This window comes from Saliphagus infecundisoli (genome assembly GCF_020177375.1).
Taxonomy (GTDB): domain Archaea; phylum Halobacteriota; class Halobacteria; order Halobacteriales; family Natrialbaceae; genus Saliphagus; species Saliphagus infecundisoli.
In genome coordinates this window covers 1-46271 of sequence record NZ_JAIWHV010000028.1, presented here as the reverse complement: position 1 = coordinate 46271, position 46271 = coordinate 1, and the positions used below count along the sequence as shown (strand labels likewise).

The 46271-nt window shown below is 56.0% G+C and carries 43 protein-coding genes and 7 pseudogenes; 35 read left to right on the top strand and 15 right to left on the bottom strand.

Features of this window, described 5'->3' with window-relative positions:
- The 3 genes and pseudogenes from LCF40_RS19400 to LCF40_RS19390 form a co-directional block, all read left to right on the top strand.
- On the top strand, positions 1 to 294 hold a 294-nt coding region (locus LCF40_RS19400; RefSeq protein WP_224829826.1), incomplete at its 5' end, for a hypothetical protein.
- 448 nt (positions 295 to 742) lie between these two features.
- Positions 743 to 1088 (top strand): annotated as a pseudogene (locus LCF40_RS19395) (HAD family hydrolase); the annotation flags it as partial.
- 103 nt (positions 1089 to 1191) lie between these two features.
- A complete protein-coding gene (locus LCF40_RS19390; protein ID WP_224829825.1) occupies positions 1192 to 1365 on the top strand; it encodes a CBS domain-containing protein in 174 nt (57 codons plus the stop codon).
- A 286-nt stretch (positions 1366 to 1651) separates the two neighbouring features.
- Here LCF40_RS19390 and LCF40_RS19385 read toward each other — a convergent pair whose 3' ends face one another.
- Positions 1652 to 1849, bottom strand: a complete 198-nt coding sequence (locus LCF40_RS19385) for a heavy-metal-associated domain-containing protein (protein ID WP_224829824.1) — start codon at positions 1847 to 1849, stop codon at positions 1652 to 1654.
- Between the two features lie 150 nt (positions 1850 to 1999).
- On the opposite strand from LCF40_RS19385, the pseudogene LCF40_RS19380 reads away from it, so the two are divergent.
- The 3 genes and pseudogenes from LCF40_RS19380 to LCF40_RS19370 all read left to right on the top strand — a co-directional run bounded on the left by LCF40_RS19380 (position 2000) and on the right by LCF40_RS19370 (position 4152).
- Positions 2000 to 2551, top strand: a pseudogene (locus LCF40_RS19380) (Lrp/AsnC family transcriptional regulator).
- Positions 2552 to 2956: 405 nt separating this feature from the next.
- Positions 2957 to 3412 carry a hypothetical protein gene (locus LCF40_RS19375; protein ID WP_224829823.1) on the top strand — a complete coding sequence of 152 codons (456 nt, stop codon included), beginning with the start codon at positions 2957 to 2959 and terminating at the stop codon, positions 3410 to 3412.
- A 2-nt stretch (positions 3413 to 3414) separates the two neighbouring features.
- Positions 3415 to 4152 (top strand): DUF1405 domain-containing protein, encoded by a 738-nt coding sequence (locus LCF40_RS19370; protein WP_224829830.1) that lies wholly within the window; start codon positions 3415 to 3417, stop codon positions 4150 to 4152.
- A gap of 864 nt (positions 4153 to 5016) precedes the next feature.
- Here the strand turns inward: LCF40_RS19370 and LCF40_RS19365 are convergent.
- The gene (locus LCF40_RS19365) at positions 5017 to 5268 is read right to left on the bottom strand and encodes a hypothetical protein (RefSeq protein WP_224829822.1); all 252 of its coding nucleotides are present in this window, start codon (positions 5266 to 5268) and stop codon (positions 5017 to 5019) included.
- A gap of 389 nt (positions 5269 to 5657) precedes the next feature.
- On the opposite strand from LCF40_RS19365, the gene LCF40_RS19360 reads away from it, so the two are divergent.
- Complete coding sequence (locus LCF40_RS19360; RefSeq protein WP_224829821.1) at positions 5658 to 7385, top strand: polysaccharide deacetylase family protein; 1728 nt, start codon at positions 5658 to 5660, stop codon at positions 7383 to 7385.
- A 361-nt stretch (positions 7386 to 7746) separates the two neighbouring features.
- Here the strand turns inward: LCF40_RS19360 and LCF40_RS19355 are convergent, their stop codons facing one another.
- Positions 7747 to 8106, bottom strand: a complete 360-nt coding sequence (locus LCF40_RS19355; protein ID WP_224829820.1) for a DUF7344 domain-containing protein — start codon at positions 8104 to 8106, stop codon at positions 7747 to 7749.
- 397 nt (positions 8107 to 8503) lie between these two features.
- On the opposite strand from LCF40_RS19355, the gene LCF40_RS19350 reads away from it, so the two are divergent.
- From LCF40_RS19350 to LCF40_RS19340, 3 genes are all read left to right on the top strand, one after another.
- A complete protein-coding gene (locus LCF40_RS19350) occupies positions 8504 to 9097 on the top strand; it encodes an AsnC family transcriptional regulator (RefSeq protein ID WP_224829819.1) in 594 nt (197 codons plus the stop codon).
- A gap of 82 nt (positions 9098 to 9179) precedes the next feature.
- Positions 9180 to 9536 (top strand): SHOCT domain-containing protein, encoded by a 357-nt coding sequence (locus LCF40_RS19345; protein WP_224829818.1) that lies wholly within the window; start codon positions 9180 to 9182, stop codon positions 9534 to 9536.
- A 142-nt stretch (positions 9537 to 9678) separates the two neighbouring features.
- Positions 9679 to 11073 carry a multicopper oxidase family protein gene (locus LCF40_RS19340; protein ID WP_224829817.1) on the top strand — a complete coding sequence of 465 codons (1395 nt, stop codon included), beginning with the start codon at positions 9679 to 9681 and terminating at the stop codon, positions 11071 to 11073.
- A gap of 65 nt (positions 11074 to 11138) precedes the next feature.
- Here the strand turns inward: LCF40_RS19340 and LCF40_RS19335 are convergent, their stop codons facing one another.
- The 3 genes from LCF40_RS19335 to LCF40_RS19320 form a co-directional block, all read right to left on the bottom strand.
- Positions 11139 to 11669 (bottom strand): DUF411 domain-containing protein, encoded by a 531-nt coding sequence (locus LCF40_RS19335; RefSeq protein ID WP_224829816.1) that lies wholly within the window; start codon positions 11667 to 11669, stop codon positions 11139 to 11141.
- A 498-nt stretch (positions 11670 to 12167) separates the two neighbouring features.
- A complete protein-coding gene (locus LCF40_RS19330; protein ID WP_224829815.1) occupies positions 12168 to 12959 on the bottom strand; it encodes a hypothetical protein in 792 nt (263 codons plus the stop codon).
- 1106 nt (positions 12960 to 14065) lie between these two features.
- Positions 14066 to 14371 (bottom strand): hypothetical protein, encoded by a 306-nt coding sequence (locus tag LCF40_RS19320; RefSeq protein WP_224829814.1) that lies wholly within the window; start codon positions 14369 to 14371, stop codon positions 14066 to 14068.
- A gap of 136 nt (positions 14372 to 14507) precedes the next feature.
- Here LCF40_RS19320 and LCF40_RS19315 point away from each other — a divergent pair, with 136 nt between their 5' ends.
- The 4 genes from LCF40_RS19315 to LCF40_RS19300 all read left to right on the top strand — a co-directional run bounded on the left by LCF40_RS19315 (position 14508) and on the right by LCF40_RS19300 (position 18428).
- Entirely contained in the window at positions 14508 to 15323 is an 816-nt protein-coding gene (locus tag LCF40_RS19315; RefSeq protein WP_224829813.1) for an IS5 family transposase, read from the top strand.
- Between the two features lie 265 nt (positions 15324 to 15588).
- Positions 15589 to 15945: a cupredoxin domain-containing protein gene (locus LCF40_RS19310; protein WP_224829812.1), complete on the top strand. Its 357-nt coding sequence runs from the start codon at positions 15589 to 15591 to the stop codon at positions 15943 to 15945.
- 106 nt (positions 15946 to 16051) lie between these two features.
- Entirely contained in the window at positions 16052 to 17425 is a 1374-nt protein-coding gene (locus tag LCF40_RS19305) for a vitamin K epoxide reductase family protein (RefSeq protein WP_224829811.1), read from the top strand.
- A 79-nt stretch (positions 17426 to 17504) separates the two neighbouring features.
- Positions 17505 to 18428, top strand: a complete 924-nt coding sequence (locus LCF40_RS19300) for a complex I NDUFA9 subunit family protein (protein WP_224829810.1) — start codon at positions 17505 to 17507, stop codon at positions 18426 to 18428.
- Between the two features lie 226 nt (positions 18429 to 18654).
- Here the strand turns inward: LCF40_RS19300 and LCF40_RS19295 are convergent, their stop codons facing one another.
- From LCF40_RS19295 to LCF40_RS19285, 3 genes and pseudogenes are all read right to left on the bottom strand, one after another.
- Positions 18655 to 19245, bottom strand: a complete 591-nt coding sequence (locus tag LCF40_RS19295) for a hypothetical protein (protein WP_224829809.1) — start codon at positions 19243 to 19245, stop codon at positions 18655 to 18657.
- An 81-nt stretch (positions 19246 to 19326) separates the two neighbouring features.
- Positions 19327 to 20577 carry a DsbA family protein gene (locus tag LCF40_RS19290; protein ID WP_224829808.1) on the bottom strand — a complete coding sequence of 417 codons (1251 nt, stop codon included), beginning with the start codon at positions 20575 to 20577 and terminating at the stop codon, positions 19327 to 19329.
- 162 nt (positions 20578 to 20739) lie between these two features.
- Positions 20740 to 20962 (bottom strand): annotated as a pseudogene (locus tag LCF40_RS19285) (heavy-metal-associated domain-containing protein).
- Between the two features lie 101 nt (positions 20963 to 21063).
- Between LCF40_RS19285 and LCF40_RS23590 the strand changes: the two are divergent.
- The 4 genes and pseudogenes from LCF40_RS23590 to LCF40_RS19270 all read left to right on the top strand — a co-directional run.
- Positions 21064 to 21210 (top strand): annotated as a pseudogene (locus LCF40_RS23590) (ArsR family transcriptional regulator); the annotation flags it as partial.
- Positions 21194 to 21334 (top strand): DUF7123 family protein, encoded by a 141-nt coding sequence (locus LCF40_RS23985; protein ID WP_465269283.1) that lies wholly within the window; start codon positions 21194 to 21196, stop codon positions 21332 to 21334. The pseudogene LCF40_RS23590 and the gene LCF40_RS23985, both read left to right, overlap by 17 nt.
- The gene (locus tag LCF40_RS19275; RefSeq protein WP_224829807.1) at positions 21331 to 21666 is read left to right on the top strand and encodes a hypothetical protein; all 336 of its coding nucleotides are present in this window, start codon (positions 21331 to 21333) and stop codon (positions 21664 to 21666) included. The genes LCF40_RS23985 and LCF40_RS19275 overlap by 4 nt, the downstream gene beginning before the upstream one ends.
- 308 nt (positions 21667 to 21974) lie before the next feature.
- A complete protein-coding gene (locus LCF40_RS19270) occupies positions 21975 to 22247 on the top strand; it encodes a DUF63 family protein (RefSeq protein WP_318247916.1) in 273 nt (90 codons plus the stop codon).
- Positions 22248 to 22621: 374 nt separating this feature from the next.
- Here LCF40_RS19270 and LCF40_RS19265 read toward each other — a convergent pair whose 3' ends face one another.
- Positions 22622 to 23473, bottom strand: a complete 852-nt coding sequence (locus LCF40_RS19265; protein ID WP_224829806.1) for an IS5 family transposase — start codon at positions 23471 to 23473, stop codon at positions 22622 to 22624.
- 18 nt (positions 23474 to 23491) lie between these two features.
- Positions 23492 to 24139: a plastocyanin/azurin family copper-binding protein gene (locus LCF40_RS19260; RefSeq protein ID WP_224829805.1), complete on the bottom strand. Its 648-nt coding sequence runs from the start codon at positions 24137 to 24139 to the stop codon at positions 23492 to 23494.
- Positions 24140 to 24275: 136 nt separating this feature from the next.
- Between LCF40_RS19260 and LCF40_RS19255 the strand changes: the two are divergent.
- The 6 genes and pseudogenes from LCF40_RS19255 to LCF40_RS23335 form a co-directional block, all read left to right on the top strand.
- Positions 24276 to 24609: pseudogene (locus tag LCF40_RS19255) on the top strand (transposase); the annotation flags it as partial.
- Positions 24609 to 25315 (top strand): annotated as a pseudogene (locus tag LCF40_RS23585) (phosphosulfolactate synthase); the annotation flags it as partial. The pseudogenes LCF40_RS19255 and LCF40_RS23585, both read left to right, overlap by 1 nt.
- Positions 25316 to 25670: 355 nt before the next feature.
- Complete coding sequence (locus LCF40_RS19245) at positions 25671 to 26672, top strand: potassium channel family protein (RefSeq protein WP_224829804.1); 1002 nt, start codon at positions 25671 to 25673, stop codon at positions 26670 to 26672.
- A 441-nt stretch (positions 26673 to 27113) separates the two neighbouring features.
- On the top strand, positions 27114 to 29375 hold the full coding sequence (locus LCF40_RS19240; RefSeq protein ID WP_224829803.1) for a copper-translocating P-type ATPase: 2262 nt from the start codon (positions 27114 to 27116) through the stop codon (positions 29373 to 29375).
- 88 nt (positions 29376 to 29463) lie between these two features.
- Positions 29464 to 29595 (top strand): CBS domain-containing protein, encoded by a 132-nt coding sequence (locus LCF40_RS23340; RefSeq protein ID WP_263623768.1) that lies wholly within the window; start codon positions 29464 to 29466, stop codon positions 29593 to 29595.
- A 134-nt stretch (positions 29596 to 29729) separates the two neighbouring features.
- A complete protein-coding gene (locus LCF40_RS23335) occupies positions 29730 to 29960 on the top strand; it encodes a CBS domain-containing protein (protein ID WP_263623767.1) in 231 nt (76 codons plus the stop codon).
- Between the two features lie 423 nt (positions 29961 to 30383).
- Here LCF40_RS23335 and LCF40_RS19230 read toward each other — a convergent pair whose 3' ends face one another.
- Positions 30384 to 30581: a heavy-metal-associated domain-containing protein gene (locus tag LCF40_RS19230; RefSeq protein WP_224829802.1), complete on the bottom strand. Its 198-nt coding sequence runs from the start codon at positions 30579 to 30581 to the stop codon at positions 30384 to 30386.
- Positions 30582 to 30708: 127 nt separating this feature from the next.
- On the opposite strand from LCF40_RS19230, the gene LCF40_RS19225 reads away from it, so the two are divergent.
- The 6 genes from LCF40_RS19225 to LCF40_RS19205 all read left to right on the top strand — a co-directional run bounded on the left by LCF40_RS19225 (position 30709) and on the right by LCF40_RS19205 (position 37735).
- On the top strand, positions 30709 to 31290 hold the full coding sequence (locus LCF40_RS19225; protein WP_224829801.1) for an AsnC family transcriptional regulator: 582 nt from the start codon (positions 30709 to 30711) through the stop codon (positions 31288 to 31290).
- Positions 31291 to 31377: 87 nt separating this feature from the next.
- Positions 31378 to 33984: a heavy metal translocating P-type ATPase gene (locus LCF40_RS19220; protein ID WP_224829800.1), complete on the top strand. Its 2607-nt coding sequence runs from the start codon at positions 31378 to 31380 to the stop codon at positions 33982 to 33984.
- A gap of 20 nt (positions 33985 to 34004) precedes the next feature.
- Positions 34005 to 34229 (top strand): DUF7123 family protein, encoded by a 225-nt coding sequence (locus tag LCF40_RS23850; protein ID WP_425504264.1) that lies wholly within the window; start codon positions 34005 to 34007, stop codon positions 34227 to 34229.
- Complete coding sequence (locus LCF40_RS19215; protein WP_224829799.1) at positions 34226 to 35230, top strand: DUF63 family protein; 1005 nt, start codon at positions 34226 to 34228, stop codon at positions 35228 to 35230. Before LCF40_RS23850 ends, LCF40_RS19215 begins: the two co-directional genes overlap by 4 nt.
- A gap of 88 nt (positions 35231 to 35318) precedes the next feature.
- Positions 35319 to 36668, top strand: coding sequence for a sulfatase family protein (locus LCF40_RS19210; protein ID WP_224829798.1), 1350 nt, complete (start codon positions 35319 to 35321; stop codon positions 36666 to 36668).
- A gap of 890 nt (positions 36669 to 37558) precedes the next feature.
- The gene (locus tag LCF40_RS19205) at positions 37559 to 37735 is read left to right on the top strand and encodes a hypothetical protein (RefSeq protein ID WP_224829797.1); all 177 of its coding nucleotides are present in this window, start codon (positions 37559 to 37561) and stop codon (positions 37733 to 37735) included.
- A 515-nt stretch (positions 37736 to 38250) separates the two neighbouring features.
- Here LCF40_RS19205 and LCF40_RS19200 read toward each other — a convergent pair.
- Positions 38251 to 38832 (bottom strand): ArsR family transcriptional regulator, encoded by a 582-nt coding sequence (locus tag LCF40_RS19200; RefSeq protein WP_224829796.1) that lies wholly within the window; start codon positions 38830 to 38832, stop codon positions 38251 to 38253.
- A 761-nt stretch (positions 38833 to 39593) separates the two neighbouring features.
- On the opposite strand from LCF40_RS19200, the gene LCF40_RS19195 reads away from it, so the two are divergent.
- From LCF40_RS19195 to LCF40_RS19175, 5 genes are all read left to right on the top strand, one after another.
- Entirely contained in the window at positions 39594 to 39947 is a 354-nt protein-coding gene (locus LCF40_RS19195; protein ID WP_224829795.1) for a four-helix bundle copper-binding protein, read from the top strand.
- Between the two features lie 71 nt (positions 39948 to 40018).
- The gene (locus LCF40_RS19190) at positions 40019 to 40381 is read left to right on the top strand and encodes an SPW repeat domain-containing protein (protein WP_224829794.1); all 363 of its coding nucleotides are present in this window, start codon (positions 40019 to 40021) and stop codon (positions 40379 to 40381) included.
- A 95-nt stretch (positions 40382 to 40476) separates the two neighbouring features.
- Positions 40477 to 42387, top strand: coding sequence for a glycoside hydrolase family 15 protein (locus LCF40_RS19185; protein WP_224829793.1), 1911 nt, complete (start codon positions 40477 to 40479; stop codon positions 42385 to 42387).
- Complete coding sequence (locus LCF40_RS19180) at positions 42384 to 43916, top strand: vitamin K epoxide reductase family protein (protein WP_224829792.1); 1533 nt, start codon at positions 42384 to 42386, stop codon at positions 43914 to 43916. The genes LCF40_RS19185 and LCF40_RS19180 overlap by 4 nt, the downstream gene beginning before the upstream one ends.
- A 2-nt stretch (positions 43917 to 43918) precedes the next feature.
- A complete protein-coding gene (locus LCF40_RS19175) occupies positions 43919 to 44929 on the top strand; it encodes an SDR family oxidoreductase (RefSeq protein WP_224829791.1) in 1011 nt (336 codons plus the stop codon).
- A gap of 30 nt (positions 44930 to 44959) precedes the next feature.
- Here the strand turns inward: LCF40_RS19175 and LCF40_RS19170 are convergent, their stop codons facing one another.
- Both LCF40_RS19170 and LCF40_RS19165 read right to left on the bottom strand, forming a co-directional pair.
- A complete protein-coding gene (locus tag LCF40_RS19170; protein WP_224829790.1) occupies positions 44960 to 45703 on the bottom strand; it encodes a plastocyanin/azurin family copper-binding protein in 744 nt (247 codons plus the stop codon).
- Positions 45704 to 46151: 448 nt separating this feature from the next.
- Positions 46152 to 46271: pseudogene (locus tag LCF40_RS19165) on the bottom strand (IS630 family transposase); the annotation flags it as partial.

The following is a 46271-nucleotide window of genomic DNA, read 5'->3' as shown; positions in this document are numbered from 1 at the left end:
GACGTATCTCTTGGTTCTGGGTCTATTTGCTCGCATCAGGTTGAGCTTGCGCAGTCTACACACCCCTTTCCAGTGCCCCTCGCAGTGGTCTCGCTCTCCCCAGCTTTATCAACTCAGAACGCAACAGCGTACCCATACTTTTCCTCGCTGTTAGATACTATCAAAGTACTGGCTGCATTTACAGGGTATTACATGAGAGATATATTCTTCATTGAAACGGCACCTCACATCAGCTTTGACGCGAAACAGGTAGTCCAACAAGCCAGGTCTTACTCAGTTTTAACGGGATATTGAAAGAATCACTCTTGAAACACGTCGATGTCTCTTCGACCATAACTGTGGCCGCGACAATTACAACAGAACCGAGGATGGCGAGGGTCGTTCATTAACGAAAAAGAAGAGATCGAGTGAAGCAGCCTATAGTTGAAGACGAGGCTAAGGCGAGGAGGAGGTCAAGCAGGAGATACACGAGTACTGCGTGGACCACAAGAACGCTATAGCCACAGCAACGGTAATGGCGATGACCAGAACAAGGATCACGGATGTAACAGTGGCGATGTGCCTCGAATCAAGAATCGATGAGCCAGTGGAATTCTCCATCTCAGTCTGTCTCTCTATCCTCGCCACCCTCCAGCGAGACGTTGCAGGAAAATCCTCAATTATAGCGATATCCACGCATAGCTTTGGATCCAAGCGCCCTCAGAGAGCACCAACATTGTAATCGCCTACTAGTGGTAGGATCATTTCGTTTAATGCAGAGAGCATCAACTGTGCCGCTACCGTCCTCATGATCGCGTGTCCACACGCGCTTGGCCTAGCGATTCATGGTTGTGATCAACACGTCACTCGCAGTTCGCAATGGAATGCTCTTCCGCGACCGCATCGCTATGGAAGAGGCACGTAACCTGGACGCGATCATCTTCGACAAGACGGGGACGCTTACCGAGGGCGAACACGGTGTGGTCGACATAGTCACCGTCGACAGTGTGAACGACGACGGGGTGCTGGCGCTCACTACGGCAGTTGAGGGCAACTCCGAGCACAAAATCGCTCGCACCATCCGCGAAGCAACCAGTCTCGCGAACCTCTTTGAGGCGCTGTCGATCTGCCAGAGATCACGGTAGCGGACGTGATGACTGCTGATCCGCTCGTCGTCCAGACCAACGACGACTCCCGTGCGTCCTCCACCACATGGACGAGGCTCACGCTAAGCGCATTCCGGTCGTCAATGAGGACGGAACGCTCGCAGGCATCATCGCGCTTGACAACATGGTGGTTCACTTAGCGGGAGAGGGCGCTCACGTCTCGGCCCAGCTCGACAAGTGGCCAGCATCCTTCGATCTGAATCTCCATGGCGATGACTAGGATGCGCACACTCATCGTTGGAGGAGACGAGTCAGCAGGACGAACTATCGTGAGAAAACTGGTTACCGCGACGGGTGGACTGGCCCTCCTAACAATCGCGGGGCGTAACAGAGAGAAAGCCGAGGCGTCCGCCCGTAGGATCGGTAATGGTATGATGAGCGAGGGTGTATCGACCGGTCAGGGACTAAGTTCGTCGAGATCTGCCTTGAACACAGCCGTGCTTTCAATAGGGCTGTTAATACGAGTTGTCTCTCATTGTCTAGAAATATATGAATCTCCGCACTAATTACCCTGTGGCATCGCAGCCAGTGTCATTGACTATACTGACGAGAGTGTCAGTATCTGCGCTCCCCTCGGCAGTAATCGATTCGACCTCTTGGTCGGCACTCGCACTCATGACACCGTCGACATCTTCTGGCGACTCCTCGACAGTTTGCTCGCAATGTTCGCAGATCATATCCTCTACTCTAATTGTCTCACTCATACAGGCATAGATACGGGAGACCATTCTTTGTGGTTTCTGCTTTGATTCCAAAGTGAGTGGTGTCGATCCTATTTCAGGCATAAGCACAGTATATTGAATCATGATAGCAGAGGCCAACGTCGGTGTTTACGAGATCTATACGAAACAGACATGGAGATTCTCGTGCTCTTAGGCGTGAACGCTCAGCGTCCGTTTAGCGGTGTCGACGAGGTTGTAGGCCTCTCTGGCCCGGCCGTTTCCGATCGCGTTACTCGTCTCTAGGACGCTGAAATCATCAACCGATTCACTGTCGACGTGGACCGGCTCCAGCCCCACGCCAGTGTACCAGTCTTCGTTCAGGTGATGGGCGGAAGCGATGACGACGAACTCAGAGATCGAATTGGGAGCGCCGACGCCGTCGAACACCTCTTCACCACAGCTAACGGTGAGATCTGGTTCTACGCTCGCGCTCAGGTCCAGAACGTCCGTCGGTGGCTCGATGGTCTCCTCGACGACGATGGCGACTACTCGGTGACGTTGATGGCGACGTTGAATGGCGACCGTCGCTCGACGGTGCCGAGTTCACACTCACCTACGTAGAGTGTAGAACAATATCGGCGACAGCGAGGGCCAGTCGACCCAGCTTGATGGTCGAGTCTATCACTTCTGTTGTGTCAGAGCCGGTTTGAGGACAGGCACTACTGCCTTGAAGAGGACGCCTGAGCGCTTTGGATGTGAAGAATTAGGTTTGCCTGTACTTTGGATTCTCCCAGTAAAAGGTTAAGTACAGGCTCCCTATAGGGTGTCATAGAACTCTTCCCATGTCTCAGCAGCCCGAGAAACAGTGTCTGAGAAGTAGGTATTGTTGCCGGTATTCAGGACCAGCAGTAGCAAACTTCTCGTCTAATAGTAGAAAATCATGCTAACCGTTCTATGACGCCTAGCCCTATTCTAAAACAATGAATCAGAGCACCACTCACCTGGAGATTCAGGGGATAAGCTGTGCGAGCTTCTCGCAGACAATCACGGTTGGTGGCTGCTCATGGCGTTCTTCATCGGGGCGACTGGGCTTTCAATGGGTATTAGAGGGCCACTTCGGATGATGTCGGGGGTCTAATAATGGATTTGATGAATACGAACAATACGACACGGCAGTACGGTGCAGCAATCGCACTAATTTCGGGCCTTTACTCGCTTCTTGCGGTGATAGGCGGTAGTGGGATGATGGGCTCGAATAGTGGCCTCCTGATGGCGTTCCTCGGCGTGGTGATTGTGGTTCACGGCGTCGTATTGCTAACACCCTATGCGGACCGACTCGGGAATGCGAGTGGCCCGCTGATGATTGGCTATTCGGTGTTGATGCTGCTCAATCAGATACTAGTGGGCGTCACCGGAAGTGCGAACTGGGGGATGGGAATGGGCGGTGGTATGGAATCGGGGATGAACGGTGGAATGGGGGATAGTATGGGCTCAACGGTGACCGCAGGGATGGGGTGGGATCTCGGGATGGTGGCCCTTGCGGTCCTGATGCTTATCAGCGGGCTCATCATGACGAATCGACGCACAAACGATTCCGGGATGTAGCTATTATCGTGCCAACTCCAACACAGTCAGCCCGTCTGCCTACCTACCTAGCACCACTCCCACAGCGTATCGAAGACATCGCGCTCCGGTACGCATGGGTCATCGTGGCGATCAATCTCGCGGGAACCGTGTTCGGCTTTTGGTACTATCGCTTCCAGTTCGCTCAGACTCCACTTATGATGTGGCCAGTCGTCCCAGACAGCCCTGTAGCGACGTTGTTCATGGCACTTAGTCTCACCGCGTGGAAACTCGACTACACGCAGGAGTGGCTTCACGCATTCGCATTTTACGGGAATATCAAACTCGGTATCTGGACGACGTACGTCCAGCTCGTGCTCAACGGCCCCGAGGGTATTTCGCCCTGGCTCTACGTGTTCCTGGTCGTTAGCCATCTGGCGATGGCTCTGCAGGCGTTCGTGATCTATCGATACGCGACGTTTCCAATCCGGGCCGTCGCAGCCGCGACCATCTGGTACGGATTCAACGATCTCGTGGACTATTTCATCCCGTTGGCCGGAAACTATCACCACACGTTCTTATGGGCCGAACTCGTTGGCACGACACTCGATCATTCCCTGCGAGCCCACGATCTCGCCGCGGCGGCAGCAGTGGCGCTCACACTTGCGGCGACGTTCCTCGCCCTCGCCACCCGGGTGAAGAAGGTCCAGATTCAGCGGTCTTCTACCTCCCCTGAAGAGAACCCAACAACCGGCATACCTGACGGAGGGTTCGAGTCGTGATGAACCTCCAAGAACGGATCCATGCCGTGGGGATTACTCTCGGGATTGCGTTCGGGAGTTTCGTTGTTAGAATGATTCTCCTAGGGCGCTCGTTTCACAGTCGCTCACCACCGTCGGAATTCAAATCCAGAATCGGCCAGCGTTGTGTCTTAGCCTGAGTACAGTGTTACTCCAGGGGGGTGGCGTTGGGAGGTGTCACGCTCATCTATCTACGGATCAGCGAAAGAGGTGTAGACTGCCTTGTTGAAGAGCGACTGATTCAGTCAATATTGATGGGTTAGAAGGGGTGAAGCCGGGGAATCCGTCCTGCCATGGAGCTACTTCATTGTACCCTCTTCCGATGGAGAGGTTGATACGCCGATCCCATTCTGATCTTCCTCTAAATCGATAGGGAAATAGTCCCAAGAAAGGCATTCTCAATCAACGGCTTGCTCAGCTAACCGCCAGACGGTAGTCCATCAACAATTTCCTCCACAATAGAGTATCCTTATTAGATAATTAAATTTATTTTATATTTAATTCCCTATAGAGCAACGGTAGGAGAGAAGATGACCTAGAGCGCTATTATGGATTTGAAATTTCAGTCTTCGAGATTTGCGCCTGTTACATTAGTGCTACTGTAACAACCGCCATCGCTTTTAACATCAGAGCTATTCCGTCTTGCCGTGTGAGACTGTCGAACCGCCAATGAGGACGCCAGAGGGCAGAGCTTTTGCGCCACCAGAATCGATGGCAAGGAGGGAGCAGAGGTCAAGTCAGGAAGTCCACATTAGGGATCGCCCTCATGATAATGCTCTACATCTACGACGATGAACCGAACATCAAGGCCTATTATCTCCTCTGGTGGGACGTAACTCTCAGCAATCATATTCGGCAAAGCTGCTCGTGCAGCTTCGCGTCGAGCCGGTCATTTTTCACCACCGCGATGCCGATCGCTTTGGTCTGGTACAGATCCGCGACAACAATATCAAGATACTCATCGAGAGTGTCGTAGATCGCGTAGTAGTTGCTGGTTGCTTCGATCGCTGCTTTGGAACCGGCGTACTGCTTCGCGATATTGTCGAGGTTCGCGTTTTGGACGCGAACCTCTTCGATGACGTCACCGTCGTCGTCCAAGACAGCGGTGTACGAGTCACGCTTATGAACGTCGATTCCGAGATAGTACATGCTTCCTCTAGGATGGGAAATGTATGGAGGGAGCCACACCTATTCGAGGTCGTCGCCCGACTGCCCGCCAAGCAGTGGGGCTTGGCTTCACGATGGTGCTTCCTTGGCACATCGGCTACTCACTACCGCGCGCTTGGTGCGCTGTCTAGTTATCAGCCTTTGCCACCCCAGTCTTCCTCCGTACTCTGGGGGCTTAGCAAGCTTTCATCCCATCACTACCTATTGAGAAAGCTCTCAATCGAACAGCTGACATTTTGGCGATCAGCCTTCCGTTCTCAGCTTGGTCCAGAATAGATGCGCAAACTATAATAGCATACTCACGAGGCTCTAAGTCGAAAATGACCCTTGAGCCTTCGACACGGCGGCAGCTGCTCGCATCTTCCGGGGTCGCAGCTCTCTCCGGAATCGCCGGATGCACCGACTTTGGCGGAGACAATGGCAACAACGAACCCGATGATACTAACGACAGCGAGGCTACCACCGATACGTCCGAGGAAAACAGCACGGACGAAGATGACGAGAACAACGACACGTCCGACGGCGAGGCGAACGAGACCGATGAGGACAACGAGAACGGCCACATACTGAGCATCACCGTCGAAGACGGGGATGGAAACTCAATTGAGGGAGCGACTGTCCAACTCGGGGGTGACGAGTTGGCTGGGGAGGAGACCACTGGGAACGAAACTGCCGGCAACGAGAGCGGGAACGAAACCGCCAACCAAGAAGCCGAAAACGGATACAATGGCGATACCGATAGCGAAGGCCAGATCGAGTTCACCGGCCTAGTCGACGGCGAATACACCATCTTCGCCAGTGCCGAGGACTATGCAGAAAGCGAGGAAAACGTCGAAATCGACGGTGACGATGAGGAAGTGACGATTGTTCTCGAGGAAGGTGGAAGCAATCTCGCCGTCGAGACGGAGTACAACAGCCGCGAGGAGTACGCCCAGCCAGGTGACTCCTTCGACGACTTCGAAGACCTCTCGGCATGGTCGATCACCGAAGGCAACGCCGAGGAGGACGCCGACGTCTCTTTTACCGGCTCCCAGAGCGTCCGCCTCTTTACCGAGGAAGAAGGCGAGAATATGGTCATCGAGCGCGATCTCGAAAGCGACAACCCCGACCTGACCGATCTCGACTTCTCGATGGCTGTCCGGACGCCGACGCCGGAAAACATCGCCGTCGAGTTCCGCTTCGTCGATGTTTACGGCAGCAGCCGGATCTACCAGCTTCCCTCGATCGCCTACCGTGGCAATGATCCCGGCTGGTTCCGGACCGCCCCCGGCGTCTTCGAGGAGGACGAATATCCCCCAGAGATGGATTTCCTCGACCGTCTCGAGGTGCGGATCCACCACACCGGCGAAGGCGCTGAGGTCTGGGTCGACGACATCCGCACTCACGAGAAACCCGACTCGGGGTACCTCGTCCTCAGCTGGGACGACGGCCTGCGGGGCTTCTACGAGGAGGCATCGCCGCTGCACGACGAGTACGGCGTCAACGCCGTCCAGTCGGCCGTCCGCCAATGGACGATCAACGGCCGCGAGGACGTGATGACCCGCGGGGAACTCTTGGAGCGCCAGGAAGCAGGCGATCAGATTGTCGCCCACGGGACCCACGCCCGCTTCGCGGAGATGGACCCCGACGACCTCGCCGACACCGTCGAAACCGACAAGCAGTTCAAGGTCAATAGCGGGTTCGAGGGCGCGAACTTCATCACATTCCCTCACAACAGTTTCAACAGCACCGTCCTTGATATCGTCTCCGACTACTACTACGCCGGCGGCTACAACCAGGCCGGAAGCGTCAATCTCACTGCCGTCTATGGCTTCGACCCCCTCGTCCTTCCACGGACGATCGGCTACGACCTCGAGATTTGCCAGCAGTGTGTCGACACCGCAGCCCAGTATAACCAGTGTACGGTCCTCAACTTCCACGACTTCGATCTCGATAATACCATCAATGAGGGCGAGTACGAGGAGCTTCTCCAGTACATCGTCGAAACCGACAACGTCGAGGTCATCACCGTCAAGGAGCTCTGGCAGATGCGCACTGAGAACCACTGATCGGTCGATCCCAGACGCACGCTTTCTTTTTCGCTCTTCTGACTGAGATTGTTGATACAACGATCCCATTCTGAATTCCCTTTTAGATTGACAGGGAATCGTCTCAAGAACGCCATCCTTAATTAGTGGCTTGATCAGCAAATCGCCAACCAGCAGTCCATCAACAATTTCCTATACAAGAACGTTCTTTTTTGTCTTGCCGACCCAGACCACAGTACGGCTTGAACACACACTACTCGATCGCCATCTTCATGTCGAAACGAAGAATCTCTCAGCCTGTCTACGGCACGACGAGGGGCGGTGATCTATCCGGTATTTATCAAAGACAATGTACTGGGAAAAAGACCCGTACTGCACGATATCACAACTCGATAGGTTCTTCGAGACCGGGATCGGCATTGAGGATCACATCCAAATACGGCTGTAACTGGTCGAACTGCGCTGTCAGTTCTACGTGTTGGCGCTCCGGATCGTATTCGATGACCCCCGCCGATTCTAACGTTGGGATGTGGACGTTATGCAACGAAAGTTGGATCTGTGTGAGCACCTCCTCAGAAACCTCTGTAACTGGCGTCCGATGATTATATTTGAGAATCACCTTCGTGAGGTCGTTCACCGTCAACGAGTGCTGCTCTTCTGCGAGTACCGCAAGAATGATTCGACGATGCTCATCTCGACAGAGATCGAGTACCGTGGCAAAGTTGCTCGGGCCCTCATCCATTACGAGTAACGTAGTCTACTACTCGATTCAGTCTGACTCTTTAGTATCCAACATGCCTTTAAGCACCGTCTCGGGAAGAAGACGCTACGTCGGACAGCGTGTGGTCGGGGTGGATTACTTCGCCAGCGACTTTCAATATCTCTTGACTTACTGATGACATGCCCTGCTCATTACACGTAGCCACGAATATTATCGGGTCCTGCTAGAAACTTCGGTGATCAATATGAACATCTACGTATCAGTAGATTCACCAAACCGGTATGAAAACAACCCTATGAGAATCGTTCTATGACACCCTTATTATAGATAAAAAGCACAATCCAGGCCTAGTAATAAATTCAAATCTCACTAGCCACATTCCTCAACACCTATTCGCCCTCAGGACGAACGAGGGGGTATGCGCGGCCTCGACGAAGTCGACATCCAAATCCTGCGGCTCCTCAACGAAGACGCCCGCCGGTCGTACAGCGAGATCGCCGAGCGGGCGGACGTCTCTCAGCCGACGGTGACCAATCGGGTCGAACGCCTCCGCAAGCTGGACGTCATCCACAGATTCACGCTCGATCTCGACCGGTCGATCCTCAACGAGGGCGTGTCGGTGCTGATAGACATCGACACGTTTGCATCCACCGTCGACAACGTCGCTCGCGCGTTCAAGCAGCGAGAGGGCGTCCACACGGTCCACATGACGGCCGACGCACACGCGATTGTGCTGGCTACCTGTCGCCCCAACGACGTCCACGAGCTCGTCGCTGAGACGCTCAGGGAACCGCAGTACTCCGCGTACGAGGTGAAGCTCCTTGCGGATACGAGGACGGACCCATCAATTGACGACGTCAAGTTCTCTGTCGAGTGCACCACGTGCGGCAACCAGGTCGTCAGCGAGAATGGGGTCGAGACCCAGATCGACGGGACGCTGTATCACTTCTGTTGCGAGCGGTGCGAAGCGGACTTCGAGGCGAAGTACGAACAGCTCCGCGAGAACGCCTGATCGCCGGCGTGCCCAGGTACAGTGCAACGGTTTGATTTCTAAATGGGAATATGGTTAAATACGGTGTACATAGAGGTATTACATGAGACAGGCACTCCGGGCGGCTTTCGGCGGTCGAATGGGCGAGCTGGCGACCAGCCAGCTACCGCTCCAGATGAACGGGATGGATGGGGGCATGTGGGGCGGGATGGGAATGATGATGTGGCTGCTGATGATGGTCTTCTGGATCCTAGTCCTGCTGGCTCTGGCCGGCGGGGTGTACTGGCTCTACTCCCAGCTCTTCGGCTCCTCGAGCGACGGCTCAGCTGGTGAGTCCGCGGCTGACGCCACGGGAGAGAGCGCTCTGGAGATTCTCGACAAGCGCTATGCCCACGGCGAGATCGACGAAGAGGAGTACGTGAACCGGAAGAAACAGATAACGAGCGAGGGCGAGCAATGAAGACGGCCTTCGACCGTCGATCGGGGCCAGCTTCCGAAGTGTCGATCGTCACCGCCCAGAACGGGTTCGATCTCGCCGACCGATGACCGATTCGTCGGGCTCACCGCCGAACAGCACGTCCCGGGTTACTCGACGAGCGGTCGTGGGAGCGGGGCTCGCAGTCGCCACCGGCTTGGGCGGCGCCGGTTACGTCGCAACGCGTTATCTCGAAGCCAACGATGATCCGCGATCGGATTCGCAGGGTCCACGGTCGAACCCTAAGCCATCCTATGGAAGTTCAGACCGCGAGTACGAGCTGACCGTCACGACCGGCGAGATTGAGGCAGCACCGGGCGAGACCGTCGAGACGTGGCTCTACGACAGCCAGTATCCGGGCCCGGAGCTACGGGTCCGGGAAGGCGAACGCGTGCGGATCACCATTCGCAACGAACTTCCCACGGAGACGACAGTTCACTGGCACGGTATGAAACAGCTGGGATCGAACGCCATGGACGGCGTGCCGGGCGTCACGCAGCCATCGATCGAGCCGGGCGAAGAGTTCGTCTACGAGTTCGACGCAGCACCGACGGGCACCCACTGGTACCACAGCCACGTCGGGCTACAGCTCGATCGCGGCCTGCTCGGGCCGCTGATCGTCGAGGAGAATGATCCGCACGTCGCGTACGACCGGGAGCACACGATCGTCGTCGACGAGTACCTCACCGGCGAACCAAAGATAACGTCGGTCGACCGGGGGATGATGAGCGGCTTCCCGGGCGGCCCGGCGTACGACGGAACGCTGGTTAACGGCAAGCTCCCAAGCGACCCGGACATCCTCTCGGTCGAAGCCGGCGAGCGGGTTCGGCTGCGATTCCTCAATGCGGGATCGATCAAGAGCCATCGCGTCAGCGTCAGCGGCCACACGATGCAGGTAACGCACGCGGACGGGCCGGCGGTCGAGCCGGTCGAGGTCGACACGTTCGACCTTGGGATGGGCGAGCGCTTCGACGCAGTGATCGAGGCTAACCGGCCCGGTACGTGGGAAATCCGCGCTCGCCCGCTTGACGACAAGACGCCATCGGGGCGCACGCTGCTCCACTACGACGGGTCCGACGCCGACGAGCCGCGCCGTGAATCGGTCGGCACGAGACGGCTCGAGTACGGCGACCTCACGGCCGTCGGGGCGCTCGATCAGTACGATGGGCCACCGGACCAGACGATCGAGGTCGACCTGTCCACTGGCGGGATGATGGGTGGCGACGAGGGCGAGTGGCAGATCAACGGGCAGGTGTACCCGGACGCGGACCCAATTCACATAAAGGAGGGCGACCACGTTCGGCTTCGCGTGGTCAACCACAGCCCCATGCGCCACCCGATGCACCTCCACGGACACCACTTCGTGGTCAAGGGCGCGCTTCAGGACACCGTGACGGTTCCGGGCCACATGGGCCAGCGAATGATGGACTTCGTCGCGGACAATCCGGGCGACTGGTTCTTCCACTGCCACAACCTCTACCATCTCCACACCGGGATGGCCCGCCTGTTCAAGTACGAATAGCGGTATCGGAAGATTTCAGTAGGGAGCGTCACTCTCCATTTCATCCGCGGACAGTTGTTCGCCGTCTAAACTCGCACGAACTTGTCGTATGACCCGTCGTCGTACGTCGCATAAACGAGGAACGGTTCCTCTTTCGTTCCAGGCATCCCTGGCGACCCCGCCGGCATTCCCGGGAGCGCGATCCCCGCGACGTCTGGCGTCTCCGCCGCGAGTTCGTTGATCGCTTCGAGCGGGACGTGGCCCTCAACGTAGTACTTGCCCACGCTCACCGTGTGACAGCTCTCTACGTCTCTGGGCACGGCATATTCGTCTTGCACCTCCGCGAGGTCCGAGACCTCTTGGACATCAATGGAGACGCCGGAGTTCGTCTCCAGGTACTCAGTGTACTCGAGACAGCACGAGCAGTTCGGGGACCTGTAGAGCACCGCGCCGTCAAGGAGGGACGCAGCGGCTGGCGAGACCTCGGCTTCGGACGGTTCGTCCGAGCCGAGGCAGCCAGCGAAGAATCCCGCGGCAACGATACCAGCAGCGCCCAGAAACGAGCGGCGACTGAGGTCCGCCGCGTCTGTGGCGTCGTGTGGCGAAGAGCGGGGCATCAATGCAGATAGTGGGCTCCCCAGCAGCTAAGAGTGTTTCGACGTGCTACGGGCCCGCTCTGTCGCTCTTGAACGCGTCTCGGATGACCTGTTGTGGCCGGCAAGCTGGTCACGAGCTCTCCGTCCGAAGTAGTTCGCCAACATCGGTTTTGAACTTCTTCATCACACCATTTTGTCATATATATGGTTCCATTCTTATCATAATAGACAAATTGGGATTTACCGGATACAAGGATTAAGGTCGCAACTCCGGCTGGTGGTTCGGCGAGTCCCCCGAGACATGGGGTGGGAATCGCTGAGAGTGGCCAAAATTTTATCTTTGCCACCCCGGAGAATTGGCAAAGTGCGATCCCCTCAGTTGTGGAGAGTCATCGGGGCAAGCATGGCCCAATGCTGCTCATGGAACGGAACACAGTCCCCGATCCAGTACCACGAGTAACCCCGACAAACACAGATGAGAGAATTCAGTACCTCTACTAACTGAGTTTCTCCTCTAACCTACGATTCTGTAACTTGCAGGTCAAACGAAGTTGTAATGAGTTCTCCGTTCGGTTTCGCCTGAAGAAACAGCCGATATCGACCAACTGTCGGGAAGCGTGTTCTAAATCGGACAATTCCGCCAGCTGGATGCCTCTCCTCAGGGTGAACATGAAGATAGGCAAGATCGCCATCTCGAATCGCTACGAGATGACCCAATGCCCCGAGATACGGTTTGAGCTGTACGACCTGATTATCACGGCGTATCTCGAAATCGAGTACGGTATTCTCGCTTGGTGGAATACTCGCCGGGGACATCTGGATTTCGTATCCACTGACTGTGACCTCTCGTGATGTCTGAGGACGCTGCTCATAGTCCGCAGACCCTGATGCGAGGAGGTCGACACCAAGTGTAGTCGGTTGGCCTTCAACAAGAACATCGACGAACGCTCGATAGACGCCTGGATCTGGGAGAGTATACTCAACTGACCATGCCCCATCTTGGGTCATCTCTGGATGTAAGTGCTGAAAACGTGTGAGATCACGCCGGACGAGAACTAGGTGAGCGAGCTGATCGTGCGTCTCCTCAAACTTGGTTACAATTTCCCCGTTTTCGCCTTTTATCTGGAACGACCACCCCTGTTCGACACCTGGGTTAAGCCGGGTTTCGGCTGTCTCAAGCCGTAGACCATCCGTAGCGACGGTCAGTCCGCCCGGTAGCGCGTGGCTCCCCTCGCCAGTGTCTCCTCGGGAATGCTCCACTCCGTGGTTGTCTGAATCCTTAGGCCCTATGTCGTGGTGGTCCTCGCCCATACCTGCTGTTCGCCCGCAGCCCCCTTCCGTCTTATCACGTCAAACTAAAACAACCAATTGGGAGATATCATAGCTTCTCTGCCACTTAGCACTAATCGAATGAGGTTCATCTGGGTTAAAAATCAAGCCTGAGGATTTATCTATCGATAGGTCATCGGAGTCACGACCGTTCGTAGTGAAAGAGGTAGGTTTGAGCATAACCCGCGTACCCACCGAACCGCTCTCGAAATGCCGTAGCTGTAGTCTTATAGGAATCCGCCACATCGTCAGGGAAGTACTGCTCGATAAATCGTTGTGTCCACGTATCGATTGGGACTGCTTGTAGGTGACCAAAGGCAAACAATGAAACACAGTCAGCTATTTTGGGACCAACTCCGGGGAACGATTGAAGGTTTTCGTGGACCTCCTCGTACGATCTGCTACGCAGGAATGCCTACGTGATATCCTCCTCTACAACCATCTGAGTCGTCTGCTCAATGTATGGTGCACGGAATCCCAGATCGAGATCTCGGGGTTCGCTTCCCGATGCGGCCGCTAACTGTTCAGGGGGCGGAAAAGCATAGTACCTGGACGCATCAACGTAGACGCGACTGCCAAACTCCTGTGCGAGGGTAGTCTGAAGGACGTAAATTCGTTTGACAGGTATCCGTGCTGAACAGATAAACGAGACGAGGCAGGGGAAGAACGGATCACGGACTACTCAGAGACCGGAGTGCTGGCGTCTGGCCTTTTCGACTGTATGATCCTCGGGGAAGCTGGCAAAGATTTCGTCAAGATCGTCGTCGAGTCTAAGTCGGTGACGAAGAATGGCAGCTGCATCCGTTGTTGCTCGCCAGTCTAACTGGCCTGATTGCTGCCAGGTGAAGATAAGGTCATCCTCAACGACCGTATAGTACCAGTGGTCACCACTAGACGCAGTTTTCTCCTCGTATATCCCTCCATCAATACATTGTCAGAGAAACGACTGGGCGCTCTCGAGTATCACCTGTAAATCGAGTCGGTCAATGCTGTCCGGAATTGAAAGTGAGCCCGAATACATTGTCTTCTAGTGAGGTAGATACAGTCAGAGCTCAGCCATCGACCAGTCTGGGTCTTGAACTACTACCCTAACTGATTTCCTCAATACTGGTTGTTTCCATCGACCCATCCTGCTCTTCTCTCTGGACGCGGAGTCGTATCCCTTCCTCGGTATCGCTTCCCTCCACCGTGTTCACTATTTTCGGGGTCGCTTCTGGGTCCAGAACAGTCAACCGATCGTCGTCAGTCACAATACCGTAGCCACTTTCGACGCAGTGGCCCATCAGTGCACACTCTCGTGAGTGCGTTCGGGCCTTCTCAAAGAGCTTATCGCGAGCGTTCTTCCGAATACACCCAACGTCAATAACGTAGCCGTCGACGGTTTCAGTTGCCATAGGCTCCCTAGTGTCCTGTTGCCTTTGCGTGTTTGGGTTACTCATGCCTTGTTTTGCCGCCGATTGACGGAAGCTTCAGACGCTCTTACGGGAAGATTCCGTCAGGCTAACCAGGATTTGGACGCCGTCTGGCGATATGGCATCGCTCAGACGGCTGGCGCGGATGTGTCGAGACCTTGCCAAACAGCATGTTGATGATCCGGACGTACCCGCCGCGCCGGATGGCGCGGACGGGTACGCCGAGTGGGCACAGATCGCGTTGATTCTGTTCCGCGTCAAACTGGAGAAGAGCCTCCGTGAGACCGAGGACTATCTTGATGAAATGCCCGGCGTCCTCGCTGTATTTGATCTCGATGCGCCACCCCACTACAGCTCGCTCTGTCGCTGGGAACAGGAATACCGGATGCGTGAACTCCGCCGCCTGCTCCGCGCTTCGGCGGAGCAGGCGGGCTGGAGCGGAGAAGCGGCTATTGACGCGAGTGGCTTCCAGCGCGATCAAACGAGTTACCACTACCGCGATCGCGCGAACTACTCGTTCCAGTCAATGAAGACAACGATCTTGATCGACGTGCACTCGCTCGCGATCAAAGATGTCCATTTCACGACGCAGAAAGCGTGGGACGGCCATATCGGGATGCAGGTCTTCCGCCGGAATGCGGAAGACCTGCGTGTGATGTCTGCTGACGCGAACTACTCGTGGAGCGACCTCCGTGAGGAGTGTCGCTCCGAATCAACGCGACCATTGGTCAAGCACAGGGAGCAGACACCGTTACAGAAGGCTCACAACGCCCGGATGAACGAGGACTACAACCAGCGCTGGATGAGTGAAACAGGCTTCTCGCAACTGAAGGAAGACGGCGGCGAGAAGTTACGCTCCCGAACGTGGCATGGCCAGTTTCGGGAGCTCACACGGAAGTGTATCGTGCATAACCTCACGCAGGCGGCGAGTTAGGCTCGCCACCTGCTCTCTTTCTCCGGATATATCCGGGAGAGGCATCGCCGTCGTCATCGAAAAGACAACGCTAGATACCATAGTTCTGACCCTTCAGAAACCGACGGTAGAGGGGGCTATTGCATCTTCTGCGTTCGAAAGCTCGTCTCTGAGGCCGTGACGCTGCAGGCTGTTAGCCCCACCCCGCCGCTGTCTTGCGTTCAACAAGGCAGTTACTCATCAAGTTCACGCTCTGAGAGAGAGCTATTTGCAGGCCCATCAAGAAATGAAGGACGAGGCGTTCGATCCAGTTCAGAAGACGGTAGCACCGGGGACGACGGTCGTCTGGAAAAACACTGGTTTAGCCGACCACCTCGTTGACAGTGTACAATTTCATGATGCCGCAGACCAGTGGCAGTTCCGCACGCAAACCCTTCGATCCGGCGACAGCGCCGTCTACGCGTTTGATCAAGAGGGGGTCTACGAGTACTACTGCGGCCTCCAAGGAGAGGAGATGTGCAGGGTGATTCTCGTCGGCGATGTCTCACTCTCGTCGGCGATGTCTCACTCTCTGATTCACTTCCATGTGAATGACGGGGAGAACGATAGGCAACAAACGGGCCCTGTAAAGAATCTGCCATAAGAAAATAGCGTCTATTCTAGCACGGCAGTCGAAGCAGTCGCTGGCGATTGCCGCCGGTGAGTCTTTTGCTCTTGCCATCGAAAAGAGACCATCAAGTGAGTACGTTATGAGTGAATACCACGGCTCGTCGTCAGATGGAACGGCCAGCCACCACGAGGAGTCGCACGAGCCAGGTACCATGATGCTCCAGCACCCGACGATGGAGACCTGGCCGCAGTATCCCATTATCATTCTTGGCCTCTGGCTTCTGGCAAGTCCGTTCACCTTTGGATACGAGAGCCTCGCAATGACCGTCAGCGACATCATAAGCGGGACCATCCTGATTGTGCTCGCCGCAATGGTGCTGGTCTTACAGAGTGGATGGGCGAACTACGCAAACGGCTTTGTAGGACTGTGGCTTCTCCTCGCACCTCTACTCTTCTGGGCCCCGACCAGTGCCGCCTATCTAAACAATACGCTCGTTGGAGTGTTCGTCATTACGTTTGCCGTCCTCGTCGTGATGCGGATGGAGATGTCGGGACCGGACGTTCCGCGCGGCTGGACGTACAACCCGTCGACGGCTGCACAACGGGCACCAATTCTCATAGCTGCACTCATCGGTTTCTTCTTCTCAATGCATATGACCACGTATCAGATTGGCTATACTGACTTTGTTTTTGAACCGTTCTTTGGACAGGGGACCGTGAACGTGCTCACCTCTGATATCTCTGAGATGTTTCCGGTCTCTGACGCCGGCCTCGGCGCCGTTGCCTACGCGATAGAGGTCCTTATGGTATTTATGGGCGATAAGCGTCGGTGGCGGACGATGCCATGGATGGTCACGCTTTTCGGTATTGTCGTGATTCCACTTGGTTTCGTTAGCATTATTCTCATCATCTTACAACCGCTGGCTGTCGGGTCGTGGTGTGCCCTTTGTCTCCTGTCAGCGCTGGCGATGCTGTTCATGATTGCGCTCACCGTCGACGAGGTAGTCGCGATGGGGCAGTTCCTCTATCGACGTACTCGTGAGGGTGAATCGCTGTGGCGGGCCTTCTGGATGGGAGGAACGTTCCCTGAGTCAGAAGCTGGCGTGAACGAAAAAACTCGCTCCGACGCTGGGTCACCCCGGTCGATGTTCTGGGGGCTGACGACGTCCTGGTACCTTGTCGTCGCCACGGGATTAGGCCTCTGGTTGATGGCATCGCCAGCCATCCTTGGTACCACTGGCGGAGCAGCTAATAGTAATCAGCTGGTCGGGGCACTCGCCGTTACCTTCTCCGTGATTGCGATGGGCGAGCCGGCACGCATAGTCCGTTTCATCAACGTCCCGCTCGGCATTTGGATCATCGTGGCTCCGTGGATACTTACGGGTGCGTCTACACTCACGTTAGTAAATTCACTGGCGGTTGGCGTCTTGCTCGTCCTTATCAGCATCCCCCGCGGTACAATACGGGATAATTACGGTGCTTGGGACAGAATAGCCAAGTACTCTGTCATGTGAAACCGCTATTTCTCCTAGGTCTACCATCGTGAACGGGTACGACTGAGGATTTACGGATGCTCGCCACGTATGGGATGGCATGGAAATACTGGTTATCGGCGGTGATGGGTTCGTTGGTCGATATCTCTGTGCCGAACTCGTAGAACGCGGCCACACAGTCACCTCGCTGTCTCGATCTCCAGACCCTGAGGTACTCCCTGATGATGTCGAGACGACCACCGGTGACGTAACGGACTATGACTCGATAGAAGGAGCCTTTGAGGGGAAGGAGGGAGCCGTAAACCTCGCAGCGTTACCGCCACTCCACCAACCCCGACCTGGCACGTTTCACGACACTGTTTGCACTGGCGGGGCAATGAACGCTACCCATGCTGCCAGCCAACACGGTATCGAGCGGTACATCGAGATGAGTTCCCTTGGCGCGGACCTGAATTCCCCAATAGCGTATTGGCGGACACAGGGACTTGGCGACATGGTCGTCCAATACTCGGACCTTGACTGGGTAGTCCTTCGACCATCGTTCGTCTTCGGCGAGGGAAGTGAGACGTTTGCGTTCATCAAGAGGTATACCACGCCATATGTAACGGTCCTCCCTGAAGGTGGGAAGTACCCGACCTTCCAGCCGCTGTATGTCGAAGACCTTGCTCAGATGACTGCCGAAACACTGGAAAACGATCAGCACGTCGGCAAGACGTATGACCTCGGCGGGCCAGATGTGATGACATTCGCTGAAGTCACGCGGATGCTGTACCGTGCAGAAGGGAAATCAGTTCGCGTGTTCTCGGTGCCGATGCGACTTGCAGAGATAGCGCTACACGCAGTCGATCCACTTCCGTCCTTCCCGCTCGGCGTTGACCAAGCTCGTGCGTTACAGATGTCAAACGTGACGGACCACAATGACATCGATGCGTTCGGACTCACACAGTCTGACTTACAACCGCTCTCAGAGTACCTAGGCGTAGAATCTGTACAGCAGAAACGGATTCAACAACCTACTCAGTAATTTCGCGGCACAGTTCAATCATACACTGAGATTCTCGTCATAATCTATTAGATAATAACCTGGTTGATTTCTATTGAATAGATTGTGAATCATCCCCCTCTCGGAAAATAACTCATGAAATCGAGATCAGGTACTGGAGTGGGTGATAGGGTCGAAAGAACATCATCGCACCCTCGATCGTGACCTGCTGGTACGGTCGAGGAGTAAATCGGTTTATCCGACCGTATCAGGAGAGATCAACGGGACAGGCGTCGCCGTACTGGATCCCCTGGACGAGCCAGAACGTCGAGAGGGGGACGAAGACGATCGCACCGAGCAGAAATTCGAGGCCGCCGAGGGGAAGCATCGTTATGATCCCGGCGGCGCCGAACAACCCGAGGACGGCGCTTGCGATCGCCGCGCCACAGGCCGCACAGCCCGCGCCCATCGTCCCCAGGACGACCCCGGTGATGCTGCCCGAACTGTGGATGACCGAGAGCCCCTGAGTGTTCAGGTGGTAGGCCAGCATCGCGACGTTGACCCCGACGAGGAGGCTCGTCACGGCCATTCCGGTGCCGGTGACGGGATCGGCCCCGCCGCTGACGAATGGCAGCATGTAGTAGAGGATCTCGAGGCGGGCCTCGATCGGGAGCGACCCGAAGACGACCACGTCGGTGAAAAGCGACATGTTCTGTGCGATGACGATTCCCAGAAGCGAGACGACAGCAGCGACGAGCGCGACGGCGGCGTATGCCGGCCCCGAAAGGACCGCACCAACGGTCCGACCGACGAGACGGAGGTCCTCGCGGCCCCCCGGGAGTAGGCGGTTACCGAGCATCGTCTTTCACGTCCATAGAGGTCGGTCGGTCCCCGGTCCCATCAATCTTGTCGGTCACGTTCGGCCGAGTTTCGGCCATGGCTATAGCTCCAAGGTGTTCGCGAAGACCTGGTACTCCTGGTAGCCCCGGATCTCGGTGCGGTGCGCGCCATCCCGGAAGAGATGGAAATACGGGGTGGCGTCGACGTTCGAGCGGGCGGCGGCGTCCTCGTCCAAAGCGATGCGTTCCTCGTAGGCTCCAGACTCGGCGTCCTCGCGGATGGGGTCAGTATCGAGGTCGGTGTTTTCCTCGAGGAAGGAGACGGACTCCTCGATAGCGCCCTCGTCGCTGTCGATCGCCTCGCGGTTCTCGAAGACGTGTTCCCGGAGGTCCCAGAACGCGTTGGCGTCGCGGTCGTAGGTCGCCCACTGGATCGCCAGGGCGGCGTCCGACCAGTCCGAGATGACCCCCAGCCCGCGCCAGACGATCGAGAGCTCGCCGCTATCGGTATGCTCGCGCAGGTCGGGCATCACCTCCGCGTCGAAGTCCGCACACGCCGGACAGCCCGGATCGTCGAACATGACGATCGCCGCGTCGGTCTCAGTCGGGTACGGTCCGATGACCGGCGAGTGGTCCGAGCTCCGCGTTGAGGGGTGGTCGATGACCTCGTTCAGCGGCGGGTTCCCGGACTCTTCCTCTGTCTCCTCTTCGGTTTCGGTCTCTTCCTCGGTTTCGGTCGTCTCCTCGGTCTCTGTCTCGGTTTCCGTCTCTTCGTCCGTTTCCGTCTGCTCCTTGGTCTCTGTCTCAGTTTCGGTCTCTTCTTCGGTCGGCTCTTCGGTCTCTGTCTCGGTTTCCGTCTTTTCTTCGGTCGGCTCCTCGGTCTCTGTCTCGGTCTCTTCCTCGGTTTCGGTCTCTTCCTCGGTTTCGGTCTCTTCTTCGGTCTCTGTCTTGGTTTCCGTCTCTTCGTCCGTTTCCGTCTGCTCCTCGGTCTCTTCCTCAGTTTCGGTCCGCTGTTTGGTCTCCGTCTCGTTGCTGGTTGCGGTCTCCTCGTCGGTCTCGTTTTCCGTCTCCGTCCCGTTGTCGGTCCCCGCTTCGGTTTCGTCGTCGGTCTCCGTCTGGGTTTCCGTTTCCGTCGGTTTGTCGGTGCCCCCCCCGTCCTCGTCATCGCTGGCGTTCTCGTCGATCGTCTCCGGATCAGCGACGTTCGCCCCGTCCTCGTCGTTGGATAGTGTGTCGGTACAGCCGGCCAGAAGCGCGGTCGTCCCCGCCGCTGTGAGGAGGTACCGTCTGGTCGGTCCCGATCGTGACGCGGACTCTCCTTCTCGAGGACCGACACGCCGCTTATCAACCATTGGAGGGTGGAATTAGATCCACGGTGATAAGTGACCTGATTCTCCCCGGACCCCTCTGAACCGTTGTATCTGGCTCTCTTCCACTGTACCCCACTTTCAGTACCTGCTCAACTCAGTCTCATCATTTGTAGATGTTGTGATAGAAATAATGAAGGACGTCTTTTAGAAGTTCTGGTGGGTCGTGAACCCGTGCTCGCCCCCGTTCCGAGGGGCGAGCACGGGATAGTTGACGAGAGCATCAGTATCTGCGCTCCCCTCGACAGTAACCGATTCGACCTCTCGGTCGGCACTCGCACTCATGACGACATCGACGTCTTCTAGCGCCTCCTCGACAGCCTGCTCGCAGTGTTCGCAGCATACCCTCTACTCTGATTGGCCCACTCATACGGGTATAGATACGGGATCCCATTTTTGTCGTTTCCTGCTTTCATTCCAAAGTTGATGACGTGTAATCCACTGCAGGCATATTTTGTCCAGGTGTTGGGCGCAGACGACGTCGATGAACTCAAAGACCGTATCAAGGACGCCGACGCCGTCGAGCACCTTTTTGTCACTGCCGACAGTAACATCTGGTTCTACGCCCGCGCCCAGGTTCAGAACGTCCGTCGGTGGCTCGATGGACTTCTTGACGACGACATCGACTAAGGCCGTCGCGCACTACCTCAGCCAGCTCCAAGATGAACTCACTCACATCTTACTCGAACAGTGGGGGCGCTCGAAAAGCACGACGTGGCGAGTAGAGGTGAGCGAATCGTGAGTACCGTCATCGGACGCGTCGAAACTGCGCTCCCCGAGACCAGTACCCGAGAATGGTGGGCGCTATATCTGCTTGCTCCAGTTGTACTCATCGGTACAGCGCTTCTCGTATTCCCGACGCTCGTCTACGACCAGTTCATCGGACAGTATCTCTGGAGACTGGTCGTCGCCGACGCTGCCGGCCAACCGGTGGCGCACGAGGGGATTCGTGCCATCCGCGGTTACAACACCGTGAACACGCTAACCTATCTCGCTGCGGTCGGCTACAGCCACCCCGGGTTACATGCGTATCTTGATGCTTTGGACGTCTCGTTTGACGTACGACCGGCCTAAGGGTTCGCGCCGATCATTATCGCCGGTGGTGTGATACGAGTGCTTGAGGACATCGGCTGCTTGGAGACTACGCGGTTCTGTTCATCACGCCGTCGATCTCTTCGTCAGTCATCCCGATCACCATCTTCGCACTCGGGATCGGAGTACTCACCCGTGATCAAAGATTCATTCCGGTCCCTCAGACAGTTGGTACGGTCGGAGCGATCTGGGCAATCCGTGCTGTCGGATGGGCCTTTTGGTAAGGTACAACATCGTCCGCTTCGCTTCGACTGTGGGTACCAGTCGCGACAACGGGAGTCGCACTTGGGGTGGCCGGCCTGTACTACTGGGGAGCGGGCTCCATCGAGAGTGTGCCGTTGCGGCATCCTTTGATTGTGCTCGCTGTCTTCGGGCAGATGTGGGACGCCGCCCAGAACCTCATCGGTGTTACGTTCCTCGGCTACTCGCCAAAACTAGTCGTAACAGACTTCGTGTACCAGGTGACTGGGTTCGCCGGGTCAACGTTCGTCCTCAAACTCTTCATGGCCGTGGGAGTCGCCTGGTACCTCGCGGATGCGAAAGAGGAGATGGACCAGACATAGTGGTGGCTCATGACGTTCTTCATCGGGGCGATCGAGCTGCCGATGGGCGTTCGCGGATCACTCGGGGTGATGCTGGGGGTTTGACAATGTAAATAGTGAAAACGAACGGTACGCCACGACGGTACGGAGCGACAATCGTCTTTGTCTATCTAGTCCCGGCACCGAGTTGAGCTACCCACGGCTAAAGCCGCGGGATTCAGCGTGGACTCCTGTTCTGGCCTCTGATGAGGCAGGAGAATAATCAGCTACTGTCAGTGATCGTGTTCGTGGCCGTCGTCCTCGTCTTCACTACTGTCGTGTCCACCTTGTCCGCTGTCACCACCGCTTCGAACGGTCTCATTCGGTTCTATTGAATCCGCAGAGGGCGGCGAGATTCACTGTTTGACTGCCTGTTCGACGTTGTAGACTGCGGCGGTTAGCGTGATCTCTCGGAACTGACGGTACCAGGCCCGCGCTCGGACGGCGGAGCCGTACGAGCGCTTGATCACCGAGTTCACGGTTTCACAGATTGACCGTTGGTTGTAGAGGTCGTCTTCGATCCGCGCGTTGTGAGCGTGATCGTACGGCGCGAAGACGCGGTGCTTGATGAGCGGTCTGACGTCTTCAGCCCGTAGCTGTTCGCGGAAGCTCATGTCGTCGTAGCCTTTGTCAGCAGCGAGACTGAGCAGGTCGCCTGCGTTTCGCAGAGCGACCTGCGGGCCGATGTTCGTGCCGTTGGGCCACTTCGCGCTACAGTGGACGTCGATAACCGCGCCCTGCGCGGTATCGACAAGGAACGTCGTTTGCACTGTCTGTACGTCTCGGTCACATCGTTTGAGATAGTGGTTCGACGCCTGTCGGCGGTCGAAGTAGGTGGCGTCGATGGCAGCGTGACCGTTCTGATCGAGCAGCTCCGACGAGAGTCGGAGCAGCTCTCGCCAGATGCGCATCGGTGCTCGGTCGAAGGATTTGCAGAGCGCAGATGGGCCAGGGAACTCGCCGCGCTCGAGGACGAGCGCGGCTCGTACTCGCTCCATTTCTTCGGCCCAATCGATGACCTCGACGAGCGTCGCTTCCATGTGAACCCGGAGAAAGTGCAAGACAGCGTGCTTCCAGCCGGCAACTCCGTTGCCGGCAGGATGACTGACCTGCATCACCGCAGCATCAGTAAGTTTTCGTGCGATCGAGACAGCCTGTTTAACGAAGCGGAAGAGGACTTTTTCCACAACTGGCTTCTTCCGCTTCATCTCTGTCGTTCTATCGACTCACCCCGACGCAGTCTGTGGATTCAATAGATCCGTCTCATTCAGTTCGCGGATCTTCTCGTGAGTAGCGTCGGGTAATTCAGACTGCGGCTCAGCCATTCCAGGTTGATCATCGAGCTGGGGATCACCGACAACAACGCACCCGATCATCCCTGTGGTTTCGTGTGGGCGACAGTAATAGTCATAGACTCCTTCGGTTTCAAATGTATGTTCAAAGGTTGCCCCTTGGTCGTCAACTGTCCCGCTATCCCATGCCTCAGCGTCATCAGGAACCCGCTGGGGCTTGTCATTCGCCAGTGCATAGGCGGTCGTCGTATGAGAACCGCTCTCGAGTGTCCACGTGACTGTCTCTCCGGGTTCAATTTCAGCGACATGAGGCTCAAAGTGAGTTCCAGAGTCGTTCGTCACCATAGTCACTTCGGCTGCACTCTCAGACGCGCTGTCTGTTTCGTCGTGGTCGCTCTCGTTCTCGGAGTCCGAACTCTCTCTACCGGTCTGATTAGTGGTTTCCTCGCTCGAGTTAACAGCACTTTCGTCTGGACTGGTATCGTCCTCTGGTTGGTTGTCTTCGGATAGGCACCCGGCAAGCCCAGTTACGATTACGCTAGTTATCCCAAGTACGTGTCGTCGAGATAGCTGATTATTCATCGTGCTCCGAATTAATGAGGCATCTGCACTGGTTTCCTTATTCAGCGTATAACGTCACCCTATTTAGTATATAACATCGCCCTATTCAGCATATAACATCACCAGTCGACCACTTCGCTTCAGTCCAAGTATTTAAGTTTCAGCACAGCAACACCTGTAGTCTGGCCACGCAGCACTCGATAGCACGTTCTTCGACCGTCGCTCAGCCTCATCATACTACCGCCAGCGGTCAGGCAGTAATGTGCAGACGCTGAAGGTCACGACATTAACCGATAGAGAGTCTCTTAGCGTCCTTGACGTACATATCTCAGCCCGGTGGAAACACGATACCGAAGATCGGGCTGCAGGTTGTCCGCCGGAACGTGGACGACCTGCTCTCGGTAGCCGCTGACAAAGCCTTCCACAACTGGCACACGAAATACGAGTTTTACGCGCTGAGTGTTGAGCCACTCATCTTACAGCGTGGTGCGAGCTGCGCGATATCCTCGAGACGATGGGGCAGTACGTGGACGTCTACAAGTTCAGTGGTAGGTCGTTCGCGCTGATGCCAGAGGAGGCCGTAACAAAGCTGATCGATCTGTCATGAGTGCGATGTCAAAGTGTCCACGGGTAGGTTCGTTGAGAACGTTATCATCCGGGACAACGACAAGGTTGAGCAGTACTTCGAAGAGGCTGAACGGCTCGGGTTCGACATTGTAGAGCTTTTGAGTGGTTTCCTCGCAATTGGAACCGACGACATGGTACAGATGACAGACGTCGTGGCGAACGACTATGAAATCAAACCAAAACCGGGGATCAATGTCCAGTTCGGAGCAGGTGACGCTACCGACCCCAAGGTCCTCGAGGAGCAGGGCCAACAGGACCCCGAACAGGTTATCGAAGAGGGCGTCGCCACCTAGATGCCGGTGCCGAGTTGCTGATGGTCGAGGCCGAGGGCATAACTGAGGAGTTGACTGAGTGGCGAACCGACGTCGCATATTAGATCGCAAACGAATTCGGGATCGAGAACCTTGTATTCGAGGCACCGGGCTCCGAGATGTTCAAGTGGTAATCAAGAACTTCGGTCCCGAGATTAACCTGTTTGTGGATAACCCCCAAATCATCGAACAGCAATGTATGCGCTCTTGCCTCTGGGGTAAGGCAACTACCTGGGAACGGAGCGTCACTTGGAAGGACAACCAAGAATTGGAGTACGGGCCTGGGCCAGCTAACTGGCCGTTTTCAGCTTTGGGTAGCTCGATCCAACCCTAATTGCCATCCAAAGCAACAAATGAGCAAGATATTCACACGCACTCTTTGGTGGGACTTTTCCAGTGGAGAGCGTCTGAACTAGTGGGACCACTCCTTGTTTAAACCAAGAGACAGTGAGTGTGCCTATGCTCAATACGAAGGGAGTACTCTCCAATGAAAGGACTCAGCGCTTGATGAACAGCCAGCTAAGAATGAAACAGAGTGACCCGAGTAACCATATACCTGTTAGACCATTCAGGAAGCAGAGCACCTACCAATTCCGCTCAATAGGTGAAAAGCGATGAATTTACTACTACTTGCGATCGGTGTGCTCCTCCTTGCCAGTGTCATCATTGATCTCCTCTGGACAACGCTCTGGGTGGAGGGAGGCGCCGGACCGCTGACCTCCCTGTTGATGGCATGGATATGGCGAGTGTTACGACAGTTCGGGGAGGAAAATTCACGAGTCCTCACCCTCTCGGGACCGATAATTCTCACTATTAGCTTGGCGACGTGGATTGTGCTGCTTTGGAGCGGGTGGGCGTTCATTTTCGCCAGTGGTGAGAACTCTATTATTGATACCATGAATCGAAACCCTATCTCCTGGTCAGACTGGATCTATTTCTCTGGATATACAATCTTCACGTTAGGAAACGGAGATTTCATCCCACAAGAGGGTGTCTGGCAGATTATGACGACTCTCGCGACGGCGAGCGGGATGCTCTTTATTACACTCAGTGTTACGTATGTTCTCAATGTTCTGAGTGCAGTCACGCAGAAACGGTCTTTCGCCAGTGGCGTAAGCGGACTCGGGGAACACGGTACCGAAATTCTATTTACGAGCTGGAACGGCGAGGAGTTTGAGGGGCTTGAGTTACCCTTGAACACCTTTACTACCCAACTGAACACACTTACGTCGAATCACAAGGCGTATCCAATCCTCCATTACTTCCACAGCAAACAAACCGGCCAATCACCGATTGTGAGCGTTGCCATCTTCGACGAGACATTGTCACTTCTCCAATTTGGGCTCTCCAAGCAATCCCATCCGACTAACACAATTATTAAAAACGCCCGATCGAGTGTCGAGAGCTATCTAGAAACGCTCCAGAATTCTTTCATCGAGCCTGCTGATCGTTCCCCACCGCCACCAAATCTCGATACACTTCGAGAAAAAGAACTTCCGACTGTTTCTGATGAAGAGTTTACCGCAGCTCTTGAAGACATGGATAAACGGCGACGAACACTCCTTGGTCTCGTAGAATCCGACCAACGAGAATGGCCCTCCCCTAACGATAATTGAAAAGAATCGAAACAATTTTTACTAGGATAGTACTTGTTCTGTAATTCCCTACATTAAGAGAATCTATTTTGCTAGCGCTAATGGGCTTCCACCATGTTACTTTGACACATATCCCCTTTTATACACGATATCAAGTGATGAAGATGGTTAGATCATAAAGGCAGATCAGTTCATCTGTGGACCCTCTGACAGCTCATTCTGCTACCCATATGACTTGGTGAGAAATGATTTGGAATCTAAAGCCACCGCTACAATTGACGCTAGAAAATAAGCAGGAAATGTAATCAAAGAAAAAACCGTATATTCTATCGAGATGAACAAGACACAGTTCTTGGAGAGTGTTTCCGATAGAACATGAGTCGGGGGATGTTCAACGCTAATGTCGGATAACCCCTACACCCAACACCCTTGAGTTCAAATTAGTACCTAAGAAACCCATCTATGGACGATCACAACCACTCAGAAGACACCGAGGATCCGTCGAATCAACCGCCGGACCACAGTAGCCACCATGACCATAATACTCAAAGCGAAGACGAACTAGACGAGGATGTTCCTCGGACCGAACAGTCGCTGCTTGAGGAAGAAGCCGAGGATGTAGACGAGGCCGAGCAGGAACTGCACGAACGCTCCGAGCACCATATGGATCACGGAGATGGAGAGCACGATCACGGTGACCATGGCGGGATGCATGAAGGGCACGAGCAAATGTTCCGCCGCCGATTCTTCATTTCGACAGTTCTCTCAATTCCTGTCCTCCTCTACAGCGAAGCCCTGCAAGATTGGCTTGGCTTCTCTGTCCCAGCATTCCCCGGGAGCGAGTGGATCAACCCTGTCTTTGCGATAATCGTCTTCGCGTACGGTGGTGTCCCCTTCCTCCAGATGGCGATTCCTGAACTGAAAGACCGTTCCCCGGGGATGATGACGCTCATCTCGATGGCAATTTCGGTCGCGTTCGTCTATAGCCTCGCGAGCGTGGTCTTCCCGACACAGTCGGCGTTCTTCTGGGAGCTCGTGACCCTGATCGACATAATGTTGCTTGGTCACTGGATCGAGATGCGCTCGGTACGACGGGCGTCGAGTGCGCTCGACGAACTGGCGAAGCTCATGCCCGACACCGCCGAACGGATTACCGAGAGTGGTGACACCGAAGAAGTTCCGGTAAGCGAACTCTCTGAAGGTGATCTCGTCCTCGTTCGTCCAGGCGCGAGCGTCCCCGCCGACGGTGTCGTTGAAGACGGCGACTCGGATGTCAACGAGTCGATGATCACCGGTGAGTCCCGCCCAGTCTCGAAGGAGCCCGGTGACGAGGTAATCGGTGGAACGATCAATGGTGATGGGAGCCTCCGGATTCGAATCGGCGCGACGGGCGAAGAGACAACTCTCGCAGGTATTATGCGACTCGTTGAGGAAGCTCAAGGAAGCAAATCGAAGACGCAGGTACTTGCTGATCGTGCAGCTGGATGGCTGTTCTACGTCGCCGTTGCAGCGGCAGCCGTGACTGCTCTCGCATGGACCGTTGCAGTATCATTTAACGCAGAGGTTATCGAGCGTGTCGTCACCGTCCTCGTGATCGCCTGTCCGCATGCACTCGGGCTCGCCATTCCGCTCGTCGTCGCCATTAATACGTCACTCGCAGCTCGCAATGGGATGCTTATCCGTGACCGTATCGCTATGGAAGAGGCACGAAACCTTGACGCAATCATCTTCGACAAGACGGGGACACTCACCGAAGGTGAACACGGTGTGGTCGATATGGCGACCGTTGACGACATTGAGGAAGATGAAGCGCTGGCCTTGGCTGCAGCTGTGGAAGGTGACTCCGAACACATGATTGCACGGGCGATCCGTCAAGCGGCCGACGAACGAGAAATTAGTGCACCTGATGCGGACGAGTTCGAGGCGATGAAGGGGCGAGGTGTTCGTGCAACCGTCAATGGTAACGAGGTCTACGTGGGTGGCCCAAATCTCCTGAACCATCTCGATAGCGACATCCCGCCTGCACTCCGGACATTTGCTGATGAGGCCGGTAAAAATGCCCATACTGTCGTGTACCTCGTCCGCGAGGGAGACCTAATCGCCGCCTTTGCAATGGCGGACGTCATCCGCGAGGAGAGCTACCGGGTCGTCGACGCGCTCCACGACCTCAACATCGAAGTAGCAATGTTGACTGGCGACTCTCGTGACGTGGCAAACGCCGTCGCTGACGAACTGGGCATTGACACAGTGTTCGCCGAGGTGTTGCCCGAGGATAAGGACGAGAAAGTCCAAGAGCTGCAGGATCAGGACAAACTCGTCGCAATGGTCGGTGATGGCGTTAATGACGCACCGGCACTCACCAGAGCAGATGTCGGCATTGCCATCGGAAGCGGCACCGACGTTGCAGTCCAGTCTGCGGACGTCATCCTCGTACAGAACAATCCAATGGACGTGGTCCGCCTCGTGAAATTGAGCAAGGCGAGCTACCGGAAAATGAAGGAGAACATTGTGTGGGCCGCCGGCTACAACGTCTTCGCCATCCCGCTTGCAGCTGGCATCCTCGCACCTATTGGGATCTTGCTGTCACCCGCCGTCGGCGCACTCCTGATGTCCCTAAGTACGGTAATCGTCGCGATCAACGCCCAGCTACTCCGCCGCGTTGACCTCTCGATACCGAACCTGCCGGGCGTGTCACCGTCTGCGGACGCTCGGCCTGCCGACTAGCGATTCCGAAGCCCCTCTAGAATCAGGTGGACGGCCACTGCCTGTTATTCGAGTTAGCTTTTTCGGAGTGGCCACCGAACGCTTCATTATGGGATCGAAGCGTTCTGACCTTCCGATGCAGATCGAGAAAATCGCACGGAAAGACGTGGTCACTGTCGGGACTGAGACCCCCGTCCAGGAAGTCGCTGAGACGATGTTCGACCGTCCGTCGGAAGCGTAGTCATCGTAGAGAACGACGAACCCATCGGTATCGTCACTGACCGGGACCTCGTTGTCGAACTGCTCGCAGCGGACGGTCCTACGAACCTCTTTGCAAATGAGGTCGACCCGGCAGAGATCACGGCGGCAGACGTGATGACGGCCGATCCGCTCGTCGTTCAGACTGATGACAAACTCCCGCGTGTCCTCCACCACATGGACAAGGCACACGCCAGACGCATTCCGGTCGTCAATGAGGACGGAACGCTCGCGGGCATCATCGCGCTCGACGACGTGATGGTTCACCTGGGGGGAGAGAGCGCGCACGTCTCGGCCCAGATAGACAACGTCGCTAGCGTCATCCATTCTGAATCGCCGCAGGAGTGATTGGGCATTAGTCCGTCTCATTCGTGGCGTCAGAGTATCAGTGAGTGGATTTATCGCCGTCCCAGTTGCTGCCACCTCGACGAATTCGACGTCGATTACCCCTGTCGTCACGCCCTTGGAATGCTGACCGCAGTGCCGATCGCTTGTTCAACCCAACGCGGCAATATCCAGCCGGTCTAACGAGTATTGCTGGTAGATCTGACCGATCTGGACCAGAATCATCTGCTCCGAGAATTCTAACATCCGTCCCTGCCCGTACATCTCACCGCCGTGCCCCCGTTACTCATGTCTTGGGCCATCTCATCTAGTACAATTCCAATGCCATTTGATGGTTGTGCTCCTCGCCGCCGTGCATGCAACGACGCCCGTCGAAACTAGCACTGTCGTTTCGTGACGCCTAGAATGGAGGACTCTCCGTGGTAGTTAGGCTGAAGCGTCGTACCCAGCGTCGTCGACTGCACTAACGAGCGCGTCAGGGTCTGCGTCTCCCTCGATAGTAGCTGATTCGGTCTCTCGATCGGCCTTCGCACTCGTGGCGCCGTCGACGTCTTCGAGTGCCTCTTCAACGGTCTGCTCGCAGTGTTCGCAGGCCATACCTTCTACGGTGATTGTCTGGCTCATACAAGTAGGGATACGGGATCCCATTTTTTGTCGTTTTCTGCTTTCATTCCAAAGTTGATGATGTGTGATCCATTGCAGGCGTAAGTACTATCCGTTGGATTATTGCTGTGGAGACCAACCTTTCTATATGCGAGATCTGGACGAGACCGACATGGAAATTCTCACGCTATTGGGCGAGAACGCCAGACATCCGTTTAGCGCCATCGGCGAGGTCGTTGGCCTCTCTGGTCCGGCCGTTTCCGACCGCGTCACCCGTCTCCAGGAAGTTGGTATCATCAATCGGTTTACTGTCGACGTAGACCGATCGCAGCTTCACGCTGGCATTCCGATTTTCGTCCAGGTGATGGGCGCAGACGATGTTGACGGACTCAAAGACCGCGTTGGGGACGCCGATGCCGTTGAGCACCTTTTCGTCACGGCCGACGGTGAGATCTGGTTCTACGCCCGCGCCCAGGTCCAGAACGTCCGTCGGTGGCTCGATGGACTTCTTGACGACGACATCGGCTATATGGTGACGCTGATGGACGACATTGAATGGCGACCGTCGCTGGACGGTACCGAGTTCGCACTCACCTGTGCAGAATGTAACAATACCGTCGATAGTGAGGGCCGATCGGCTCGTCTGGACGGTCAGGTGTATCACTTTTGCTGTCCATCCTGTCAAAGCCGGTTCAAAGAGCGGTACAACCGCCTCGAAGAGGGCGTCTGATCACTTTCGATTCAAAAGAGCTAACGCCGTAGTTCTTTGGAAAACTTTCAGAAAGAGGGGTAAACGAAGACCCCCTATACTACAACAATGAGTCGGCAAACCACCCACCTGGAAATCCAGGGCATGAGCTGTGCGAACTGCTCACAGACAATAACGGATGCTTTGGAGAAACTCGAGGGCGTCGTGGAGGCGAATATCAACTTCGCCACGGACGAGGGCTCCGTCGAGTATGACCCGGACGAGGTATCGCTAGCTAAGATCTACGATGCCATCGAGAATGCCGGCTACGAGCCCCAGCGTGCCACGGTCTCGATCGGCATCTCGGATATGACGTGTGCGAACTGCGCTGACACCAACGAGGACGCTCTCGAGAGTGTTCCTGGTGTCATTAAGGCAGAGGTGAACTACGCCACCGACGAGGCACAGGTCGAGTACAATCCGGCGGACGTCTCCCGGGACTCGCTCTACGACGCGATCGAGGACGCGGGCTACACGGCTGTTCGCGAGGACAGCGACAGCGAGGAGTCCGATCAAGAGCGACGAGACGCCGCTCGACAGGCCGAGATTCGAAAGCAGTTTCGGTTGACGGTGTTCGGGGCAGTGCTGTCGATCCCGCTGCTGTTCTTCATTGTTGAGAATTACCTGCTCGGCGGTGGGTACCTGCCGGAGGCCGTCTTCGGCGTTGAGTTTGGTTGGGTCGAGTTCCTGCTGGCAACGCCCGTTCAGGCCATCCTCGGCTGGCAGTTCTACAAGAACTCCTACAAGGCACTCGTGAAGAACAAGCGGGCCAACATGGACGTCCTCATCGCCCTGGGGTCGTCCACGGCGTACGTGTACAGCGTAGTCGTACTGGTTGGTCTCATCGCTGGCGGTCTGTACTTCGACACGGCCGCACTCATCTTAGTGTTCATTACGCTAGGGAACTACCTCGAAGCCCGCTCGAAAGGCCAAGCGGGGGAAGCACTCCAGAAGCTCCTCGAGATGGAGGCCGAGACGGCCACGGTCGTCGACGATGAGGGGGACGAGGAAGAAATCCCACTCGAAGATGTCGAGGTCGGTGGCCGAATGAAAGTCCGCCCTGGTGAGAAGATCCCGACCGACGGGATTGTCGTCGACGGCCAGTCTGCCGTCGACGAGTCGATGGTCACCGGCGAGTCGGTTCCCGTAGAAAAGGAAGAAGGTGATGAGGTCGTCGGATCAACGATCAACGAGAACGGCGTCCTTATCGTCCAAGCGACAAAGGTCGGAGAGAACACTGCGCTCCAGCAAATTGTCCAGACAGTCAAGGAAGCGCAATCCCGCCAGCCAGACATCCAGAATCTCGCGGACCGTATCTCCGCGTACTTCGTCCCCACTGTCATCGCCAACGCGCTCCTCTGGAGCATCGTCTGGTTCCTGTTCCCCGAAACTCTCGCTGGCTTCGTCGACTGGCTCCCGCTGTGGGGACAAGTCGCTGGCGGCCCTGCTCCAGTCGGTGGTACCGTTTCAGTCTTTGAGTTCGCTGTTATCGTGTTTGCATCCGCCGTCCTCATCGCCTGTCCCTGTGCACTGGGGCTGGCGACGCCTGCTGCGACGATGGTTGGAACAACCATCGGTGCACAGAACGGTGTCCTGTTCAAGGGTGGTGATATCCTCGAACGGGCAAAGGACGTTGACACTGTGATCTTCGACAAGACGGGTACGCTCACTGAAGGCGAAATGGAGCTGACTGACGTGGTCGTCTTCGATAGCGATGGGAATGCAGTGACTGATGGCGGCGAACCGACACCAGATGGTGGACAACTTACTTCCCGTGACCGTCTTTCCGAGGACAATGTGCTTCGGCTGGCAGCGACAGCCGAAAGCGGGAGTGAGCATCCACTCGCCCAAGCGATCGTTGACGGTGCTGAAGAACGCAGGCTGGACGTGACCGAACCCGACGAGTTCGAGAACGTCCCCGGCCACGGAATCCGGGCGACAGTTGGTGAGAGCGAAGTGCTGGTCGGAAACCGCAAGCTGCTGCGAGACAACGGCATCGATCCCTCGCCTGCCGAGGAGACGATGGAACGCCTCGAGAACGAGGGCAAAACAGCGATGATCGTCGCCTATGAGAGTGAACTCGTGGGCGTCGTCGCCGACGCCGACACGGTGAAGGACAGCTCGAAGCAGGCAGTGACGGCTCTTCAGAAGCGCGGTATCGATGTGATGATGATCACGGGCGACAACGAGCGAACCGCTCGCGCGGTCGCCGAGCAAGTGGGTATCGACCCGAACAACGTCCGTGCGGGGGTGCTTCCCGAGGACAAATCCATCGCGGTCGAGAATATTCAGGACGAAGGACGGCAAGCCATGATGGTCGGCGATGGCGTCAACGACGCGCCGGCCCTCGCAGTCGCGTACGTCGGGACGGCCATTGGATCAGGGACGGACGTTGCCATCGAAGCCGCGGATGTCACATTAATGCGCGACGATCCACTTGACGTGGTGAAAGCCATCCGTATCTCGGACGCAACACTTCAGAAGATCAAGCAGAATCTCGTGTGGGCGCTCGGATACAATACCTCCCTAATCCCACTGGCATCGCTTGGCCTCCTACAGCCGGTATTGGCCGCGGCAGCGATGGCGTTCTCGTCGGTATCCGTGCTGTCGAATAGCCTGCTATTCCGCCGCTACACGCCCGACCACGACTACGAACTGCTAGGCCGACTGCGCTAAACGCCAGGGGTCGACTTCCCATGTCTAATATCACACGCCAAATGGTCCGCACGTATCTGCTCGAGATAGCTGAAACTGAACCGACATATATCCGGGCTCATGAGATCGCTCGCGACCTTGACGCGTCACCCAAAGCCGTCGCGCAGTACCTCAGCCAACTGCAGGATGACCTCGTGGACGTGTCGCTGGAGCAGTGGGCGCGCTCGAAGAGCACGACGTGGCGAATCGAGGCGAATGAGCCGTGAGTACCACATTCACTCGACGGATCGAGACGGTCCTCCCTGAAACTGGCTCTCGAGAGTGGTGGGGGCTGTATCTTCTCGGCCCGATGGTACTCGTCGGTGCGGCACTACTCGCTTTCCCCACGCTCATCTACGATCGCTTCGTCTGGCAGTATTTGTGGGGACCGGTCGTCGCTGACGCCGCCGGCCAACCTGTGACACATGCAGGGATTCGCGCCGCCCGGGGGTACAATCCGGTGAATACACTGATATACATCGGAGCGGTCGGGTACAGTTTGCCCGGGCTGCGCGCGTATCTCGAGCACTTGAACATCCCATTCGATGCCCGATTGGCCTACGGATTCGCCCCGATCATTGTCGCCGGCGGCGCAATGCGGGCACTCGAGGATATCGGACTACTCGGAGAGTACGCCGTCCTATTCATCACGCCGTCGATCTACTTCGTTGTCACCGCCGTCACTGTCATCGTGCTCGGCGTCGGAGCCGTGACCCGTGACAGAGGAGTCCTCTTAATTCCAACGCTGGTCGGCACAGTCGGGACTATCTGGGCGGTTGGTGCTATCAGCTGGGCACTCCTGTACGGCACGACAACGTCAGTCCCCCTTCGTCTCTGGGTCCCAGCCGCGACGGTGGGGATTGCCTTCGGCGTTACTGCCTTGTATTATTGGAGTGCAGAGATAGTTGATGTCGCGAACCTCCGCCATCCCTTGTTACTGCTCGCCGTCTTCGGGCAAATGTGGGATGCAGCGCAGAACCTCATTGGCGTCACATTCCTCGGCTACTCGCCGAAGCTTGTCGTGACGAACCTCGTCTATCAAGCGACCGGCTTCTCGGGATCGACGTTCATCCTCAAGTTACTTGTCACACTAGGAATTGTGTGGTATCTCGCTGATGCAAAGGGAGAACTGAACTGGACCTGGTGGTGGCTCATGACGTTCTTCATCGGAGCCATCGGGCTACCAATGGGAGTCAGAGGGTCGCTCCGAATGATGCTTGGGGTCTAACAATGATACTCTTACGGAAAGCTACGGAAACAGGGGAAGGCGAAGCAATCAATAAGTGTGAAAAACGACGTTGCTGTAGAATGGTGCAATGACACCTTCCCCCAACATCATCCTTATCCATTGCCACGACCTCGGGCAGTACTTAGGATGTTATGGCGTTGATATTGAGACACCAAATACCGACCAATTAGCTGAAGAGGGAGCACGATTCGTAAACCACTACACAGCCGCACCACAGTGTTCCCCGAGTCGCGGTAGTCTCTTTACTGGGCTCTACCCGCACAGACACGGACTTCTAGGGCTAGCTCACACTGACTGGGAACTCGATATCAAACAGACAGTACCGTACCGACTCTCCAAACACGGCTATGAGACACACCTGTTTGGCCTCCAGCACATCTCCGAAACGCCAGACGACCTTGGCTACGATGAGATACATACGGCGGGTTCCCTTTCTCCCGATGTTTCCCCTGAAATCCACTCGATTAACCGTGCAAAGGACGTTGCGGATACGGTAGCGTCATACCTGAACGCCGGCATTGAGTCTCCGTTCTTCGCATCAGTTGGATTCTTTGAGGCGCATCGTATAGAGATGGAAGAAGACGAGGAAGAGGGCGACGTACTCTATGGATTTGGCGGCCGTTACGAGGGGGATGACCCTGATAGTATCGAGATCCCTTCGTTCCTGCCCGATGAATCAGGCATTCGCGAAGATTTGGCAGCGATGAGAGGAATGGTGTACGCTATTGATGACGCCGTTGGAAAGATCCTTGACGCTATCAAATCAGCTGGCCTTGACGATGAGACACTTGTACTGTTTACTACAGAACATGGCATTGCTTTCCCGCGAGCAAAAGGGACGTGCTATGATCCCGGTATTGAGGGTTGTTTACTAATGTGGTATCCACCATTGATTGATGCCGGTATGGCCTCTGAGCACTTGGTGAGCAATGTTGATATCCTGCCAACTCTCGTAGATCTCGTCGCTGACGAAGTACCGCATGAAGTTGATGGTCATAGCCTCTTACCAATTTTCGATGGCGATCTTAGGTACTATCCTCGCGACGAGATTTTCGCTGAGATCACGTGGCATGACATGTATAATCCAGTGCGTGCGATCAGGACGAACCGTTTCAAGTATATCAGGAAATTCTGGCACCTTCCACGGGTGTTTCTCCCAAACGATGTCTACGCAAGCCTCGCTGGTCGTGAAGTCCGCGGCCATTACGGGCGCCCATCGCGAGTATACGAGGAACTCTACGACCTCAAGTCAGATCCAGACGAACAAGAAAACGTGGCTGACGATGAGGCATATGCACAGATCCGCACTGAATTGATGTCAAAGCTCAGTACGTGGATGCACGAGACGGACGACCCTCTACTCAATGGACCGGTGATACCACAGGATTACGATCGAATGTTTGATGGAATTATGTAGCCTCCTGTTGTCATCTTATATCAGTCCTATAGCTCTCTAAGTAGCTACTTGACTTCGCACGTTAGGCGAAGTCTTAGTCTCGACTTTGGATCACAATGATATGTCTCCCCTTTAACCCTGATATCGAAATAGGAAGTGCATTGAAATAGGGGAACGTATCTTGAATAGAGACACCACTGACCAACCATGGCTCAAAGCATTCCAGCAATGACCGTTCAAGCGGGCAACGAGCGTTCGCTTCCACTCTGGCTCCAGCGGTACACCAAGTATGCCCTGTATGGTCTCGTCGTCGGAACAGGTCTCTGTTTTCTAGCTCTGTTCACAAACCCAGTACCTGATCCGTCATTCCCCTGGTTCTCGCTGCCCCCATCGTACCGGCTACCTATCACGCAGCCACGGATCGAGCACTGGCCCGTCAGCTATTCCGTCGGCATCTGGCTGTGGATTGCTGGTTTTCCTGCCTTGTTCCTCTGGGGCTACGAACAACTCAGAGTTCGGTGGCGACGAGGCGGTACAATGTGGCTGATCGCGCTCCCCACATTGTCGATGTTAGCCTGGACGACGTACTGCCGATTCTTCTGGCCGAAGCTAATGCCGGCGACGTGGAATGCACCTTCATATACCTTCGTCTGCTGGCTCTACTGTTCAACGTACGACCCTGTGTGGAGTGATCTCGCGTACGCCGTCGCGTTCGTGGGGGCCGTCGGATCCATTCTTCTCTTACGTGATTCGCCACTCAGCATCTACGTTGAGGCTGCATTCGGCGTCCTCGCGTTTCCACTTGGACTCCCCGCTTTCTATGACGCGTATCGGCGGTCGAGCGCATAAGGACACCTACACGTGGATTCAGTGCCGAGACTTATTGGCCGAAGAAGTAGTAGTTCGAGACAATGAACGCAGACGAAGTCCGTCTCGAAAGCACCGTGACCGGGTTCACCGCGACCGGCAGACTCTATACCCTGAGTGTCTGGTTCATCCTTGCAGTGCGGCTGATGATGGGGCTTGCATTCTTCCAGAGCGACCTCGACAAGATACTGGCCAGCGAGTCGACCCAGCCGAATACTTGACTGGTGCAATATCCAAGAATGGCAGTCCGGTTGCGGACCTGTTCATTGCGATGGTCCGGACGGGGCAATTCGTCGAATTCGTAAATATTGCCGTACAATGGGGCGAACTCCTGATCGGCCTTGGGATCCTCTTGGGCGCGCTGACGCGTTTGGCCGGTTCTGGCATGCATTCATAATGCTCATTTTCTATCTCGACAACTGGAAAATCGAACTTACCTCGAAACGCTTCATCAGACGTTCATTGATCCTGCAGGCAGTACTCCGCCACCACCAAATCTGGATCTCCTTGGGACAGAAATGGACCAACAGTTTCCGACGGTGAATTCGCCTCGTCTCTTGAGGAGTGAAGCGACCGTCAACAGCTCTTGCTCGGTCCCATCAATTCTGATGTTCGAGAATGGCCCCTCTAAATTGATTTATTTCAATAACTAAGAATCATCTCTGGAGGGGTAGTCTAGCTGGGGCTCGCACTGTGGGAGCCTTGCCCTTAGCAACGAAGAAGAATAGAAAAACACCTAACTCTGAACACCAATTTCATCATCTGTTAGCGAAACTGTGTCAAACTGTCCGCAAAGATATTGTTCTCCGCGTCGAGTCTGCCGATACTTTCCTCGTTCGATCTTCTCAACGAACCCGTGGTCAGCCAATTCGATCAAGCGCCGGTTCACCTCTTTCTGACTGAAGCCGGTATTGAAGGCGATAATCGACGGTGTCAGTGTCAGATTGGCACCGTGAAGTACCTCCAAGATTTTATCGTCCATTGGTGTCATCCAATCATCTTGTTGACGGATCCGGCCGGGATCGGTCAGTAATACCCGTGCCCACTCTGCCGTTCGGACATCGTTCAGTACGGGATCATAGAAGCCGAGGATGACCAGAAGTGCAGCGATCCCGTGTACCCAATGGATGAGAGATGGCGCAAACAGTTCGGTGATTGGCCCGCCAATTACGGCTAAGACCAATCCGGCGACCGTGAGGAGCATGAACCGTCGGTATGCCGTCGCTGATGCCTCGAGCCAGAGGAAATACAACAACTCGAGCGAAACCACAAATCCGACTGCTAGATTGTATTCGGCGAAGGGTATCAGTCCGCCCACGACAGCTCACCCCACAGACTGGCCTGTCGAACCTGGTAGTGTCTAAGTATCAATAAACCAAGGAATATTGCGATAATCGTATTTGCCGAGCTTCGAAGCACGTGCAGAACCAGAGTATCTGGCCCGACGATGAGCAACATTGTGTGGTAAATTGTTAAAATACACATCACGAGTGAAAGGAGAGCAATTGCCAAACCGAATGGTGAGTCGCGGAAAATACCCCATGACAGGAGCGCGAACACCCCGGCACCAGTACCGGTGATGAGTGCAAAAGGGATACCGAGAATCTGAATGTCAGGGGGTATCATACACCGAGCTATGGATTTCCGAGTTATTAAACTACGGCTTGAGATTGCATCGATGGCGCGGCAGCACGAACGTCCTGCACACGGAATGACCCGCTTGTGGAACCGATATCGGTGATCGGATTCCCAGTATAGTTCCCAGCGTCGCAAGAGTAGGCCTGTGTGCACTCTTCAGAACATTGACGTCGTTTTGTGGACAGTTCGGCTTCACAGTTGAAGTCCTGTCGGGAAACGTCTCATCATTCAACGCTAATACCGTAATAGGGAAAGAAGTGCAGAACTGGCTCAGCTATGCGCTGAAGAAAACGCCGATTTAACTCATCACAACCCTTTCTGTTATGGCCTCACCGATTAGTCACACTATGAGACTTGGTGCGAGTATTACTCCTCACCGTTTAGTCGCATTGTCATGCGGTATGGATAATAAAGTCGGTTGTCCTCGACGGGTCGAGTGCAATGGCACTAACCGAAATTGACCACGTCAGCGAGAACCAGGAGATGCAGGAGTGTATCGACAGCTGTCTTGAGTGTGTCCAGGCGTGCGAGTGGTGTGCCGACGAGTGTGCCGATGACGGCGAGGAGATGGCCGAGTGTCTCCGGCTCTGCCGGGACGTGGCCGACCTAGCAAGCATGCACGCGCGGTTCATGGCTCGTGATTCAGGATATAGAACGGATATTGCCGCGATCACCGCCGACGCCTGCGAAGCGTGTGCCGACGAGTGCGAGCAGCACGACGCCGAGCACTGCCAGGTCTGTGCAGAGGTCCTTCGCGAGTGTGCGGAGACCTGCCGGAACATGGCGTCAGCCTAAGGTCCCGGTCCATCGCGATTCGTCGGCCTGAGCGCCAACTACTCGCGATCAACCAGTATAGACATTGGCACATGGATACGATAACGGAATTCACTTCTGGCGGCAACACTGTCCTTGGCTGCTGGCTGATCGTGGCTTCGTTCGTTTTCAATACGCCGGCGGTCAGTCGCTGGCACGACGTGCTTGTCGGCGCTACAATCGCTCTCGTTGCCGGCTATAATTTCACGAGGTCTATCAGACGACGGCCTGTAAATATGCTTGGCGCAGGGTCCGTCACGGTCCTCGGATGCTGGCTCGTCGTTGCACCGTTTGTTTTTGGTCTCGAGAGCCCACCGCTATGGAACGACGTCATCTCAGGAACCATCGTGGCGAGCTTTGGAAGCTACAACACCTACGTCGCGACTATTGCCGACCGTAGTCCACCTTTCATATGACTGCCGAATAAGGAACATGATTCGGAGAGACTCAACCAATTACCCGGTAATGGACTAAACGCCGGCGCACAAAACAAATACGAATCAAGAAATTCATGTACAAACACCTCACGGAGTACGGTGCGATCGGCGATGGGAATACGGTCGCTCTGGTTGGTTGCGACGGCTCGATCGATTGGTGTCCGCTCCCGCACGTCGAGTCGCCGAGCGTCTTCGCTGCGATACTCGATGCCGACCGCGGCGGTCACTTCGCCGTCCGGCCGACGCAGTCGTTCAAGTCCGTCCAACGATATCGCGACCGGACTGCCGTCCTCGAAACGGCGTTTCAAACCGCCGACGGCAGCGCGACGGTAACGGATTTCATGCCTGTCGCCGAGGCGACCGAGTCCACCGACCGGCCGCCAGCCGTCTACCGAAAGCTCGAGTGTGACAATGGACCACTCGAGTTTGAAGTCGCGTTCGAGCCGCGGTTCGACTACGCGCGAGAGGTGCCCATCATCGAACCGGCGGCTGACGGCGTAGTTGCAATCGGGGCTGACGAGCGGATCATCCTCTCAAGCGACCTACCGCTCCGACCGTCGACCGATGGCCACAGGGCCAGCGCGACAGTGACGCTCAAGGCCGGCGAGACGCGCTGGCTAGGCCTAGGCTACGATGAGGCGATCCCGCTTGAGCCGTCGCACTATCAGAAGATGCTCGAAGGAGTCATCGCCTACTGGCGAGAGTGGAACCACGATTGTAATAAGACAGATTGTCCCCTCGATAGCCCATGGCACGACCTGGCGGTTCGGTCATCGCTCGTTCTCAAGCTCCTCATTCACCGGGGGACAGGCGCGGTGTGTGCAGCTCCGACGACCTCGATCCCCGAGGATCTCGGTGGCGTGCGTAATTGGGACTACCGGTTCAACTGGATCCGCGACGCGGCCTTTACTGTTCAGGCACTATCCGAATTGGGCCATCTCAACGAGGCGCGTTCGTACTTCCAACTGTGTCTCGACCACTGTCGAGATCACGATCCTGCTGACGTCCCACCAGTCTACGGCCTTCACGGCGGTGACGACCTCAAGGAACACGTCCTCGATCACCTCGAAGGGTATCGTGGATCGGCTCCCGTTCGCGTCGGGAACGCGGCCCGACAGCAACGCCAACTTGACGTCTACGGTGAGTTGATCCTCGCGATCTACGAGAGTATCCGCTACGGCGAAGCGGTGACAACCGATGACTGGGCAGTCATGTGCGATCTCATCGACTACATCTGCGAGGGATGGGATCAGCCCGACGTCAGCATCTGGGAGCCCCGCGACGACCCACAGCACTACGTTTACTCGAAGGTGATGTGCTGGGTGGCCCTAGATCGCGGGATCAAGCTCGCCGAGGCAGCCGGCGACGATGTGTCGGCCCCACTTGAGCGGTGGCGGACGTGCCGCGAGGATGTTCGCAAGGCGATCCTCGAGCGCGGATACAGCGAGCGTGCAAACAGTTTCGTCCAGACGTTTGGCGGAGAGACCCTCGACGCGGCGAATCTGCTCATTCCGGTCATGGGCTTCCTCCCGCCTGACGACGCTCGCGTCCAAGGCACAATCGACGCGACGATTGAGCACTTGGCGACCGAGAACGGCCTTGTCCGGCGCTACGAGGGTGACGACGGACTCCCCGGCGAGGCGAGCCCATTCGTCGTCTGCTCGTTCTGGCTCGTTACCGCGCTCGCGCTGACGGGACGGACCGACGAGGCGACCGATCGCTTCGAGTCTATCCTCGAGTATGCCAGCCCACTCGGACTGCTGGCCGAGGCAGTCGATCCTGGGACCGGCGAACAGCGCGGCAATTTCCCGCAGGCATACAGTCACATCGGACTCATCAACAGCGTCCTCTACCTCGCCGACATGGACAGCTCGAGCGGCGGATCACGGGCGCCGCTCGGGCGCGACGAGTGGACCGAGGACAGCGGCTTGAGCGGTGAGATCATCCGTCAACCGAACAATACCGAGAGGGCAGATACCCAATGACCAACGACGAGAGACACAACGACTCAAACGAAGAATCGAAACCGGACGCCGTACCAGCCGAACCAAGAGAGCAACACTCGCGAACCGACGACGGTACGCGACGTGCTGACGCCGACAGTAGTCAGAACGGAGAGAACGGTGGTCGGGATCGGGACGACACCGAGCAGAACGGTAACGGATCGATGCGTCCGGGTGACATGATGCTCTCCCACCCGACGGAGGAGATTTGGCCCCAGTACGCCGTGATCTCGCTCGGGCTCTGGCTCCTCGCAAGTCCGCCAACACTGGGCTACGGGAACGCGTTGATGACCTGGAGTACCGTCCTCACTGGACTCGTCCTGATCTCGCTCGCCGGCATCACGATCTACCGGGAGAGCGGCTACGCCAACTATGCCAACGGCTTCGTCGGCCTGTGGCTAGTGTTCTCGCCGATCGCATTCTGGGCGCCGACGGCCGCGGCGTACGCCAACAATACGCTCGTCGGCATCATGGTGATTACATTCACAGTTCTCATCGTAATGCGCTCAGAGATGGAAGGGCCGGCCGTTCCGCCGGGCTGGTCGTACAACCCCTCGACGGGCGCCCAGCGCGCACCGCTGATCGCACTCGGAGTATTCGGCTTCTTCGCGTCGTGGTATATGGCCGCCTACCAGCTCGAGTACATCACCAGTGCCTGGGACCCGCTGTACGGGTCGGGCACCGAGCAGATTCTCACCTCCGACGTATCGGCAGCGTTCCCAGTCTCCGACGCCGGTCTCGGTGCGGTCGCCTACTCGGTCGAGGCCCTGATGGGATTCATGGGCGATCGGCGACGGTGGCGCACTATGCCGTGGATGGTCGCGTTCTTCGGCGTCGTCGTGATCCCATTGGGCTTCGTCCAAGTGCTGCTGGTCATCATGCAACCCATCATGGTCGGGACGTGGTGTACGCTCTGTCTCCTGTCGGCATTCGGGATGCTGTGGATGATCTCGCTGACAGTCGACGAGGTCGTCGCGATGGGGCAGTACGTCGTCAGACTGATGCGCCAGGGAGATAGCCTCTGGACCGCCTTCTGGATGGGAGGAATGATCTCCGAGGAAGAGTCCGGCGTCGACGAGACCGAGACACGACCGATCAGTGACTCGCCAGTCAGCGAGCCGTTCTGGGGCGTCACGATTCCCTGGACATTGCTCGCCGCGATGGCTCTGGGCGTTTGGTTGATGCTCTCGCCGACGGTCTTCGGAACATCGGGAATCATGGCCGATAGTAGCCACCTTGTGGGTTCGTTGATCGTCTCCTTCACCGTGATCGCGACCGCCGAACCTGCTCGTGCGATTCGATTCCTCAACATCCCACTCACTGTGTGGATCATCATCGTGCCGTGGTTGGTCGCCGGCGTTCCGACGATCGCTGCAATCAACGCCACTGTTGCCGGAACGCTTGTCCTGCTGCTCAGCGTCCCGCGCGGGCCAATTGCGGACCGCTACGACGGCTGGGAGCGCTACGCCACTCTCGAGGCGGCCGACCGACTGAACCCCCTCAGTAGTTAACCATGTCCAACGCAACCGACTCGGAAGTCGTCGTTATCACAGGTGCATCGGCCGGCGCCGGGCGAGTCACCGCTCGCGCGTTCGCCGAGCGCGGCGCGAAGATTGGCCTGCTCGCGCGAGGCGAAGACGGTCTCAGGGGCGCGTGCGAAGATGTCGAACGGGCCGGCGGCGAGGCGATCGTTGTCCCGACGGACGTTGCCGACCCTGAGCAAGTTGAGACCGCAGCCGAAACTGTCGAGGATGCGTTCGGCCCAATCGATGTGTGGGTGAACGATGCGATGGCCTCAGTGTTCTCGCCGGCCGCAGAGATGACCGCCGAGGACTACCGCCGCGTCACTGAGGTCACTTACTTGGGCTACGTCTATGGGACGCAAGCCGCACTCAACCGTATGCGACCTCGCAATGAGGGAACAATCGTCCAAGTCGGCTCGGCACTTGCCTACCGCGGTATTCCGCTCCAATCAGCCTACTGTGGGGCGAAACATGCGATCCAGGGATATACAGAATCTGTGCGAACAGAACTTCTCCACGAGGACTGTGACATACAGCTCTCAATGGTACAGATGCCCGCAATGAACACTCCCCAATTCGAGTGGTCAAAGAGTCGACTGCCACAGAAACCCCAGCCGGTTCCCCCGATCTACCAGCCTGAGGTCGCCGCTCGAGCAATCATGTGGACCGTCGATCATGGCAAAGACGAACTATGGGTCGGGCGTTCGACAGTGAAGGCAATTCTTGGCAATCGGTTAATCCCAAGGCGGCTTGATAACTACCTCGCAAGTGGTGGCTATGATTCCCAGCTGACTGACGAGCCGGTCGCACCTGATCGGAAACATAATCTCTATGAGCCGGTAGCAGGCGACTTCGGTGCTCATGGCCCGTTTGACGACCAGGCACATGATTACAGCTATCAGTTGCAGGCGTCGATGCATCGACGTCTCCTTGCCCTCCTCGTTGGTCTTCTGGCAACAATCGTGACCGTAGTTCTCGGGCAGCGCATCTTCTCTGATTGAGTACTTATAGTAATATATAATCAGCTACTGTCAGTGATCGTCTTCGTGGTCGCCATCTTCGTCCTCGCTACTGTCGTGTCCACCGTGTCCACTGTCACCACCGCTTTGAACCGTCTCATTCAGTTCGCGGATCTTCTCGTGAGCACTGTCAGGTAATTCAGACTGCGGCTCGGCCATTCCAGGCTGATCATCGAGCTGAGGATCGCCGACAACAACGCACCCGATCATCCCTGTGGTTTCGTGTGGGCGACAGTAATAGTCATAGACTCCTTCGGTTTCGAAAGTGTATTCAAAGGTTGCCCCTTGGTCGTCAATCGTCCCACTATCCCATGCCTCAACGTCATCAGGAATCCGCTGGGGCTTGTCGTTCGCCGGTGCATAGGCGGTCGTCGTATGAGAACCACTCTCTAGCGTCCACGTAACCGTCTCTCCGGGTTCGATTTCAGCGACATGGGGCTCAAAGTGAGTTCCAGAATCGTTCGTCACCATAGTCACTTCGGCTGTACTCTTAGACGCACTGTCTGTTTCGTCGTGGTCGCTCTCGTTCTCGGAGCCCGAATTCTCTCCACCGGTCTGGTTAGTGGTTTCCTCGCTCGAGTTAACAGCACTCTCGTCTGGACTCGTATCGTCCTCTGGTTGGTCGTCTTCGGAAAGGCACCCGGCAAGCCCAGTTACGATTACGCTAGTTATCCCAAGCACGTGTCGTCGAGATGGCTGATTATTCATTGTGCTCTGAATTAATGAGGCATCTGCACTTGTTTCCATATTCAGCATATAACGTCAACAGTCGGTCACTTCGCTTCAGTCCAAGTATCTAATTGAGTGCTAACTCAGCTTTTCACGTTGAATATCTCACATATAAGTCTTCGAAAAGGCCGTTTTTCGGTCTTCTCACGCGACTTCAGAACGAAGTCGGATCCCGTTCCCTCCTGCTGGAGTCGCGATTGACGCGAAAGCTGGCACGATCGTTCCAGTGAAAACCGGCTCACTGGCTCGCTGAATTCTCGAAACCACCAGAAGAGCCTTTCTCGTCCCCATTTTTTGGTGTATATGTCACTTCGCCAATGTGCAAAGCTGAGTGCTAATTTAGGGAGGATATCTCGCTGACTTGGCTGATTGCCAGTAGATGCCGTCCAACGAAACCCGCTCAACAGTCACAGACATGGGCAGAACGAAGCAAATACAAAGAGTCGTCGCTACTTGAGAATCCCCTAGTACAGGTTCAATCGTGATTTGTTGGATATAGCTGCCGGAGTTTGATGCGTGCATCTTCGGTCGTGAACTGCCAGTCGATAGCGGAGTCATCCTCGTTTCGGATGCGTTCCCACGCAGCAACCTCCGC

Excerpts from the sequence above, each read along its gene's own strand:
- LCF40_RS23985 (WP_465269283.1), top strand. The coding sequence starts at position 21,194 with ATGGACTTCTTGACGACGACATCGACTAAGGCCGTCGCGCACTACCTC.
- LCF40_RS23335 (WP_263623767.1), top strand. The coding sequence starts at position 29,730 with ATGACGGCCGATCCGCTCGTCGTTCAGACTGATGACAAACTCCCGCGT.
- LCF40_RS19230 (WP_224829802.1), bottom strand. The coding sequence starts at position 30,581 with ATGAGCCAGACAATCACCGTAGAAGGTATGGCCTGCGAACACTGCGAG.
- LCF40_RS19305 (WP_224829811.1), top strand. The coding sequence starts at position 16,052 with ATGAGTGAATACCACGGCTCGTCGTCAGATGGAACGGCCAGCCACCAC.
- LCF40_RS19245 (WP_224829804.1), top strand. The coding sequence starts at position 25,671 with ATGAATTTACTACTACTTGCGATCGGTGTGCTCCTCCTTGCCAGTGTC.
- LCF40_RS19265 (WP_224829806.1), bottom strand. The coding sequence starts at position 23,473 with ATGAAGCGGAAGAAGCCAGTTGTGGAAAAAGTCCTCTTCCGCTTCGTT.
- LCF40_RS19360 (WP_224829821.1), top strand. The coding sequence starts at position 5,658 with ATGACCCTTGAGCCTTCGACACGGCGGCAGCTGCTCGCATCTTCCGGG.
- LCF40_RS23850 (WP_425504264.1), top strand. The coding sequence starts at position 34,005 with ATGTCTAATATCACACGCCAAATGGTCCGCACGTATCTGCTCGAGATA.
- LCF40_RS19315 (WP_224829813.1), top strand. The coding sequence starts at position 14,508 with ATGGCATCGCTCAGACGGCTGGCGCGGATGTGTCGAGACCTTGCCAAA.
- LCF40_RS19225 (WP_224829801.1), top strand. The coding sequence starts at position 30,709 with ATGCGAGATCTGGACGAGACCGACATGGAAATTCTCACGCTATTGGGC.
- LCF40_RS19240 (WP_224829803.1), top strand. The coding sequence starts at position 27,114 with ATGGACGATCACAACCACTCAGAAGACACCGAGGATCCGTCGAATCAA.
- LCF40_RS19295 (WP_224829809.1), bottom strand. The coding sequence starts at position 19,245 with ATGCTCGGTAACCGCCTACTCCCGGGGGGCCGCGAGGACCTCCGTCTC.
- LCF40_RS19290 (WP_224829808.1), bottom strand. The coding sequence starts at position 20,577 with ATGGTTGATAAGCGGCGTGTCGGTCCTCGAGAAGGAGAGTCCGCGTCA.
- LCF40_RS19390 (WP_224829825.1), top strand. The coding sequence starts at position 1,192 with ATGGACGAGGCTCACGCTAAGCGCATTCCGGTCGTCAATGAGGACGGA.
- LCF40_RS19175 (WP_224829791.1), top strand. The coding sequence starts at position 43,919 with ATGTCCAACGCAACCGACTCGGAAGTCGTCGTTATCACAGGTGCATCG.
- LCF40_RS19355 (WP_224829820.1), bottom strand. The coding sequence starts at position 8,106 with ATGGATGAGGGCCCGAGCAACTTTGCCACGGTACTCGATCTCTGTCGA.
- LCF40_RS19205 (WP_224829797.1), top strand. The coding sequence starts at position 37,559 with ATGAACGCAGACGAAGTCCGTCTCGAAAGCACCGTGACCGGGTTCACC.
- LCF40_RS19385 (WP_224829824.1), bottom strand. The coding sequence starts at position 1,849 with ATGAGTGAGACAATTAGAGTAGAGGATATGATCTGCGAACATTGCGAG.
- LCF40_RS19375 (WP_224829823.1), top strand. The coding sequence starts at position 2,957 with ATGAATACGAACAATACGACACGGCAGTACGGTGCAGCAATCGCACTA.
- LCF40_RS19180 (WP_224829792.1), top strand. The coding sequence starts at position 42,384 with ATGACCAACGACGAGAGACACAACGACTCAAACGAAGAATCGAAACCG.
- LCF40_RS19335 (WP_224829816.1), bottom strand. The coding sequence starts at position 11,669 with ATGCCCCGCTCTTCGCCACACGACGCCACAGACGCGGCGGACCTCAGT.
- LCF40_RS19350 (WP_224829819.1), top strand. The coding sequence starts at position 8,504 with ATGCGCGGCCTCGACGAAGTCGACATCCAAATCCTGCGGCTCCTCAAC.
- LCF40_RS19310 (WP_224829812.1), top strand. The coding sequence starts at position 15,589 with ATGAAGGACGAGGCGTTCGATCCAGTTCAGAAGACGGTAGCACCGGGG.
- LCF40_RS19170 (WP_224829790.1), bottom strand. The coding sequence starts at position 45,703 with ATGCTGAATATGGAAACAAGTGCAGATGCCTCATTAATTCAGAGCACA.
- LCF40_RS19260 (WP_224829805.1), bottom strand. The coding sequence starts at position 24,139 with ATGAATAATCAGCTATCTCGACGACACGTACTTGGGATAACTAGCGTA.
- LCF40_RS19345 (WP_224829818.1), top strand. The coding sequence starts at position 9,180 with ATGAGACAGGCACTCCGGGCGGCTTTCGGCGGTCGAATGGGCGAGCTG.
- LCF40_RS19185 (WP_224829793.1), top strand. The coding sequence starts at position 40,477 with ATGTACAAACACCTCACGGAGTACGGTGCGATCGGCGATGGGAATACG.
- LCF40_RS23340 (WP_263623768.1), top strand. The coding sequence starts at position 29,464 with ATGGGATCGAAGCGTTCTGACCTTCCGATGCAGATCGAGAAAATCGCA.
- LCF40_RS19330 (WP_224829815.1), bottom strand. The coding sequence starts at position 12,959 with ATGGGCGAGGACCACCACGACATAGGGCCTAAGGATTCAGACAACCAC.
- LCF40_RS19195 (WP_224829795.1), top strand. The coding sequence starts at position 39,594 with ATGGCACTAACCGAAATTGACCACGTCAGCGAGAACCAGGAGATGCAG.
- LCF40_RS19210 (WP_224829798.1), top strand. The coding sequence starts at position 35,319 with ATGACACCTTCCCCCAACATCATCCTTATCCATTGCCACGACCTCGGG.
- LCF40_RS19190 (WP_224829794.1), top strand. The coding sequence starts at position 40,019 with ATGGATACGATAACGGAATTCACTTCTGGCGGCAACACTGTCCTTGGC.
- LCF40_RS19220 (WP_224829800.1), top strand. The coding sequence starts at position 31,378 with ATGAGTCGGCAAACCACCCACCTGGAAATCCAGGGCATGAGCTGTGCG.
- LCF40_RS19300 (WP_224829810.1), top strand. The coding sequence starts at position 17,505 with ATGGAAATACTGGTTATCGGCGGTGATGGGTTCGTTGGTCGATATCTC.
- LCF40_RS19320 (WP_224829814.1), bottom strand. The coding sequence starts at position 14,371 with ATGGCAACTGAAACCGTCGACGGCTACGTTATTGACGTTGGGTGTATT.